Source organism: Nocardia sp. NPDC059177 (assembly GCF_042755165.1).
Classification (GTDB): Bacteria; Actinomycetota; Actinomycetes; order Mycobacteriales; family Mycobacteriaceae; genus Nocardia.
In genome coordinates this window covers 70,066-126,321 of sequence record NZ_JBHZBX010000015.1, presented here as the reverse complement: position 1 = coordinate 126,321, position 56,256 = coordinate 70,066, and the positions used below count along the sequence as shown (strand labels likewise).

Annotated in this window: 58 protein-coding genes (1 of these 58 only partly in view); 29 read left to right on the top strand and 29 right to left on the bottom strand. The window is 66.7% G+C overall.

The features are described from left to right. Positions 1-65: 65 nt before the first annotated feature. The 5 genes from dnaK (at position 66) to ACFXK0_RS19890 (ending at position 5,877) form a co-directional block, all read left to right on the top strand. The gene (dnaK, locus tag ACFXK0_RS19910) at positions 66-1,928 is read left to right on the top strand and encodes a molecular chaperone DnaK (RefSeq protein WP_379411979.1); all 1,863 of its coding nucleotides are present in this window, start codon (positions 66-68) and stop codon (positions 1,926-1,928) included. Positions 1,929-1,963: 35 nt separating this feature from the next. Continuing rightward, a complete protein-coding gene (grpE, locus tag ACFXK0_RS19905; RefSeq protein ID WP_379412021.1) occupies positions 1,964-2,479 on the top strand; it encodes a nucleotide exchange factor GrpE in 516 nt (171 codons plus the stop codon). 21 nt (positions 2,480-2,500) lie between these two features. Further along, the gene (gene dnaJ, locus ACFXK0_RS19900; RefSeq protein ID WP_379411978.1) at positions 2,501-3,691 is read left to right on the top strand and encodes a molecular chaperone DnaJ; all 1,191 of its coding nucleotides are present in this window, start codon (positions 2,501-2,503) and stop codon (positions 3,689-3,691) included. Beyond that, positions 3,691-4,092 carry a heat shock protein transcriptional repressor HspR gene (locus ACFXK0_RS19895; protein ID WP_375931303.1) on the top strand — a complete coding sequence of 134 codons (402 nt, stop codon included), beginning with the start codon at positions 3,691-3,693 and terminating at the stop codon, positions 4,090-4,092. Before dnaJ ends, ACFXK0_RS19895 begins: the two co-directional genes overlap by 1 nt. A 615-nt stretch (positions 4,093-4,707) precedes the next feature. Then, complete coding sequence (locus tag ACFXK0_RS19890; RefSeq protein WP_379411977.1) at positions 4,708-5,877, top strand: globin domain-containing protein; 1,170 nt, start codon at positions 4,708-4,710, stop codon at positions 5,875-5,877. A gap of 3 nt (positions 5,878-5,880) precedes the next feature. On the opposite strand, the gene ACFXK0_RS19885 is transcribed toward ACFXK0_RS19890, so the two are convergent. From ACFXK0_RS19885 to ACFXK0_RS19865, 5 genes are all read right to left on the bottom strand, one after another. Further along, positions 5,881-6,285, bottom strand: coding sequence for a PIN domain-containing protein (locus ACFXK0_RS19885; protein WP_379411976.1), 405 nt, complete (start codon positions 6,283-6,285; stop codon positions 5,881-5,883). Beyond that, positions 6,273-6,539, bottom strand: a complete 267-nt coding sequence (locus tag ACFXK0_RS19880) for a type II toxin-antitoxin system Phd/YefM family antitoxin (protein WP_379411975.1) — start codon at positions 6,537-6,539, stop codon at positions 6,273-6,275. Before ACFXK0_RS19880 ends, ACFXK0_RS19885 begins: the two co-directional genes overlap by 13 nt. A gap of 343 nt (positions 6,540-6,882) precedes the next feature. Then, positions 6,883-7,425 (bottom strand): hypothetical protein, encoded by a 543-nt coding sequence (locus ACFXK0_RS19875; RefSeq protein ID WP_379411974.1) that lies wholly within the window; start codon positions 7,423-7,425, stop codon positions 6,883-6,885. 437 nt (positions 7,426-7,862) lie between these two features. Continuing rightward, positions 7,863-8,615, bottom strand: coding sequence for an FAD-binding oxidoreductase (locus tag ACFXK0_RS19870; protein ID WP_379411973.1), 753 nt, complete (start codon positions 8,613-8,615; stop codon positions 7,863-7,865). A gap of 44 nt (positions 8,616-8,659) precedes the next feature. Beyond that, a complete protein-coding gene (locus tag ACFXK0_RS19865; RefSeq protein ID WP_379411972.1) occupies positions 8,660-9,820 on the bottom strand; it encodes an FAD-binding oxidoreductase in 1,161 nt (386 codons plus the stop codon). A gap of 311 nt (positions 9,821-10,131) precedes the next feature. Between ACFXK0_RS19865 and ACFXK0_RS19860 the strand changes: the two genes are divergently transcribed. Further along, positions 10,132-10,533 (top strand): hypothetical protein, encoded by a 402-nt coding sequence (locus ACFXK0_RS19860; protein WP_379411971.1) that lies wholly within the window; start codon positions 10,132-10,134, stop codon positions 10,531-10,533. A gap of 180 nt (positions 10,534-10,713) precedes the next feature. Then, on the top strand, positions 10,714-12,117 hold the full coding sequence (locus ACFXK0_RS19855; protein ID WP_379411970.1) for an Abi family protein: 1,404 nt from the start codon (positions 10,714-10,716) through the stop codon (positions 12,115-12,117). On the opposite strand, the gene ACFXK0_RS19850 is transcribed toward ACFXK0_RS19855, so the two are convergent. Further along, positions 12,067-12,447, bottom strand: coding sequence for a MarR family winged helix-turn-helix transcriptional regulator (locus ACFXK0_RS19850; RefSeq protein ID WP_379412020.1), 381 nt, complete (start codon positions 12,445-12,447; stop codon positions 12,067-12,069). The two genes, ACFXK0_RS19855 and ACFXK0_RS19850, sit on opposite strands and share 51 nt — an antisense overlap. A 117-nt stretch (positions 12,448-12,564) precedes the next feature. Between ACFXK0_RS19850 and ACFXK0_RS19845 the strand changes: the two genes are divergently transcribed. Next, positions 12,565-13,197: a maleylpyruvate isomerase family mycothiol-dependent enzyme gene (locus tag ACFXK0_RS19845; RefSeq protein WP_379411969.1), complete on the top strand. Its 633-nt coding sequence runs from the start codon at positions 12,565-12,567 to the stop codon at positions 13,195-13,197. On the opposite strand, the gene ACFXK0_RS19840 is transcribed toward ACFXK0_RS19845, so the two are convergent. Further along, positions 13,187-13,492, bottom strand: coding sequence for a hypothetical protein (locus tag ACFXK0_RS19840; RefSeq protein ID WP_379411968.1), 306 nt, complete (start codon positions 13,490-13,492; stop codon positions 13,187-13,189). The genes ACFXK0_RS19845 and ACFXK0_RS19840 overlap by 11 nt on opposite strands. A gap of 148 nt (positions 13,493-13,640) precedes the next feature. Here ACFXK0_RS19840 and ACFXK0_RS19835 point away from each other — a divergent pair, with 148 nt between their 5' ends. Genes ACFXK0_RS19835 through ACFXK0_RS19820 form a run of 4 tightly spaced genes read left to right on the top strand, consistent with a single transcriptional unit; the run spans position 13,641 to position 16,658 of the window. Beyond that, positions 13,641-14,168 carry a DUF3558 domain-containing protein gene (locus ACFXK0_RS19835; protein ID WP_379411967.1) on the top strand — a complete coding sequence of 176 codons (528 nt, stop codon included), beginning with the start codon at positions 13,641-13,643 and terminating at the stop codon, positions 14,166-14,168. A 12-nt stretch (positions 14,169-14,180) separates the two neighbouring features. Continuing rightward, positions 14,181-14,558 (top strand): hypothetical protein, encoded by a 378-nt coding sequence (locus ACFXK0_RS19830; protein WP_379411966.1) that lies wholly within the window; start codon positions 14,181-14,183, stop codon positions 14,556-14,558. Continuing rightward, complete coding sequence (locus tag ACFXK0_RS19825) at positions 14,559-15,866, top strand: hypothetical protein (RefSeq protein WP_379411965.1); 1,308 nt, start codon at positions 14,559-14,561, stop codon at positions 15,864-15,866. It begins immediately after the preceding gene. A 33-nt stretch (positions 15,867-15,899) separates the two neighbouring features. Further along, on the top strand, positions 15,900-16,658 hold the full coding sequence (locus tag ACFXK0_RS19820; RefSeq protein WP_379411964.1) for an ESX secretion-associated protein EspG: 759 nt from the start codon (positions 15,900-15,902) through the stop codon (positions 16,656-16,658). 1,156 nt (positions 16,659-17,814) lie between these two features. On the opposite strand, the gene ACFXK0_RS19815 is transcribed toward ACFXK0_RS19820, so the two are convergent. The 7 genes from ACFXK0_RS19815 to ACFXK0_RS19785 form a co-directional block, all read right to left on the bottom strand. Then, positions 17,815-18,204: a hypothetical protein gene (locus ACFXK0_RS19815; RefSeq protein ID WP_379411963.1), complete on the bottom strand. Its 390-nt coding sequence runs from the start codon at positions 18,202-18,204 to the stop codon at positions 17,815-17,817. 41 nt (positions 18,205-18,245) lie between these two features. Next, positions 18,246-18,773, bottom strand: a complete 528-nt coding sequence (locus ACFXK0_RS19810; RefSeq protein ID WP_379411962.1) for a DUF3558 domain-containing protein — start codon at positions 18,771-18,773, stop codon at positions 18,246-18,248. Between the two features lie 100 nt (positions 18,774-18,873). Then, positions 18,874-19,794 carry a tetratricopeptide repeat protein gene (locus ACFXK0_RS19805; RefSeq protein ID WP_379411961.1) on the bottom strand — a complete coding sequence of 307 codons (921 nt, stop codon included), beginning with the start codon at positions 19,792-19,794 and terminating at the stop codon, positions 18,874-18,876. Continuing rightward, the gene (locus ACFXK0_RS19800) at positions 19,791-20,258 is read right to left on the bottom strand and encodes a hypothetical protein (protein WP_379411960.1); all 468 of its coding nucleotides are present in this window, start codon (positions 20,256-20,258) and stop codon (positions 19,791-19,793) included. The genes ACFXK0_RS19805 and ACFXK0_RS19800 overlap by 4 nt, the downstream gene beginning before the upstream one ends. Continuing rightward, positions 20,255-20,683, bottom strand: a complete 429-nt coding sequence (locus ACFXK0_RS19795; RefSeq protein ID WP_379411959.1) for a hypothetical protein — start codon at positions 20,681-20,683, stop codon at positions 20,255-20,257. Before ACFXK0_RS19795 ends, ACFXK0_RS19800 begins: the two co-directional genes overlap by 4 nt. 362 nt (positions 20,684-21,045) lie before the next feature. Beyond that, positions 21,046-21,435, bottom strand: a complete 390-nt coding sequence (locus ACFXK0_RS19790) for a hypothetical protein (protein WP_379411958.1) — start codon at positions 21,433-21,435, stop codon at positions 21,046-21,048. Between the two features lie 41 nt (positions 21,436-21,476). Continuing rightward, positions 21,477-22,004 (bottom strand): DUF3558 domain-containing protein, encoded by a 528-nt coding sequence (locus ACFXK0_RS19785; RefSeq protein WP_379411957.1) that lies wholly within the window; start codon positions 22,002-22,004, stop codon positions 21,477-21,479. A gap of 272 nt (positions 22,005-22,276) precedes the next feature. Here ACFXK0_RS19785 and ACFXK0_RS19780 point away from each other — a divergent pair, with 272 nt between their 5' ends. Beyond that, complete coding sequence (locus tag ACFXK0_RS19780; RefSeq protein WP_379411956.1) at positions 22,277-23,026, top strand: hypothetical protein; 750 nt, start codon at positions 22,277-22,279, stop codon at positions 23,024-23,026. Positions 23,027-23,053: 27 nt separating this feature from the next. Here ACFXK0_RS19780 and ACFXK0_RS19775 read toward each other — a convergent pair whose 3' ends face one another. From ACFXK0_RS19775 to ACFXK0_RS19765, 3 genes are all read right to left on the bottom strand, one after another. Then, complete coding sequence (locus ACFXK0_RS19775; protein WP_379411955.1) at positions 23,054-23,617, bottom strand: suppressor of fused domain protein; 564 nt, start codon at positions 23,615-23,617, stop codon at positions 23,054-23,056. Between the two features lie 290 nt (positions 23,618-23,907). Continuing rightward, a complete protein-coding gene (locus ACFXK0_RS19770; protein WP_379411954.1) occupies positions 23,908-24,414 on the bottom strand; it encodes a hypothetical protein in 507 nt (168 codons plus the stop codon). Positions 24,415-24,417: 3 nt separating this feature from the next. Further along, positions 24,418-27,048: a hypothetical protein gene (locus ACFXK0_RS19765; RefSeq protein WP_379411953.1), complete on the bottom strand. Its 2,631-nt coding sequence runs from the start codon at positions 27,046-27,048 to the stop codon at positions 24,418-24,420. A gap of 696 nt (positions 27,049-27,744) precedes the next feature. On the opposite strand from ACFXK0_RS19765, the gene ACFXK0_RS19760 reads away from it, so the two are divergent. Then, on the top strand, positions 27,745-27,930 hold the full coding sequence (locus tag ACFXK0_RS19760; protein WP_379411952.1) for a hypothetical protein: 186 nt from the start codon (positions 27,745-27,747) through the stop codon (positions 27,928-27,930). Between the two features lie 440 nt (positions 27,931-28,370). Then, positions 28,371-29,276, top strand: coding sequence for a hypothetical protein (locus ACFXK0_RS19755; RefSeq protein ID WP_379411951.1), 906 nt, complete (start codon positions 28,371-28,373; stop codon positions 29,274-29,276). A gap of 24 nt (positions 29,277-29,300) precedes the next feature. On the opposite strand, the gene ACFXK0_RS19750 is transcribed toward ACFXK0_RS19755, so the two are convergent. The 4 genes from ACFXK0_RS19750 to ACFXK0_RS19735 form a co-directional block, all read right to left on the bottom strand. Next, positions 29,301-29,618 (bottom strand): WXG100 family type VII secretion target, encoded by a 318-nt coding sequence (locus ACFXK0_RS19750; protein WP_379411950.1) that lies wholly within the window; start codon positions 29,616-29,618, stop codon positions 29,301-29,303. Next, entirely contained in the window at positions 29,615-30,103 is a 489-nt protein-coding gene (locus ACFXK0_RS19745; RefSeq protein WP_379411949.1) for a YbaB/EbfC family nucleoid-associated protein, read from the bottom strand. The genes ACFXK0_RS19750 and ACFXK0_RS19745 overlap by 4 nt, the downstream gene beginning before the upstream one ends. A 99-nt stretch (positions 30,104-30,202) precedes the next feature. Then, a complete protein-coding gene (locus ACFXK0_RS19740; RefSeq protein WP_379411948.1) occupies positions 30,203-30,919 on the bottom strand; it encodes a DUF6882 domain-containing protein in 717 nt (238 codons plus the stop codon). Positions 30,920-30,945: 26 nt separating this feature from the next. Then, entirely contained in the window at positions 30,946-31,956 is a 1,011-nt protein-coding gene (locus tag ACFXK0_RS19735; RefSeq protein WP_379411947.1) for an NADP-dependent oxidoreductase, read from the bottom strand. Positions 31,957-32,157: 201 nt separating this feature from the next. Here ACFXK0_RS19735 and clpB point away from each other — a divergent pair, with 201 nt between their 5' ends. From clpB to ACFXK0_RS19700, 7 genes are all read left to right on the top strand, one after another. Then, positions 32,158-34,731, top strand: coding sequence for an ATP-dependent chaperone ClpB (clpB, locus tag ACFXK0_RS19730; protein ID WP_379411946.1), 2,574 nt, complete (start codon positions 32,158-32,160; stop codon positions 34,729-34,731). A 63-nt stretch (positions 34,732-34,794) separates the two neighbouring features. Continuing rightward, positions 34,795-35,574, top strand: coding sequence for a DUF5666 domain-containing protein (locus ACFXK0_RS19725; protein WP_379411944.1), 780 nt, complete (start codon positions 34,795-34,797; stop codon positions 35,572-35,574). A gap of 68 nt (positions 35,575-35,642) precedes the next feature. After that, positions 35,643-36,734: a hypothetical protein gene (locus ACFXK0_RS19720; protein WP_379411943.1), complete on the top strand. Its 1,092-nt coding sequence runs from the start codon at positions 35,643-35,645 to the stop codon at positions 36,732-36,734. Between the two features lie 58 nt (positions 36,735-36,792). After that, positions 36,793-37,599 (top strand): SDR family NAD(P)-dependent oxidoreductase, encoded by an 807-nt coding sequence (locus ACFXK0_RS19715; protein WP_379411941.1) that lies wholly within the window; start codon positions 36,793-36,795, stop codon positions 37,597-37,599. A gap of 5 nt (positions 37,600-37,604) precedes the next feature. Next, entirely contained in the window at positions 37,605-38,168 is a 564-nt protein-coding gene (gene pyrE, locus ACFXK0_RS19710) for an orotate phosphoribosyltransferase (protein ID WP_379412019.1), read from the top strand. A gap of 68 nt (positions 38,169-38,236) precedes the next feature. Next, positions 38,237-39,295: a beta-ketoacyl-ACP synthase 3 gene (locus ACFXK0_RS19705; RefSeq protein ID WP_379411940.1), complete on the top strand. Its 1,059-nt coding sequence runs from the start codon at positions 38,237-38,239 to the stop codon at positions 39,293-39,295. 1 nt (position 39,296) lies between these two features. Further along, positions 39,297-40,010, top strand: coding sequence for a lysoplasmalogenase (locus ACFXK0_RS19700; protein ID WP_379411939.1), 714 nt, complete (start codon positions 39,297-39,299; stop codon positions 40,008-40,010). Positions 40,011-40,294: 284 nt separating this feature from the next. Here the strand turns inward: ACFXK0_RS19700 and ACFXK0_RS19695 are convergent, their stop codons facing one another. Further along, positions 40,295-40,765 (bottom strand): hypothetical protein, encoded by a 471-nt coding sequence (locus ACFXK0_RS19695; RefSeq protein ID WP_379411938.1) that lies wholly within the window; start codon positions 40,763-40,765, stop codon positions 40,295-40,297. A gap of 96 nt (positions 40,766-40,861) precedes the next feature. Between ACFXK0_RS19695 and ACFXK0_RS19690 the strand changes: the two genes are divergently transcribed. Both ACFXK0_RS19690 and ACFXK0_RS19685 read left to right on the top strand, forming a co-directional pair. Then, positions 40,862-41,545, top strand: coding sequence for a TrmH family RNA methyltransferase (locus tag ACFXK0_RS19690; protein ID WP_379411937.1), 684 nt, complete (start codon positions 40,862-40,864; stop codon positions 41,543-41,545). 178 nt (positions 41,546-41,723) lie between these two features. Further along, complete coding sequence (locus tag ACFXK0_RS19685) at positions 41,724-42,812, top strand: glycoside hydrolase family 76 protein (RefSeq protein ID WP_379411936.1); 1,089 nt, start codon at positions 41,724-41,726, stop codon at positions 42,810-42,812. Here ACFXK0_RS19685 and ACFXK0_RS19680 read toward each other — a convergent pair. Together ACFXK0_RS19680 and ACFXK0_RS19675 are read right to left on the bottom strand one after the other, a co-directional pair. Next, positions 42,809-43,507, bottom strand: a complete 699-nt coding sequence (locus ACFXK0_RS19680; protein ID WP_379411935.1) for a DedA family protein — start codon at positions 43,505-43,507, stop codon at positions 42,809-42,811. The genes ACFXK0_RS19685 and ACFXK0_RS19680 overlap by 4 nt on opposite strands. Positions 43,508-43,512: 5 nt before the next feature. Continuing rightward, on the bottom strand, positions 43,513-44,169 hold the full coding sequence (locus tag ACFXK0_RS19675) for a DedA family protein (protein WP_379412018.1): 657 nt from the start codon (positions 44,167-44,169) through the stop codon (positions 43,513-43,515). A 187-nt stretch (positions 44,170-44,356) separates the two neighbouring features. On the opposite strand from ACFXK0_RS19675, the gene fbaA reads away from it, so the two are divergent. Together fbaA and ACFXK0_RS19665 are read left to right on the top strand one after the other, a co-directional pair. Beyond that, positions 44,357-45,394: a class II fructose-bisphosphate aldolase gene (gene fbaA, locus ACFXK0_RS19670; protein ID WP_379411934.1), complete on the top strand. Its 1,038-nt coding sequence runs from the start codon at positions 44,357-44,359 to the stop codon at positions 45,392-45,394. Positions 45,395-45,403: 9 nt separating this feature from the next. Next, positions 45,404-46,522 (top strand): BTAD domain-containing putative transcriptional regulator, encoded by a 1,119-nt coding sequence (locus ACFXK0_RS19665; RefSeq protein WP_379411933.1) that lies wholly within the window; start codon positions 45,404-45,406, stop codon positions 46,520-46,522. Positions 46,523-46,546: 24 nt separating this feature from the next. On the opposite strand, the gene ACFXK0_RS19660 is transcribed toward ACFXK0_RS19665, so the two are convergent. Beyond that, a complete protein-coding gene (locus tag ACFXK0_RS19660) occupies positions 46,547-47,605 on the bottom strand; it encodes a fused (3R)-hydroxyacyl-ACP dehydratase subunits HadA/HadB (protein ID WP_379411932.1) in 1,059 nt (352 codons plus the stop codon). Between the two features lie 98 nt (positions 47,606-47,703). Further along, complete coding sequence (locus tag ACFXK0_RS19655) at positions 47,704-48,159, bottom strand: hypothetical protein (RefSeq protein WP_379411931.1); 456 nt, start codon at positions 48,157-48,159, stop codon at positions 47,704-47,706. 3,289 nt (positions 48,160-51,448) lie between these two features. On the opposite strand from ACFXK0_RS19655, the gene ACFXK0_RS19650 reads away from it, so the two are divergent. After that, positions 51,449-51,883, top strand: coding sequence for a DUF3151 domain-containing protein (locus ACFXK0_RS19650; RefSeq protein ID WP_379411930.1), 435 nt, complete (start codon positions 51,449-51,451; stop codon positions 51,881-51,883). Between the two features lie 24 nt (positions 51,884-51,907). Further along, positions 51,908-53,074 carry an aromatic acid exporter family protein gene (locus ACFXK0_RS19645; RefSeq protein ID WP_379411929.1) on the top strand — a complete coding sequence of 389 codons (1,167 nt, stop codon included), beginning with the start codon at positions 51,908-51,910 and terminating at the stop codon, positions 53,072-53,074. A 4-nt stretch (positions 53,075-53,078) separates the two neighbouring features. On the opposite strand, the gene ACFXK0_RS19640 is transcribed toward ACFXK0_RS19645, so the two are convergent. From ACFXK0_RS19640 to ACFXK0_RS19630, 3 genes are read right to left on the bottom strand one after another with little or no spacing between them, the layout of a single operon-like run. Then, positions 53,079-53,924, bottom strand: a complete 846-nt coding sequence (locus ACFXK0_RS19640) for a glycosyltransferase family 2 protein (RefSeq protein ID WP_379411928.1) — start codon at positions 53,922-53,924, stop codon at positions 53,079-53,081. An 11-nt stretch (positions 53,925-53,935) separates the two neighbouring features. Next, on the bottom strand, positions 53,936-54,724 hold the full coding sequence (locus ACFXK0_RS19635; RefSeq protein WP_379411927.1) for a site-2 protease family protein: 789 nt from the start codon (positions 54,722-54,724) through the stop codon (positions 53,936-53,938). Then, positions 54,721-55,380 (bottom strand): hypothetical protein, encoded by a 660-nt coding sequence (locus ACFXK0_RS19630; RefSeq protein WP_379411926.1) that lies wholly within the window; start codon positions 55,378-55,380, stop codon positions 54,721-54,723. The genes ACFXK0_RS19635 and ACFXK0_RS19630 overlap by 4 nt, the downstream gene beginning before the upstream one ends. 177 nt (positions 55,381-55,557) lie before the next feature. Between ACFXK0_RS19630 and ACFXK0_RS19625 the strand changes: the two genes are divergently transcribed. Continuing rightward, positions 55,558-56,256, top strand: the 5' portion of a protein-coding gene (locus tag ACFXK0_RS19625; protein WP_379411925.1) for an adenylosuccinate synthase. Its footprint extends 591 nt past the window's final position; 699 of the gene's 1,290 nt are visible here — the first part of the coding sequence; it begins with the start codon at positions 55,558-55,560; its stop codon lies off the right edge, out of view.

Sequence of the window (56,256 nt, the reverse complement as noted above, 5' to 3'; positions counted from 1 at the left end):
GTCCACCACACTCAGCGTTGCTCGAGACTGATGTCCTAGAAACGTACAAACAGGAGGAAATCACTATGGCTCGTGCGGTCGGAATCGACCTCGGGACCACGAACTCTGTCGTCGCCGTGCTGGAAGGCGGTGAGCCGGTCGTCGTCGCGAACTCGGAAGGCTCGCGCACCACCCCCTCGATCGTCGCCTTCGCCAAGAACGGCGAGGTTCTCGTCGGTCAGCCCGCGAAGAACCAGGCGGTCACCAACGTCGACCGCACGATCCGCTCGGTCAAGCGCCACATCGGCACCGACTGGTCCGTGGAGATCGACGACAAGAAGTACACGCCGCAGGAGATCTCCGCGCGCACGCTGATGAAGCTCAAGCGCGACGCCGAGGCCTACCTCGGCGAGGAGATCACCGACGCGGTCATCACCGTCCCGGCCTACTTCGAGGACGCCCAGCGTCAGGCCACCAAGGAAGCCGGCCAGATCGCCGGTCTGAACGTGCTGCGCATCGTCAACGAGCCCACCGCGGCCGCGCTCGCGTACGGCCTGGACAAGGGCGACAAAGAGCAGACCATCCTGGTCTTCGACCTCGGTGGCGGCACCTTCGACGTCTCGCTGCTGGAGATCGGCGAGGGCGTCGTCGAGGTCCGCGCGACCTCCGGTGACAACCACCTCGGTGGCGACGACTGGGACGAGCGCGTCGTGACCTGGCTGGTCGACAAGTTCAAGGCCAGCTCGGGTATCGACCTGACCAAGGACAAGATGGCCCTGCAGCGTCTGCGCGAGGCCGCCGAGAAGGCGAAGATCGAGCTGAGCTCCAGCCAGAGCACCTCGATCAACCTGCCCTACATCACCGTGGACGCGGACAAGAACCCGCTGTTCCTCGACGAGCAGCTGACCCGCTCGGAGTTCCAGAAGATCACCTCCGATCTGCTGGATCGCACCCGCGCGCCGTTCCAGTCCGTGATCAAGGACGCCGGCATCAACGTGGCCGACATCGATCACGTCGTGCTCGTCGGTGGCTCCACCCGTATGCCCGCCGTCTCCGACCTGGTCAAGGAACTGACCGGTGGCCGTGAGCCGAACAAGGGCGTGAACCCGGACGAGGTCGTCGCCGTCGGCGCCGCCCTGCAGGCCGGTGTGCTCAAGGGTGAGGTCAAGGACGTCCTGCTGCTCGATGTCACCCCGCTGTCGCTGGGTATCGAGACCAAGGGTGGCGTGATGACCAAGCTCATCGAGCGCAACACCACCATCCCGACCAAGCGCTCGGAGACTTTCACCACTGCTGACGACAACCAGCCGTCGGTGCAGATCCAGGTGTTCCAGGGTGAGCGCGAGATCGCCTCGCACAACAAGCTGCTCGGTTCCTTCGAGCTGACCGGCCTGCCCCCGGCCCCGCGTGGCGTGCCGCAGATCGAGGTCACCTTCGACATCGACGCCAACGGCATCGTGCACGTGACCGCCAAGGACAAGGGCACCGGCAAGGAGAACAAGATCAAGATCCAGGACGGCTCCGGCCTGTCCAAGGAAGAGATCGACCGGATGGTCAAGGACGCCGAGGCGCACGCCGCCGAGGACAAGACCCGCCGCGAAGAGGCCGAGACCCGCAACCAGGCCGAGTCGCTGGTGCACCAGACCGAGAAGTTCATCACCGAGCAGAAGGCGAGCGAGGGCGGCGCGCAGGTGTCGGCCGAGCTGCTGGCCGATGCCGAGAACGCGGTCGCCGAGGCGAAGAAGGCGCTCGAGGGCACCGATATCGCGGCCATCAAGACCGCGGTGGAGAAGCTGGCCACCGAGTCGCAGAAGGTCGGCCAGGCGATCTACGAGTCGCAGGCCGCCCAGGACGCGCAGACCGGCGCCGCCGGTAATGGCGCGGGCCCGGCCGACGACGACCAGGTCGTCGATGCCGAGGTCGTCGACGACCCGGCAGACAAGAAGTGACCGAGGCCAACTCCGAGCAGGAGTTGATCACCGACATCGTCGAGGACACCGACGCCCCCGAGGCGGAGGTGCTCGACGCCGAGACCGAGGCGCCGGTCAGCGACGAGCTGGCCGAGCGCACGGCCGACCTGCAGCGGTTGACCGCGGAATACGCGAACTACCGCCGCCGGGTCGAGCGCGACCGGCAGGCCAACATCGACGCGGCCAAGGCCGCGGTGGTGACCGAACTGCTCGGCGTGCTCGACGATCTGGACCGGGCCAGGGCGCACGGCGACCTGGAGACCGGCCCGCTCAAGGCCGTCGCCGACAAGCTCGAGACCGCGCTCACCAAGCAGGGTCTCGTCGAGTTCGGCCTCGTCGGTGATCCGTTCGACCCGACGCTGCACGAGGCAGTGCAGCACGAGGGTTCGGGCGCGGATCCGGTGATCGGTGTGGTCATGCGCAAGGGCTATCGGTTCGGCGACCGGGTGCTTCGGCATGCCATGGTCGGGGTAACCGATGCCGAGGTCGCCGAGGCATCGGATCCGGATGCCGACGCCGACAGCGAGTAAAGCGAGAGGAGGAGATGCCCGGTGAGCCAACGGGAGTGGATCGAGAAGGACTTCTACAAGGAGCTGGGTGTCTCCTCCGGCGCCTCGCAGGACGAGATCAAGAAGGCCTACCGCAAACTGGCCCGTGATCTGCACCCGGATTCCAATCCGGGTGACACCAAGGCCGAGGAGCGGTTCAAGGCCGTCAGCGAAGCCAACGCGGTGCTGTCGGACCCGGCCAAGCGCAAGGAGTACGACGAGACGCGCCGCCTGTTCGCGGGCGGCGGCGGTGGCGGCCGTGCCTACGGCGGGTTCAATCCCGGTGCGGGCGGCGGCTTCTCGCAGGACTTCAATATCGGTGACATCTTCGGTCAGGCCGGTGGCGCCGGTGGCGCAGCCGGTGACGGCGGGCTCGGCGATCTGCTGGGCGGGCTGTTCAACCGGGGTGGTGGCGCGCGCGGTGCGAGCCGTCCGCGTCGCGGTGCCGATGTGGAGACCGAGACCACGCTGGGTTTCCGCGAGGCGGCTCAGGGTGTCACCGTGCCGCTGCGGATGACCAGTCCGTCGCCGTGCACCACCTGCCACGGGTCCGGCGCCAAGCCGGGCACCAGCCCGCGGGTGTGCCCGAACTGCAACGGGGCCGGTGTCGTCAGCCGTAATCAGGGTGCGTTCGGTTTCAGCGAGCCCTGCGACGACTGCCGCGGCACCGGGTCGATCATCGACGACCCGTGCTCGGACTGCTCGGGTTCTGGCATCCAGAACCGCACCCGCACCATCACCGTCCGGATTCCGCCGGGCGTCAGCGATGGGCAGAAGATCCGGCTCGCCGGACAGGGTGAGGCGGGGCTGCGCGGGGCGCCGTCGGGCGACCTGTATGTCACGGTGCACGTCAGCCAGGACAAGGTCTTCGGCCGTCAGGGCGACGACCTCACCCTGGTGCTCCCGGTGAGTTACAGCGAATTGGTGCTGGGGACAACTGTTTCCGTACCGACGCTGGACGGCCGGGTCGGCGTGAAGGTGCCGCCGGGCACTGCCGACGGGCGTATCCTGCGGGTACGCGGTCGCGGTGTGCCCAAGCGCGGTGCGGCAGGCGGCGCCGGTGACCTGCTGGTCACGGTGAAGGTCGCGGTTCCGCAGGCGCTGGACTCCGACGCCACCGATGCGCTCAAGCGCTATCAGGAGGCCGAGAAGGCCAGTGGCTTCGATCCGCGTGCAGGATGGGCGGGTGCTTGATGTCCGATAGTCCGAAGTCCGCGTCGGGTGGTGGCTCGCGTGCCGAGTTCTTCATGATCTCAGTGGCGGCTCAGCTGGCGGGTATGCACGCGCAGACGTTGCGCACCTATGACCGGCTGGGTTTGGTCACGCCCCAACGCACTTCGGGCGGCGGACGCCGGTATTCGGCCCGCGACGTGGAACTGCTGCGCGAAGTGCAGCGGTTGTCGCAGGACGAGGGCGTCAATCTCGCCGGCATCAAGCGCATCATCGAGCTCACCAACCAGGTGGAGGCGTTGCAGCAGCGCGTCGAGGAGATGAGTGCGGAGCTGGAGCGGTTGCGGGCGGGCTACCGGCCCGACCTGACCCCGCCTCAGCGCAGTACCGCACTGGTGGTGTGGCAGCCACGTCATCGGCGCTGAGATCGTTCGATTCGCGGGCCCCCGGTTCGATATCCATCGCGGTGGATGCGGACCGGGGGCTCGTTCGTCTCCGGACAACGATCGGCGATCGCCTGGTGACTATCCAGCAACCACTTTATTAACTGACCTTGTTGTCCGAAAGGTCCGGTCCAGCCCTGTGAAGTGGGGATATATCACCGAGGCAGAGCGAAAGTTTGCTGGATGGACGCTGAATTCGGGTCGAAGATGCGGCAATTCGGCATTTCCGGCCAGCCACTCCAGTCCCAGCTACCCGCGTGTCATGGCCCGGCGTGCCGTCCTCGATCGACCGGCTGCCGTAGCGGAAAGGTCGCTCTACCAGGCACATTGACCTTCGGGCTGGGCAAATGCCGGGAAGATCACGGAAGTGTGAGGTCACATTCCGATGCGTTTTGCAGACACCGGGTTCGTTTTCCGGGGATACTGCCGCGTTCCCCCTGGTTTGTTTAGAATTACACGTGTGATGTTTAAGAGTACGATTCCGAAGCTGGCAAACCTCGCCTAGACTTCTCGGCATCGGCTGCTGACGAGTGTCCTCCCAGCCCGTCACTCGCCGGCGCGGACTGCGTTCGATGGCGAAACGAGGTTGTGACACATATGGATTCGCGGACTGTCGCTTTGATCCGTACTACGTTCAAGGCGGTTGCTGCGGAAGACGGTGGGCCCGAGCGGCTGTCGAGGTCGTTCTACTCGATCCTGTTCACGGACTACCCGCCGATCCGTGACTACTTCCCGGCTGCCATGGACGCCCAGCGCGACCGTCTGGTCACCGCCATCGGCTACGCGCTCGACCGGCTGGAGGAGCCCGACAAGCTGCTGCCGTTCCTGGCCCAGCTCGGGCGCGACCATCGCAAGTACGGAGTGCGTCCCGACCACTATGACGCCGTGGCCAATTCGCTGAAGGCGGCCATGCGCGAGTTCGCCGGCACCGAGATGTGGACCGACGAGGTCGCCGCCGCCTGGGACGAGGGGCTGGACATGATCGGCGGCGCGATGATCAGCGCGGCCGAGAAGGAAACCACCCCCTCGGTCTGGACCGCCTCGGTCGTCGAGTGCCGCGAGGTGCTGCGCAACCTATCGATCATCCGGGTGCAGCTCGATCAGCCGATGGAGTACGCGGCGGGTCAGTACCTCAGTGTGCAGATCCCGGCCCGGCCGCGGATGTGGCGCTACCTGTCCCCGGCCAACCCCGCCAATGCCAACGGCGAGATCGAGTTCCACGTGCGCAGTGTGCTCGGCGGGTGGGTCAGCCCGGCCATGGTCGCGCACACCGCCGTCGGCGACCAGTGGCAGCTCGGTTCCCCGCTCGGCGGGCTCGGCGTGCCGCGCAACACCAAACGCAAGATGCTCATGGTCGGCTGCGGCACCGGCATCGCGCCGCTGCGCGCCCAGATCATGGCGATGGCCCAGCGCCGCGTCAACCCGAAGGTGCACCTGTTCGTCGGCGGCCACCATCCCTGCGACCTCTACGACCTCGAGGTCCTCAGCCAGCTCGCCGTCGCCAACAAATGGCTCTCGGTCACCCCCGTCACCGAGAGCGACGAAAACCCCTGGTGGTATTTCGACTCCGGCGAACCCCACACCGACCTACCCGGCCTCGAACCCCGCATGACCGGCCAGATCGGCAAGGTCGTCGCCAGCTACGGCCCCTGGTCCGACCGCGACGTCCAAATAGTCGGCTCCCCCTCCATGGTCCAAACCACCAAGTTCCGCCTCATGGCCGCAGGCACCCAAGCCGACTCCATCCGCCACGACCCACTGTTCTGAGCGTCACCCGACCAGTCGAACATCAACCCCCGGCAGCCCACCGAAATCGGCGCGCCGGTCAGTGGTGACAACCGTGCGACCGGTCGCACGCGCGGTCGCCGCGATGATCAGGTCGTGCGCACCCCGCGGCGTGCCCGCGTTTCGGACGTGGGTCAGCAGCTCTGCGTGATGTTCGGCGACCGCGTCGTCGTAAGGGATGCTCGGCACGATAGCTCGGAACTTCTCGAGAAAGGCGCGCGCGCTCGCTTGTTTCCCGGGGTTGGTCTGCCCGGCGAGTCCGGTCAAGTACTCCGCGATGACAACAGCGGCGACAGCGACATTGTCGTCGTCGGCGATGACATCGGGCAGGTCGATCCTGCCGCGGTCGACGGCGATCAGGATGCCGGTATCGAGTATCAGCTTTCCCATGGATCGCTGTCTTCGTCGGCGATCGCGAACCGGTCGATCGACTCGACAGCAGCCTCGAACTCCGCATCCAGCCCGATGTTCCCGGCCCACTGCCGGGCCAGGCTGTTCAAGCTTCGGCCGTTGGTGCGCGGAGCCGGGACAAGCCGCGCCACGCACACGCCCTTGCGAGTGATGACGAACTCCTCACCCGCCTCCGCCTCATCGAGAACCCGCGCGAACGCCCGCGCCGCCTCGGTCGCACTGATCTCCTTCATGGAGTCATTCTATCAGAATCAGATAATCTGATCATCCGTAGTGTTGGTGCGCAGTCGCCGGAAGTTCACCCGCTGAATCGACACCTCGCAATATCGCCAAGGAGATCTGGAGGAATAGGCGTCGATGAACGCCCTCGGCGGAGCCTGCTACCCCGGTCGATGTGAGTGTCATGTCGCCGATCGGCTCACCGGCCTCGGTGCAGGGTCGCGCGGAGTCGATTTCAGGATATATCCGAACGAATCCATGCTGCCCGGCTACGCCCCCGTAGTCGGACTCCCACCGATAGATCGCCGTACCTGGGCGGCGCCAGATCCCGATCGAGTGTGACATGCAATTCTTTCCTCAGCCGCCGCAAATATCCTGAGGTGGATTGGTGCTGATCTGTAAGGTCCGATAGGCCGGAACTCCTTGGCACATACCGATGTTCGAGGCAACCAGCGGGTATTGCGGAGGCTCTCCGAATTGGACGCAAGCCCGGCCGTTGCCGTGCGCTGTCGGGGCGCCCCAATCGGTCCAGACGATCTCCGAGATCAAGTTGGCGCAGGAACCCAATGAAATCGCTGTGGGGTGCTCCGAGCCGTAGCCTCGCGCTGTCGGGCCCATCGCTGCGCCGAGCACGACAGTCGGCGCGGAGGACGCCGACGGAGTGGGCAGGCTGCCCGGATCGGGGCCAGGCCCCACTGCAACCGCTGATTCGCTCACGACGACGGTGCCGTTCTGGATGAGCTGGAAGCCGTCGGAGCTGATCTCGTAGCGTGCGTTGTCGGGTGCGTTGACCGCGACGAAGCCTCCATCGGCGCGTCGGGATACGTCGTAGAGATCGATCGTGGCGCCGTCGGCTATTCGATAGCCACGGTAGTAGAGGCGATCGGTTCGCTGCGGCACACAACCAGCGCGGACTTGTCGGTCCGCATGAACATCTCGGCGTTGTCGTTGCCGAGGCATCGCGCAGCTCCCCCGAAGACGAGGAAGCCGTGAGCGTCGGCATCGGGTGACGTCGCCGCGACGCTGGTGGGGGTCGCCGCGCCTGTTGTCGGACTGACCTCGACCTGCGTCGGAGATGTCGATCTCGGCGGGCCTTCCGAACTCGCCGAGCAGCCGCTGAGCCCACATACGGCACAGAGAAGTGCGATTGTCGCGAAGATCCTCTTCATGTCGACTCCGATCCGATTCTCGTATGCGAGTCGGTCCGAGCATTATCCGACGTGGCGGACTTTCACCTCGGGATGCTCGCTGAAATCGGCGCGCCTGTCGGTGGTGACAACCGTGAACTCGAACTCGGTGCCGTCTGTCACGAACTATCGGAGGGCGATCGGCAGAGATCAGGCGCCTTCGGAGATTATGTTCGCGGCGGGTGTGCCTGTTTCGATGAGGCGGTCGACCGTGGTGCGGACCATGGCCGGTGACCCGCAGACCAGGACCTGGTGGGGGAAGGGGCCGTGGGTGGCGGCTACGTCGGCGAGGGTGCCGTAGAGCATTTCTTCGGGGGTGAAGCCGATGTCGGAGCGGGTTTGTTCGTGCCATTCGTCGCGGATGGCCGGGTCGTCGGGGCTTTCGACGACGGGAATGACTGTCAGCCAGGGCAATTCGCCGGATAGCAGGAACAGCATGTCCGAGGCGTAGAGGTCGCGGGGGGAGCGGCCGCCGTAGAAGAGGTAGGTGCGGGGCGGGATTTCGCGGCGGGACAGGTCGAGGATCTGGGCGCGCATGGGGGCCAGGCCGGTGCCGCCGGCGATCATCACCAGGTCGGTCGCCTCGGGGTGGACATCGAACACCCCGTACGGAGCATGGATCCGCCACTGATCACCCGGCTGGGTGTCGCTCACGATCGAACTCGAACACCAGCCCCCGGGCACCGTGCGCACATGGAACTCCAGTTTCCCGTCCAGCGAGGGCGGCAGCGCGGGGGAGTACCGGCGGCGCACCCCGGGATGCTGCGGCACCTCCACCTCGACCGACCCGCCCGCCGTGAACGGCACGAAATCGCCGATCAACCGGATGACGGCCAGATCGTTGCGCAGACGGTGATGGCCGACGACCGTCGCCGTCCACGCGGGATCCGGGTACTCGCTCACTGGCGCTCCTTGGTCGCCTCCGCATCGGGTGCGGAGCGGATGGTTCAGCTGACGGGGTCGGCGGCGATGATCTGGCTGGGTGTGCCCGCCCGGATGAGGGCGCGGCGGGTGTCGGCGATCATCCGCGGCGACCCGGCGATCTGGATCTGCCGATCCGCCCAGTTGCCGAAGCTGGTCACCACCGCACCCAGATTACCGATCAGCCGACGATGCATGCCGATCGGCGGCTCGGCCGAATCCTGGGGATACCACCAGGGATTGGTGTTCTCCTCGCACACCGGCACGATCGTCAGCCACGGGTTCGACTGGGACAGCTGCCACATGTTGTTCACGTCGTACAGGTCGCCGGGGTACCGGCCGCCGACGAAGAAATGCACCCGCGGGTTGATTCCGCGCTGACTCATCTCGATCAGCTGCGCGCGCAACGGCGCGATCCCGGTCCCGGCGCCGATGAGCAGCACGTCGCGCCCGGATTCCCGGTCCACGTGCAGGCCACCGAGCGGTCCGGCGATCTTCCACCGGTCCCCGACCTTGGTGTCGTTGACGATGGCCGGGCTCACCCAGCCGCCGCTGATGCGCCGCACATGGAATTCGATCTCGCCGTACGGGTTGGCCGGGATGGCGGGGGAGAAGTAGCGCCACATATTGGGCCGCTGCGGAATCGCCACCGGCACGTACTGTCCGGCCTTGAACGGGATGGGCCCGTCGGCTTGCAGGCGCACGATCGCCAGGTCGTCGAGCACGCGCCGATGACCGACGACGGTCGCGTCCCAGTACGGCTGCGACTTGTCGGAGTTGGCGCCGATCGCCATCGCGGCCGAGACCAGGATGGTGATGTCGCTCCAGCCGTCGTGCAGTTCCCTGGTCCAGCGGTTGCCGTGGAAGGTGCGCAGCGCGCTGAGCAGCGCGCGTCCGGCCAGGTCGTAGTGGTCGGCCTCGACCCCGTATTTCCGGTGGTCGCGGGCCAGTTGCTCGAGGAATTTCTGCGCGCGATCGAAGTCCTCGAGGTTGTCGAGGACGAACTGCAGCGCCGTGACGAGCCGCTTGGGTTGCATGTCCATCGCGGGCGGGAACAGTTCTCGCAATCTCGGATCCTGTGCGAACAGGTGACCGTAGAACGCGCTGATCAGCCGCTCAGGACCGCCCGGTGCCTCCGACACCCCGCGGAAATCGGCGCGGACCAGCGCAAGCGAACGCGCATCCACGTCGTCAAGCTCCCTTTCCCTGAAATTGCTGCGATGTGGCCCCGCCCGACGGCGGACACCGGTTCCAGTATCCCCCGAAACTGCTGGTTGGGTGCAGGGATGCTCATCACGCCTCCCGGCAGGCCGCAGGGATCCTATCGATAGGGGCCGGTGATCTGGCGCAATTGCTCGAGCGAGTCCCGCAAGTTGGCCGCTTGCCGCGCCCCCAGATGGGGTAATCCAATGCTCGCCGCGGGGGATCGCGATGGCTTCACTTGGAATTCTTGAAGTCTTGAAGTGAAAGCGATAGCCTCCTCTCGGAGGTAGCGGCGATGAAGAGGCACGAGATCCAGATTGACGACGAGGTGTACGACGCGCTGGTGCGCCTCCGCGAGGGTTTTGAGCAACCCAACGATGTACTGCGGCGATTGCTCTTGGATGGCGCCCCTCGCCCCGTCACGAAACCGGACCCGCTCGTTGTCGGGCGGTTGTCGACACTGATCGATGCGGGGCTGGTCGGTGTCGGCGATCGTCTTCGTCATGAACGGGTCAGAAAAGGGCAGGTGTTCATCGGTGTAGTCACCAAGGGCGGCGGCATAAGTACCGAGCGGGGAATCTACGAAGCCCCGTCCCGAGCTCTCAAGGACCTGGTCGGTACCGAGATCGACGGTTGGCAGCACTGGACCCATGTTCCCTCTGGCAAGAGCCTGCGTGAACTGCGGGGAGAGCTCTGAACGATCAGCCGCATCGAACGAGAGAACCGGCCGTCCCTCCCTGGTGCGGGAGTGGACGACCGGCCATGTGATTCGATACTAGCAGGGGGAGTTGCCATCAACGCTCAACCGCGTGTCACCAGTTACGACAAGCCCTACAAGACACTGTCCGAGCAGGTCCAGCTGTTGCGAGGGCGTGGTATGGACGTTGGTGACGAATCAGTGGCGTCGGCTCGGTTGCTAGCGATCGGTTACTACCGGCTGAGTGGCTATTGGTACATCTTCCGCGAACACGCCCCGGAGTGCGGAGCTGGCTGTGATTGCGGCGTTCGGCGTGGCGAGGCGTTCGTTCCCGGAACGACGCTGGATCGGGTCATCGAACTGTACGAGTTCGACCGAAAGCTGAGGCTGCTCGTCTTGGACGGGATCGAGCGTGTCGAAGTCGCGTTGCGCATGCGTTTGGGGTACGCGCTCGGTGAAGTGGGCGCCTTTGCTCATCTGGACCCGGCGGCACTCGAACCCGCATTCACCCATGTCGACGAGGGGCAGCCGATTGCCAGTCGGTCGCATTGGCTGGCCAGCGAGCATGCGAAGTGGCTGCTGAATGTCAGGGGCGAGGAGGAGCGGTCGAAGGAAGACTTCGTCATCCATTTCAAGTCCAAGTATGGTATGCCGCTGCCTATTTGGGTCGTTACCGAGCTGATGACGTTCGGCAGTCTGGTCGTCCTGATGGACGGTTTGAAGCCACGCCAGAAGAACGCTGTTGCCGAGATGTTCGGAGTGTTCGATGCGGAGTGTGATGGCGATGGTGCGGCGCTCGGCAGCTGGATTGCGGGCTTGAAGTACATCCGCAACATTTGTGCTCATCATGGTCGGTTGTGGAACCGGAACATGGTCGAACAGTTCGGTCGGCTGGATGGTGTCGCGGAACTTGCGCATGCGTCCGGCCAGCGACCCAAGTCGCGCATATATGCCGCGCTGGCAGTGCTCGCCTTCCTCACTACTCGGCTCGACGCTGCCTCGGGGTGGCGCCATCGAGCCGTCGACTTGATGACCAGCACCTTCGGGTCGCTGGGATTGTCGGACACGTACATGGGCTGCCCGGCGGGCTGGTCGAGTGCGGACATCTGGACTCCGGGCTATGTTCCCGGCGCTGACCCTGTTCCCGCGGAGCATCGGGACATCCTGAGACATTTCGAGTGCTCGAGTACATCCGAAGTCGGTCATCTGATCGATCTCAGGACCGTCCCCGAACGTCGGGCGAGCGCAGTCCGCTACATGCGGTCGCGGGATCAGTTGCTCGGATTGCTGGTCGGCCGGTCCTACCGTTTTCCTCGCTTTCAATTCGATGTCGACAACCGGTGTATCCACCCTGTGGTGCGACGCATCAACCAAGCGTTGGCGGTTGGCGCACGGCCATGGGATGCGGCGCGATGGTGGATTACGCCCAACGACGGCATAGCGGGTGGTGTGCCGATGACGATGCTGGAGTCGGAATCAACTCGCGCATGTCTCCTGGCGGCGACTATCCCGGCACCAGGACAATATTCGGCGTCATCGGTACGGGTCGGTGATCTCCCGGAGCAGCTCGAGGGAACTTCGTAGATCGCGGGCAGCGCGGGAGCCCAGATGGGTGATCCATTCGTCCTCGACCTGCCGGGCGGCCCGGTTCGCCACCTCGACGGCCTGTCTGCCGCGCTCGTCCGGGACGAGTAGGCGGGCGCGGCCGTCGCGGGGGTCGGGTTCCCGTTTCAGGTAGCCGTTACGCACGAGCTGGTCGACGAGTACGCCCGCGGTCTGCTTGGTGACCTGGGCCTGGGCGGCCAGCTCGGTCAGGCGCGACCCGCCCGGCGCGATCCGGGCGACCAGTCTGGCCTGGGCGGGAGTGAGGTCGAAGCCCGCCTCGGCGAGCGCGAGGAAGACTCGTCGTTCCATCTCCCGGTAGGGCACGAACAGCAGGACACCGAGGTTGAGGTCGCTCACGCCACTCCTTGATCCAGTCAGCTTCACTGACTATATTAGTCAGAAAGGCTGACGAAATGGAGGCCGGTCGTGGATGTCGAACAGCACTGGCGAACCATCGCAGGCCAGCGTCGCGCCCTCGCGGACCTGCTGGTCCAGCTCACCCCCGCCGAACTGGACGCGCCCTCCCTGTGCGCCGGCTGGCGCATCCGCGACGTCGCCGCGCACGTCGCCCTGGCCCCGCAACCACCCGGCCCGCTCGGCCTGCTCCGCGAGACCGTGCGCGCCCGCGGCAGCTTCCACCGCCTCAACCACGACCTGGCCGTCCGCCACGCGGACACCGTCCCCGATCCGGCCGCCGACCTGGCCCGCGTCGCCGACTCACGCCGCCTGCCCGTGGTCACCAACTACCGCAACATCCACTACGACGTGATCGTCCACGCCCAGGACATCGCCCGCCCACTCGGCCGGACCATCGAGGTAGCACCCGCCGCCGCGGCTGTCGCCGCCACCCGCGTCTGGACGATGGGCTGGCCCTTCTGGGCCCGCCGCACCTACCGCCACGTCCACCTGATCGCCGACGACGCGAGTTTCACCGTGGGCGCGGGCCCCGAAATACGCGGCAGCACTGTGGATCTGCTGCTTTTGCTCACGGGCAGGCGCAGCGTGCTCCCCCTGCTGCGCGGCGCGGGCCTCGAACTACTCGACCCGGTCAGCCCGTGATCTTGGCAACGGCGCGCCGGCGATCTTCCTCGGCCACCTCGCCGAGGGTGAACCCGCGCGCGACGATGTGCTGGACGAGCGCCGGCTCCGGCGGCAGCCCGTACTTGCGCAGGTAATGCGGGACCGCGCCCGGCCAGACGAACACCCCGTCGGTCTGGAAATTCATCGGGACGTCCCGGTCCGCGGGGGAGAAATCATCGGCGCTGAAGCTGCGCGCGCTCAACACCACCGGTGCGTGCTCGAGATAGGCCAGCACTCGATCCCGGATCTGCGGGTCGATAGCGGGTCGGTTCACCACCGGTTTGCCTTCGGAATCACGCCCGTCGAAAGGCGCCGAAAGTCGGAGATCGCTCATAGTGGACCAACCTACGCGGCCCCCGCTCACCATGGCCGATCGTGCTAATGTGCCTGGTCAGAGCAATGACCGGCGAGAAGGGGCGGGGATGAAACGCGCAGGTATGGCGTTGGCGACGGCCGTGGTGGCGGTTGTCGGGGTGGTCGGATGTGAGTCCGGGGAGACGTCGCCGCAGGGGGCTACGACGACGGTGCAGCCGGCGCTGTGGGATCCGTGCTCGGAGATTTCGGATCAGACGTTGACGGCTGCGGGGGTTGATCCGTCGACGGAGGAAGCCGGTGTCGCGGGGGTCCACCAGTCTGGGTGGGAGATTTGTGGATGGAGCGGCGACGAGTACGCCCTGACCGTCTATACGACCGCTATGAGCGTCGCCGACTTCGAGGCGAAGCCGGGAAATACCGGGTTCACCGATGTCACCATCGCCGGTCGGCAGGGCCGTCAGTTCAAGGTCGAGGGTGATACCCGCAACCTGTTTTGCGATGTGGTCTTCCCGACCGAACAGGGCGTCGTTCAGTTGGGGATCGGAAATTCGGCTATTGCCGACGGGCCGCTGGAAGATCCGTGCGTGTACCTGCAACGCGCCGGAGCCGTCCTCGTTCCGGTGTTCCCGAAGTAGAGGGAGGCGGTAATGGCAGATTCGACGCCCTACAGCCAGCTGCTTTCACAGGTCAAGGCCGGTGAAGTCCATCTGGACGACGAGGCCGCGGCGTTCCATATGTTCAAGGCTTGCGACGCGCGCCTTGCCGACCTCCAAGACTTGGTCAATGTGACACGGCGAGCCCAGAACGTCACTGGTTTCGGCGATTTCGACATGGCCAGGGTGCTCGAGACGAAGTTTCGCTCCCAAGCTGTGGGTGAGCCGAACTCGATATACGAGGTGCTCATGTCGGACATCGAAGCGGTCAAGGACCTCCGCGAGGTCTTCTCCATCTCCTTCAAACGCGTAGCAGGCAAAGACATCGAAAACGCCAACGCCCTCGACTACATCACCGAGCAGGTGAACTGAATGTCCTACCCGAACCTCGACGGCATCGACCTCCTCGGCGGCCTCCGCCGCTTCGTCATGACCCCGTTCACCGGCGACGACAACGAACTCGATTCCTCCGAGATCGCCGATATCCAGGACCAGTTCAACGATCAGCGCACCCGCGCCCGCGAGCGCGCCAGCGACCTCGCCTTCGACGGCGAATACCGTCCGGCGGTGGTCACCAAGACCGATGCCTTCGAAGGCTCGGTCACCGAACTGCGCGCCAAGGTCGACAAGATCGATATCAATGCCGTCAGCGATCTGATCAGCGCCTGGAACGAGATCTCCACGCGCAACAGCACTTCCCTCGACGAGTTCCGTAAGCAGATCGCGCGCGGTATGTCGCCGGATGTCTGGTCGGGTGCCGCCGCGACGGCGGCCGCGCAGACCGTGGCCGCCTACGACACCACCGGCAAGAAGGTCACCACCGCGGCCGCGCTCACCAGCAGCAAGCTCGACGAACTCCGCACCGGTCTCGAACCGACCAAGCGACTCGTGCCCTTCGCCCCCGAACACCGCAGCGGCGTCGACAACGCCCTCGGCCTGCTCCAGGGCCGTTCGTGGCGCAATGACGATGTGGCACAGGAGAATGCGCGTGTGGAGGCGGTGCGCGTGTTGCAGACGGTGTACGCGCCGGTCATTCACGAGTCCGACGACAAGGTCCCGGTCATTCCGATCCCGAAGACCATCGAGTCCGGTGGCAGTCCCGAAATTCCCGGCGGCACATCTCCGAAACCTGGTTCCATCACACCGAATTCGACCATTCCGTCCACGGATCAACCGACGACCCCGACCACCCCCGCGTCGACCACCCCGTCCGATCCCGACGACACCGACGACACCACCACCGGCAACCCGACGACCGACGACGATCCGACCACCCCGGACTCGACCACCCCGCAGTCCACCGTCCCGGCGGGCACCACGCCCGCGGGCACGACCCCGAACACCGCCAACCCCGGCGGCTCGCCCGCCGGAAGCCCCAGCGGCGCAGGCACTCCCGGTGGCGGCACCCCGGGCGCGGGTACTCCGGGCACTCCCGGCGGCGCGGTCCCCGGCTCCCCGACCGCTGGTACCACCGCGGCCGGTACCAGGGCAGCAGGCGCGGGCGCATCGGGTCGCACGGGCTCGCCCGGCATGATGGGCCCCGGCGCGCGCGGCGGCGGCCAGGACGACGAGTCGTCCAAGGCGATCCCCGACTACCTCATCACTCAGGAACACGGTGACGAACTCACCGGTCTGGACAACTTGCCCAAGATGGTCCCGCCCGTCATCGGCGGGGACTAGTCGCGAATCCTGATGGAACAGAGTAGATCTCCCGTGCGCACCTGGCATCTCACCGCTCTCGACTTCCGCACCCTATGGGAAGCGGCAGGCCGCGACGTCCTCCCGTATCCGCTGCACCATCGGCACACCGAGGTCGAGTCCCAGGCCGAGGTCCTGCGCCTGCGCAGCAAGGCCGCCGAAACCCTGATGGCCGAATACGACAGCGATCTCGACCGCGCCATGGCGGCCCTGCTGGTGCCGCACGCGCGCGTCGAGGTCGCCGGCGCCACCCGGGGGGTGCGCACCATCCGCGCCCACGGCGGCACCCGGGACAAGTACGCCGCCTTGGCGATTCAGGCTCCCGGCGACGAACGAACCCCCGGCGACATCACCCTGCACCTACTCCCGCCCAAGTCCCTCGCCGCCGCCGTCCTGTCCACCCTGCCCCGTGTCCGCGCGGGTTCCGGCCGCGAAATCCGTGTCACCGCAGCCGAACTCGCCGCCCAGCGCCCCGACACCCGCGACCCGTGGGACCCGACCCCCCGCGAACAGCTCGAGTCCTTTCTCGCCAAACCCACCGACACGCTCACCCACATCGGCGTCTACGCCCACGCCAGCATCGACAACCGCCACACCGAAGGCCGCGACGACTTCCAGCTCCACGACCTCACCAACGACGGCCGCTACGTCTTCTACGGCGACACCACCTTCATCGCCAAACCCACCACCACGACCCGCATCCACCAAACCCTCACCACCATCCTCTCCACCACCGCCGCCAAAGCCCGCACCGCCACCTACAGGTCGCTCTGATAGAGCCTCGCCCCACCTATGGCCGTTGCGAAATGATCGTGCTCACCTCTTCCATCGAGCGGACCCATGCCGCGGTGTCGGTGCACCGAAGCTCGATCAGGTCGACCAAGCGCGTGAGATCATCAGACAGGTTGCGAGTGAAGATCGGCTCTTGATGGGCCGTGGGACTTGCGGGCTTCGGCCTCCCCCCGCGGACAAAGGAAGTTCAGAATGGGGCCTCGCGTGCGGGGCCCCATTCTCCTTGTCCGGGGTGTGCGTGGTGCACTCCGACCACCGTGAAGCCCACGGCTTCTGTCTGAGCTATCGCGCTGGCAACAGCTGCCGTCAGTGAGTCGCCGTCTCGGTGGACATGCAGCCGCGGCGTGCTGTGCGGCCCGAACTCCGGCGTCGAGTCGTCCAGCCCGGCTTCGAACAGAGCATCGAGCTTGTTCTCGGTCGGCGTGTGGTCGAGCTCCAGTGTGAATTCATGGTGACTCACAGCGATCCCTTCCTGTCGATGTGCTGACAAGTCACGAGCCCCGATCGGAGCACCCAAGGGTGCCGGTGTCGTAACCGTCCCTGCCCGGTTCCCCGCACCAAACCCCGATTCGCGTCCTCGGCCAACACTGGTAGCCCCGCGCCGGTGTCGGCGTGTGGCAAAGGTTGGACCCGGTCGAAGGTGTGCACTCCCGAACCGACCAGGTGCGTACGTGCGAGGCGTACGACGGTGGTACTCGCAGGAGGCTGGGTGTCAGGGTTGTCTGTCCCTCGGTCGGGCTCTCCGATAACGACCGACAGGAGCGGCCGGGCCCAGACACGACACAGGTAGCCCGTCGGCGCGGGGCAGACCTCACCCCGGAACGACGAAGGCCCGACGCCATGAAGCGTCGAGCCGTTGCATGTAGGATTTCATCCCACGGTGCGAACAGCTCTACCTGTTTCGTACCCAGGCCGTTCGGTGAGTTGGCGCTCACCGGGCGGCCGTTCTTGTTCGTGTGACGCTACACACTCTGACCTGCTAGAGCAACCCGCTGGCATCATCGAAAAGCGGTACGACGCAACCGTTCTGTTGCGCTACGGGGCAACGCATGATGCCGGAGCGGCAGCAGGCCCAGCGGTTGGACCTGACTGGCGACCGCAACGTCCTCACGCGGGGGAGGGGCGTTGTGCGGGCGGGTCAGTCGAGCTGGTTGGTTTGCTGTTTGATGGCGAGCTGGGTCGCCTCGTCGCAGTTCTTGTAGGCGGCGCCGGCTTTGCGGTACATGTCGGCCATCTGGGTGAGGATCTCGATGTGTTTGGTGGCGGCGTCGAGGTAGGAGCCGGATCCTTCGCCGCCTTCGGCGAGGTCGGAGAATTTCTGGCCGAGTGCTTTGGCGGAGTTGAGGTTTCCGAATGAGTCGACGCTGACCATCTGCTGAGTCCGCAGGGAGAGTTCGCGCAACGAGGTCGCGTACTCGTCGCACCATTTCGCGCAACGCTCCGCCGTATCGTATTCGATGATGAGCTCGCCGGATGTGGCCTTGCCTGCCAGGGATTTGAACTCATCGGCCATCGGGTTCACTGCCATCGACCAAGTCTCCTAGAACTCGTAGTGTGTACTCGCTATGACTATTGAGGAACAGTTTCGAAGAAGTGAGGTGCTGCGGCATCGGCTATCGCGCACGGGTCAGTGGACGACTTGTTGTCGACGAACTTCGTCGCCGTGAGCATTACTCGTCCCTGATTGCTCGTATCGATTGCGATTTCGCATTGATTCGGCGGTTGTCTATTGCCAGGGGTGTACTGGATGGCCGGCCGATCGCCGACGGTGATGTCTTTGAAGCTGTGGAAATAGTCGTTAGCCCGGATTTCGTCAAGGGTGTAGAGGGTGGATTTGAAGGTGATGAAATGCCCATCGCCCTTATAGCCGCAGCCCTTCCACTCAGCGCGGGGGACCGAGAACGGGTTGTCGTCCTTCCACGTCAGGTCGAGCCCTGTGGCCAGCAGCACATCATCCGGCACCGAGCACGGATCGAACAACTGCTCCTTCGTCAACGGCGCCCCACTCGCCTCCGGCTGCCCCTCGACCTGCTGAGAGCACCCAGCGAGCGCGACCACCGCGCAGCTCGCGGCCACCACGCCGACCAGTCGCATCATCGTCTCCTCGTTCCGCACAACACCCACTCGCTTACTTGGACGCGCCAGCCCCCGATTCGGTTCCCTGGATCGGAGACCCTCGGCTGTGGGTAGCCTTCCATCAGTGGCGCTCCCAATGCCAGTACGAACTCTCGCTGCTCGCCCGCGCACTCCAGGTATCGGCGCCTTCGAGGTCGCCGCGCTCGCGCAGTAGTTCGGCCAGGCGGACCATCGCGGGTTTGTTGTTGTTTCCGCCTGCCTTCTCGAGCCAGGTTTCGGCTTCGTCGAGGTCACCGCGGTCAGCGAGCAGCATTCCGAGCCGGTACATCGCGGTGTGGTCGCCCGGATAGTGCTGGGCAGATGCCCGGTTGGCCGCGCGGCGCCACCATATTTCCGCGCCGGTGAGGTCTGCGCGGTCGTAGTGCAGCCGACCGAGCTTCTCAGCGGCATAGTGATAGTGGCCGGCGTCGACCGCGCGCAGCAACCAGATTTCGGCCTCTTCGACGTCGCCGCGCCCGGCGAGCAGGCGGCCGAGCAGACTCATCGCCGAAGCCGATCCGGCTTCGGCGGCACGCCGGTACCAGGATTCACACTCGGCGAGCTCGCCGGCACGGTACCTGAGCGAGCCGAGTTCGATCATGCAGTCGGTGTCCGCGCCTTCCGCACCCCGGCTCCACCAGCGTTCGGCACCGTCGAAGTCCTGCTGCCGCCGGCAAAGGTAGCCGAGGAAGAACATCGCTTCGGCGTTCCCGGCAGCGGCCGCACGCCGATACCAGCTCTCGATCTCCTCCTGGTATTCCTCCTCCTCTGGGCCGTTCTCGAGGTGCTCGGCGAGGCGGACCATAGCGACAGCATCACCAGCCTCGGCCGCACACCGGAACCACCGTTCGATCTCCTCGGCGTAATCGATTGTCCCTGCGATGTTGTCGAGATGCTCGGCGAGGCGGACCATGGCCTTGATGTCACCGGCCTCGGCCGCTGCCCTGTACATCGCAAGCTCATCGTCGACAGGGTCGTGCTCATCGGCGAAGATCGTGCTCATCCGGATTTGACCAGGTTCGCCATCCAATCTGGCACGAATTCGGAGGACCGTGGATAGATTTCCAGCTCGCGGCGAATGTCTACTCCTGCTACACCTTCAAGTTCTTCTGCGCCGCGTAGGTACTTGATCGAATGATTGCTCGGAAAATCTTGGGTGTATTCGACCTCTAGCCATGTTCCGCGATGTGGATGTGCCATAAGGGCTTTTAGGTCTTCGAAAAGGTCGGCCACCTCTGGAGGTGCTTTCCACGGAATGGGGATAGATGGTCTGATGAAGTGGACCCGAACATCGCATCCATCGAAGTCGTTGTCGCCAATTTTTGTATAGCGCAACTCGAGTCTTTGCCAGCCGTAGGGGGCGACAACAAGAAGTCGTGTAGCAATGAGCTCAAGAATTCGGGACTGCACCTCGAAAGGAGGCACATCACGAATTACTTGGTGAAGGATCTTTGGGTCGGTGCTCACGCCACGCGCTCCTCGAGCCAGCTAGGCATGAATTCAGGGCCGCGTGGAAATTCGTCCAACTCTCGCCGCCACTCCATCGAATCTATTTCAGGATTGAATTTCGGATCGTAATCGAAGTCGTATATGATTGTTCTGGTCAAGTCCGGTTCAACGTAGTAACGGGTCAAGAACCATGTCCCCTCCCCTGGTGAATACATCATTCGCCGCAACTCTTGCAGCGGCACCTCTATTCCAGGCGGTGTAGTATCGATCTTTCGGATTCCATCGCTCCATACACCGAAGAGGTTGATCTCGCGAGCATTTCCAGCGGTGAGATATACGAGTTCGAGTCTGAACCAGTCCGTGGGGCGTGCTACTTCAGCCATAAGCTCGCATACCTCGCGCGAGAGATGCTCAGCGCGTGCTTCATCGAACTCAAGGGACATTCGGGTACTCCTAACTTCGAGTAATTCGACTGCGTCGGAATGTCGCCGAACAAAGGTCGCGATCGTGCCCCCCGGGGGAGCGTGCTCCCAAGAGTGGCAATGTGATTGACACTGCCGCGTTCATGGACGGTCTCCACCGGCCCGGGATCAAGCGGATTGCCGACCAGGCGCTGCGAGACATAGCCCCCTATATGCGCGAAGTGGTGCAGAGCATGTCGGTACGGGTGTGGCCTAAGGATCCCATCGCCTGGGCAAGTGGGATACCTGTGCTCCCAGACGATTTCGAGTACGACAAGATCAAACAACGAGGCTGACAACGGCTCCTGCTGCTGCGACTACCTTGAAGTCTTAACTCGGGCAGGTCAGTCGAGCTGGTTGGTTTGCTGTTTGATGGCGAGCTGGGTTGCCTCGTCGCAGTTCTTGTAGGCGGCGCCGGCTTTGCGGTACATGTCGGCCATCTGGGTGAGGATCTCGATGTGTTTGGTGGCGGCGTCGAGGTAGGAGCCGGATCCTTCGCCGCCCTCGGCGAGGTCGGAGAACTTTTGGCCGAGTGCTTTGGCGGATTCGAGGTCGCCGAATGAGTCGACGGTGACCATTCGCTGCGTACGGCCGGATAGCACACGCAGTGCGTCTGCGTAATCGTCGCACCATTTTGCGCAACGTTCGGCCGTATCGTATTCGATGATGAGTTCTCCGGACGAGGCCTTGCCCGCCAGGGATTTGAACTCATCGGCCATCGGGTTCACTGCCATCGGCCAGGTCTCCTAGAACTCGCTGTGCCTACTCGCTATGGCTATCGGGGAATGATTTCGAGGAAATGGGGTGCTGCGGCATCGACGATCGCGCACGGGTCAGTGGACGACTTGTTGTCGACAAATTTTGTCGCCGTTACCATCACCCGTCCCTGGTGGCTCGTGTCGAAGGCAATCTCGCACTGATTCGGCGGCGTTCGTGTTCCCGGAGTGTATTTCAGCCCCGACCGGCCGTCGATCGCAATGTCTTTGAAGTCGTGAAAATAGTCGTTGGCGCGGATCTCGTCCATTGTGTAAATCGTGGACGCGAAGTAGATGAAGTGCCCATCGCCCTTGTAACCGCACCCCTTCCACTCGGCTCGCGCGACCGAGAACGGATTGTCGTCCTTCCAGGTCGGGTCGAGCCCTGCCGCCTCGAGCACACTCGCCGGCACCGAGCACGGATCGAACAACTGCTCCTTCGTCAACGGCGCCCCACTCGCCTCCGGCTGCCCCTCGACCTGCTGAGAGCACCCAGCGAGCGCGAGCACCGCGCAGCTCGCGGCCACCACGCCGACCAGTCGCATCATCGTCTCCTTGTTCCGCACAACACCCACTCGCTTACTTGGACGCGCCAGCCCCCGATTCGGTTCCCTGGATCGGAGACCCTCGGCTGTGGGTAGCCTTCCATCAGTGGCGCTCCCAATGCCAGTACGAACCCTCGCTGGTCGCCCGCCGCGCACTCCAGATAGGGCACCTTCGAGGTCGCCGCGGTCAGCGAGCAGCACCAGACCCCTACTCGGACACGGGGTTCCGAGTCTCCGAGTTGCGACCAGGCAGCTCTCCTAGGTTGACTGTAGCGATGCAGGACTTGACCGACGAAGACTTCCGGATGCACTACAACGGCGATATGTGGACGCTGATGGACGAGTTCTGGCAGTCGTGGGGGCAGCTCGTCGAACCTCCCATGGCGCCCATGTACCAATCGCGGATCTTCCCCGCTGAGCTGTGGCAACAGATGAACTTCCTGCACGAACCCGAACCGGCAAGCATCGACCACCCCAGCTTGCGGGTGGTCCGCCGCGAGGACGGCGTGCTGGTGAGCAGCTGCGGCTTGTCCTGGCCCGCGCGATGGTCCGACGCGGAGCCGACCAACGGTTTCGAAGTCGAGGTCTACGCGGCATCGAGCACGGTGCCGTCGGATGCCGACGCGGCCGCGGTCGCTAGCGGCTGGCTGGGCAGGCTGGTTGCCCGAATCGCCGACCTCGTCAGCCGCGACGGTTTCGCGTTCACCCGCGCGCTCGAGCGCTACAGCACGCTGTCCATCGGCATCGGCGAATTCGACCTGCCCGCCGAACTGGCCGAAACATATCTCGACGAATCCGGGTACGCGACGGTCCTGCTCGGCATGGACATCGCCGACGTGTCCCGCACCATCACCGGCCCCCTGTCGGAAATCCGCCTCGTCCACATCAAACTGCTGACCCCCGCGGAAACAGAATTCTGCGTGTCCGGCACCACCGGAGTAACCGACGCCCGCACCACCCTGACCCAGCGCTTCACCACAACAGGCGACGCCCTCTGGACAAACCCTCGCCCGTCGGTAGCGTGAACAATCCCCGACTCACGGTTCTGCCTCTCAAACGGCTGATTGCCGGTGTACATCCAGAATGTTCGTGCGATTGAGCCAGAACACTTCGAAGAGCTTGTCAGCGCCTTCTTCCTTCACGAAATCGAGCTCGTAGCCGGTTACTGGAACCAGTGTAACAATCTGCAGTCTCGGTGCAGTAGCATTAGGGAAGAGGTTGAAAGTATCATCGAACTTCGGATTGACGTGAGCAACCACTCCGACAATCTCGGTTCCGGTGATGATCGGCTTTTTGTTGCGGAACACCGTTCCGTATTCCATGCCGCGCTGGCTGCGGATTGCCATGGAGGCGATCGAATCGACAAGGTGCTGAGCGATATGCGCTTGATCGGATCGCAGCATACAGAGGAACTCCTCCGGCAACATCGATCTGATCTGCTGGAATCGCACACCGTTCGTTACGACTGTCGTTACGGGCGGGTCTTCGACCTCGTAAAAGGTCAAATCGTATCCGCGATTGCCCGCTTCGGTCTGTGCAGACTCCACGCGTCGCACAGGGCCGAGTCGCTGTTCGAGATGTTCGAGAAGGCCGGAAAAATTCTCGTCTGCTGACATGATGAATATCTGTTTTCCTCCTGTCTGGATCGCCGAGCTTCGGCATACCCATGGCGATTTGTTCCCATTCGCTGTGATCGAAAAGGTCTATCATTCTTCCTTCGTCCTGACAGGAGGAGTAATTCCAGGCAGACACTCTCGGAGCGACGATTACCCGCGTTGATAGTTCGTCCGTGGTCGTATACGACAGCTTGAAGGATTCGGTCCGAAGCCACGCCATCTGAAGATTGGCCGATGACTAGCTAGTTTTGAAGACGCATTCGATGGGGCGCGGCATCGCTTTCGACGCCTCATTTTCCCTCGTCGGGATCGCTCAGTTTGTAGCCCAGGCGGGACTCCATCTCAGCAATCCACTCCGGAGAGGGCTGCCATTCTGCAGGTGGGTTGTCGAGAATGTCTTGCCACCATTGCGGGATGTGTTCCGCATCTCGTGGATATTTTTCCAGCTCGAGTTGATAATCGCGGCCTTCGGGTTGCCCGAGGGTCCATTCTATCTCGGAGTTGTAGTCAAATCTTGTCGCCGCGCGTCCGTCATCCGTGACCTGGATTTCCGCCGTCAGCCAGGCGCCCGATCCGGGTCGCGCCATGACCTCTCTCAACTCCAACATCAAGTCGTATATTGAGGTTGAAATTTGCGCAGGAACGTACTCTCCAGAGGAAGTAATCTGCATTCTCCCGTTTGATAGGCTGCCAAGCTTACATACTGTAACGATAACGGGAAGATGTGCGCGATTCTCGGTGAATACTCTTGCGGATATTTCTTGGATGATCTCGATATCTCGTATAGGTGAATTCATTGTTTATGGTATTCCTCTGGCTCTATTGACCGAGTTGTCGATATCCATCCTAGCAGCTGTGTCACCTATTCGGTATTGCAGTTCAATCCTGTCCGGGTGATTGAAGTGGGTGAAGTCGATCATCCGGAGGGCCATGGCTGCGGTGGCGGCGTTTCCGCCAGCTTTGAGGTAGTCGCGAATTACCCTTTCTATCTGGTAAATGTCGCCGCTTGCTCTGTTGACCAGCCATCGAAGTTGGGCGTGTAGAACGCCGGTGTCTCCAGGGCCGCCCTGTGCAGTTCCGAACGCGTGCCCGGAATCTGTCTCCACGTCGGGATGATGGTTTGTTGAATCATCACGCCCAACTGAGGCTTGGTCTGGCGAGCGGTATTGTGATCCCGAACCGATTCTACTGTGGAGATCTGTCGTTACTGCTGATACAACATGACCCTCACTGTCAGTTACAAAGTAGAACGAATATTCCGTTCCTCGGGTTTCGGTTATCAGGCGGTAGAGGGTGTTCGGTAGTCGGTTTTCTGTCATGAACTCACTGCGGAATCCGTCATTGCGATTTCCTGCAGGACCTTCGATCATCATTGGATTACCTTCGGAATCCGTATAGATGGTGACGCCGTCTTCGGTTCGATATGCGCTACCGGGCTCGTATCGTGTGACTATTCGGCCATCGGAGTCGATGTAGTGTTCGCCGACGTGTGGTAGGTCAGATTTGCTGGACTTATATGCTGGGTGTGCATGCTCGGTGTTCGGGTCCGGTACCTGCTGCCGGGTGATTTCATGAAGCCGACCTGCTGCTGCGTATTCGTCCAAACTGGGCGGTCTCGGGTACGGGAAGGCGTCAACATCTGGTGGCGAGTATCGGACTAGATCACTGTTGATTTCTGCACGAGTGCGGTTCGAGACATAGTCTAGTTCGTTGTGCCGAGATTCCAGCCGCCTCGCTGGCGGCGATGCTGTCTGATCGTTCTCAACCGACTCTCGATCGCTATCGGTGGCTGATCGACTGACAGCAGAGTGTGGGGACAGGTTCGACGGCATAGGACCGGCTGTTGTGGCGCCGGTGTGCGGTGTCGTTGAAGTGCCGTTGGGGTGGTGGGTTTGCCACTGGCCGTCGGGTGGGATTCGGGGGGTGCGGGTGCCGTCGGGGTTGGTGATGGTGCTGGTGCTGAAGACGTTTCCGTTGGTGTCGGTCCAGGCGGCTTGGGTGGGGGCCAGGACTTCTACGCCGAGGTGTTGGGCTAGGCGGTTGGCGAAGTTGTTGGAGGAGGCGTCGCAGCCGATTAGGCGGATGGGGGTGGTGCCGTCCCAGGTGGAGCGGCGGAGGAGGTCGCCGTATTGCTCGGGGGTGAGGGTTTGGCCGCCTACTACGGCGTGGCCGTCGGGGGTGATGTGGGTGTCGGCGGTGAAGCGGGTGGGGTCGGCGGGGACTCGGTGAGGGAGGTCGCCCATGGTGGGGTCGCCGCGGTGGTGGGAGACGCCGGCGGGGGTTTGTTCGGCGTGGTTGTTGTGGAGGGCGTCGAGGTCGACGTTTGTGTCGGGGGTGGTGTCTATCGTGGGGGTCGTGTCGACGGTGGGGGTGGTGTCGACAGTTGGGGTGGAGTTGACCGGGGGGTTCGTGTTGACGGTCGGGGTGGTGTTGACCGGGGGCGCGGTGTGCTGGTCGGACCAGGAGGGGATGGTGGCGCGGGCCAGGTCGGCTCGGGAGATGTCGGAGCCGAGTTGGCGGATGTCGGTGGGGGTGAGGGCGGGGGTGGTGCTCGGGGGGAGGCCGAGGTTGGTGCGGACCGAGTTGGCGAGGTCGGTGAGGGTGGGGTTGGTGTCGGCGTTGATGGTGAGGTCGGCGGTGGCTGGGTTGGTGGTGGGGACTACGTCGACCATCAGCCAGTCGCCGAGGGGGAATTGGGTGCCCTGGTTGAAGGTGAGGTCGGTGGCCAGCTGGGCGCGGTCGGTGACGGCGTCGATGGTGGTGGGAGGTGTTGTGGGGGAAGCGGTTACGGCTGCGGTGACGCGGATGACGCGGACCGGCTGGCCGAGGGCGTTGGGGTAGCTGGCACTGCGGTAGGGGCGGCCGGTGGTGGGGTTGACCTGGAGGGCTTGGTCGTTGGCGGGGGTGACCGAGCGGAGGGATTCGCGGGCTTGGCGGGCTCGGGTGGCGTTTTCCAGGTCTTGGGGGGTGAGGTTCGGGTCGGTGGTTGTCGCCGGGGTCGAGTCGGTGGACGGTGCGGACTCTGTGTTGGGCGTCGAGTCTGTCGTCGGGGTCGAGTCGGTAGTCGGGGTCGAATCCGTCGATGGTGTCGAGTCGGTGGTTGGCGTCGAGTCCGTTGCCGGGGTCGATTCGACGTTCGTGGTGGTGTCGACCAGCGGGGTGCTCGACAGGTTCTGGGCGGGCGTTGATGGGCTTTGTGGATTGGTGTCTGTCGGCGGGGTTTGCGGACGTGCGGGAGACGTTGACTGGCGGTTAGTGGTGGGGAGTGTGGTCGGGGGGACCGTGCCGTTGGTGGGGGTCGTCGACGGGGTGGTGGTCGGCGGGGTCGACGGGCGGCTGGTTGTGGATGGTTGGGGAGTAGTTGTAGCTGGGCGGCTGGTTGTGGACGGGTGGGGATTGGTTGTTGTCGGACCGGCCGGCATCGCGCTCATCGGTGGGGCTGAGGTCGTCGGCGAAGTGGGGGTGGGAGTTGTTGTCGGGGTGGGGGTTATGGACGGCTGCGTTGTTGTGGGGGCCGTGGGGGTCAGTGTTGACGCGGCGGTGGTGGTGTCGTCGGACTGCGGGGTGCGGTTCGGGTCAGTTGGGGAATTGGGGGTGACCGATGGGGACTGCGGGGTGCTGGGGGTGCTCGGTTGGGAGGTGGTGCCGGGGGAGGTGGGGGCCGTGGTGGGGGAGGTGCCGGGGTTCGTCGAGGTGGTGTCGTTGGGGGTCGACGGTTGGGTGGTCGACGGGGAGGGGGTGGTGTCGGTGGGGGTGAGCGGCTGTGACTGGGTTGGGGTGTCGGTGGACGGGAGGTCCAGGGAGGACGGGTTTTGGGTTGAGGGGGTGGGGTTCGGGGAACCGGTGTCGGCGGGTGTGGAGGGATTGCTGTTGGTGGGTGTGGATGGATTGGGGGTGGAGTCGTTCGGGGTCGACGGGGAGCTGGTGTCGTGGGAATTCGGTGAGCTGTCGTTGGGCGAGCTCGGGGAAGGTGCGGTGTCGCCGGGGGTGCTCGGTGGGGGGAGGAGTCGCTGGGCGAGCTCGGGGTGGGCGAGGTGTCGCCTGGGGAATTCGGGCTCGGGGATCCGGAGGGTGAATCGTTCCCGGGGGAGCTGGGAGACGTGTCGCCTGGTGAGCTGGGTGATGGTGTGGTGTCGCCAGGGGAGCTGGGTGAAGGTGTGGTGTCGGCGGGTGAGCTCGGCGAGGGCGTGGTGTCGCCGGGTGAGTTCGGGGAAGGCGAGCTGTCGCCCGGTGAGCTGGGCGATTGTGCGGAATCCTCCGGCGAACTCGGTGTATCACCGCTGGGTGACGAAGGGTTGGTGCCGGCGGGTTGAGTTCCCCCGTCGGGAGTTGACGGTGAGTCGTTGGAGTTGGGTGAGTTCGGGGATGGCGAGTTGTCGCCTGGTGAACTCGGTGTATCACCGTTGGGTGACGAAGGGTTGGTGCCGGCGGGTTGAGTTCCCCCGTCGGGAGTTGACGGTGAGTCGTTGGAGTCGGGTGAGTTCGGGGATGGCGAGTTGTCGCCTGGTGAACTCGGTGAATCACCGTCGGGTGACGAAGGATTGGTGCTGGCCGGCTGAGTTGCCCCGTCCCCGTTGGGGGTTGACGGTGAGCCGTTGGAGTTCGGGGATCCGGTCGAGGCGGGGGATGTCGACGGTGAATCGTCGGTGGGCTGATCGGTGGACGGGGTGCCGGCAGGGCTGGTGGGTGTGTCGGTGTCGCCGGGGACCTCGCCGAGGTCGGGGACCTCCGGTGCGTCGGTGTTTCCGCCGTTGTGGAGGCTGGATTCCAAGCCGCTCTGGAGGCCGCCGGCCCCGGCGCTGGTGAAGGTGTCGACGCCGATGTCGAGTTTGAAATCCTGGCCGGTCAGGGCGGAGTTGAGGCCCGCGGTGGCTACCTGGGCGGACAAGTCGGCGCCGAGTTCGGTGGCGGCGCCGGTGAGGGACTTGGCGGCCATCTTGCCGAGGCCGTTGGAGATGTTGTCGCCGACGCCGCCGAGTTTGTCGCCCAAGCCGCCGCCGACGGCACCGCCGACCGCGCCGCCGAAGGTCGCCAGACCGAGGTCGCCCCAGCCGAACTTGTCCATCGAGCGGTCGCCCTTGGCGACCTGGATGGTGCGGGCGAGGGCGTCGATGCCGCCCTCTTCGAGTGCTTCGAACGCCGCACCCTTGAGAGCCGCGCGTGCGGCGGCTTTGGCGAGGCCGCGCGCGATCATCCGGGTGATCAGCTGTTTCATCGCGATGCGCACCGCGACCTGGGCGGCGACGCGGGCGGCTACACCGGCGGCGGCGCCGACACCGGTCCACGCGGTGGCGATGGCGGCGGCGATTTCGACGGCTGCCACGATCATCGTGCCGATGATCACCAGCTTGGTGTGCTCGATGTCGTTGGCGCCGTCTTCGAGGATCTCGGCCTGTTTCTCGCACCATTTCCGGATGGCGGTGAAAGCGGCCTCGTCGCCGGCGAGCAGTTTGTCGCGGTAGGCGGCGATCGCGTCGTGGGCCTCGCCTTCCGACAGCGCGGTCAGGGTGGCGGTCAGGGCCGCTGCGGCGGTGTCGTCGACGGTGTCGAGGGTTGTGGCGGTGGTGGTCCAGGCGTCGGCGAGGCGGCGCATGGCGGTCTCGTCGCCGTCTGGCCAATCACCGGCGCCCAGAATATATTTCGCGACCCACTGCAGTGAATCGGGGATCTCGATGCCCACGGGTCAGGTTCCCGTCGACTGCTTCAGCGCGGCCGCCTGTGTCGTGTCCTGTTCGACGAGTTTGTCGGCCAGGGTGACCATGTTCGTGCCGAGCTGGGTCATCGTGGTGGCGAGATTGGCGACGGCCTTCTTGCCTGGATCGACTCCGGGCGTGTAGTTCTGGGCGAAGGCGGTGCCGGTCTCATCGGCGCCCCAGCACTCGCCTTCGGCGTCCAAGGCGGCGGTGAGCGCCTGGAGCGCGGAAGTCAGTGTGGTGGCAGCGGATTCGTAGGAGCCCTTGGTGTTGCGCAGGGCATCCGGGTCGACATCGATCGAACTCACCGCAGGTACCCCCGGTTCCGGAAGTACTCGTCTTCGTCATCGATGGGTTCGGCGGGCGGTGGCGACATGTCCGGTGGTGTGCGGAACTGCGCCATCAGGTCTTTCGTGCTGGGGGCGCCGGGGATCAGGTCGGGCACGTCCGGGAGCGAGTCGGCCAGTTCGGTTAACGGGGCCAGTGCTTCCTGCTGGGCGCGGGTGGTCGTCTGGGCGGCGTCCTGGATGGTCGCGGTGATCGACGCGCCCAGTTTCGCCGGTGTCGAACGGCGGAAGGCCTCCGGCTCCACATGTACCTCGATGACGCCGGCGACGTTCGCGGTGACGCGCACCAGATTGTCGTCCGACCACACCGTCACCGGTTCGGCCGCCCTGGCTTGGGCTGCGAGCAGGCTCGACGAATCCCGTTGGTACGCATCGAGCATCTGATCGATCTGGGAACGCAGGGCGGCATTGCTGTCGCGCGTGATCTCGGGTAGATCGTCGGTCATCGCGAATCCCACTCTCGGCAACAGGGTGTCGAGTTATTGGACGCGGCGCCGCCGCTGCGGGATCCCTATTGTGTGCTATGTCTCATTCATGCGTATTCGCTACGACCTGGCTCCCAGATGCGCGTCGATGCCGGTGAGCCTGGCCAGCTGATCGAAGGTGGCTGTCGCGCTCAAGCCGGGGCCGGTGACAGTGGCCTCGGTGTGGCCGGGGGACCACTGGATTTGCAGGCCACGGTGATTGGCGTAGGAGTGCAGGGCGCGGCGGCGATCGGTGATCGGGAATTCGGTGAGGCCCTGCTGGAGTACGCGCATCACCCGCGCTGGCTCGGGGGCGGGGAGCTGGAAGAGGGGGTGTTCGATGAGGAAGGCGGCGCGGGTGCCGCCGCCGACGGGGCCGCTGTAGGCGGTCCAGACACCGGAGATCGCCTTGGCGGCGTCCATGAAGACGTTCACCACGTGCTCGGGGAGTTCCATGGGCGTCGGCAGCGCGGCGAAGGGCACCTCGACATCGGCGAGTTGGCTTATCCCATAACGGATTCCGACCTCACGCACCGACTGCGCCAGACCCGTCACCGTCTCCGGATAACCGGCCGGATTACCCCACGACCACAACCACGACCGCGGCCCTGGCGCCGCCGATCCCAGCAGATGCATGCGCTCGCACTCGATCGGCTGATCACCGGTCAACGTGAACCGCCCGGCCCGCAGATCGACACTCCACCCCCGATCGCCGACAACATCCGCGAGCTGCAACTGATGCTCGAACGAATACAGCGCGGCATCATCGAGCAGATTCGACAGTGTCAATTCGGACATGCGCCCGAGCCTACCGAGCGGTCGAATCAGATGGCGAGGACGGTTTTTCCGCGGGCGTTGCCTGCGCCGAGGACGGTGGGGGCGGCTTCGAGGGGGACGGTCATCTGGATGGGGACGACGACGTCGCCGGCGGCTACCCGGGTGAGCAGGCGGGTGAGTTCGGGGGCGCGGCCTTTGGATTCGAAGTTGCCGCCGGTGATGTCGCGGGCGCGCAGGGCGGGTTCGTCGGCGGCCCAGGTGGTGGAGTAGGCGTGGCCGCCGGAGCGGACCAGGGTGGCGTGGCGGGCGAAATCGGTGGGGCCGCTGACCAGGTCGAACAGGACGTCGATGCCGTCGGGGTGGGTGAAGTGGACCGCGTCGGTGATGGCGGAGTCGTGGTAGGCGGCGAGGTCGGGGTCGACGATGTTCGGATCGGTGGGGCGGGTCTGGGTGTAGTCGATGGTTTCGGCGGCGCCGAGGCGGGCGACCTGGTCGGTCGCGTCGCCGCGCGCGGTGGCGATCACCTGCGCGCCGGCGATATTGGCCAATTGGACGAGGAAGGAACCGACGCCGCCGGTCGCGCCGACGATCAGCACTGTCTGGTCGGGCTGGATGCGCGCGGCGTCGACCAGGTCCTGCGCGGTGACGCCCGCGGTCGGCAGGGCCGCGGCCGCCACCGTGGTCAGGCCGTCCGGAATCGGTACGAGCGTCGCGTCCTCGGGGACCACCGCGTACTGCGCCCAGCTGCCGTGCCCGGCGGGTGCGGTGAGGAACTTGCCGACCACTTTGTCGCCGACGGCGAACTTGCTGACCCCGCTCCCGATCGCCGACACCGTCCCGGCCCCGTCCACCCCGAGGATCATCGGGAAATCGGTCGGCATCTTCCCTTCGAGCAGCCCATCGGCCATCTTCAGGTCGAACGGATTGACCCCCGCCGAATCCAGCGCCACCTGCACCTCACCGTGGCCGGGTTGGGGCACCGGCATCTCGGCCAGCTCGGGAGTGCCACCGAACTTCTGAACCACGATCGCGCGCATGTCGACGAGCACTCCTCGCATCGATGAGAGTCGGGCACCCGCAATCCTAGGCGGAAGCCCTTCCGACATGCGGTGATTGATCGGCTTCGGTGGTGTCGCGGCGTACCGTCGAGGCCGAATCGAAGACCGGCGCGACAAACCAAACTTGAGCGGAATAGACTCAACTCTGACACCGTTGGATGAAACGACAACAAACGACGCTCCAACCGACACGGAGGATCAGTGGATTCGTTCAATCCCACCACCAAGACTCAGGCGGCACTGACCGCTGCTCTTCAGGCCGCCTCGGCGGCGGGCAATCCGGAGATTCGTCCGGCGCACTTGCTGGTGGCGTTGCTGGATCAGACCGATGGCATCGCGGCACCGCTGCTCAAGGCCATCGGCGTGGATCCGGCGACGGTCGAGCGCGAGGCGGGTGACATCGTCGACAAGCTGCCGCGCGCGACCGGCGCCACCACCACCCCGCAGCTGGGGCGCGAGGCGCTGGGCGCGATCACCGCCGCGCAGCGACTGGCGACCGAGCTCGGCGACGAATACGTCTCCACCGAGAACCTGCTGGTCGGGCTGGCCACCGGCGATTCCGAAGTGGCCAAGCTGCTCCAGCGGCACGGCGCGACACCGGAAGCGCTGCGCGACGCGTTCACCGCGGTCCGCGGCAGCGCGCGGGTGACCAACGCCGATCCCGAGGCCAGCTACCAGGCACTGGAGAAGTACTCCACCGACCTCACCGAGGCCGCGCGCGCGGGCAAGCTCGATCCGGTGATCGGGCGCGATACCGAGATCCGGCGCGTCGTCCAGGTGCTGAGCAGGCGCACCAAGAACAACCCGGTCCTCATCGGCGAGCCCGGCGTGGGCAAGACCGCGATTGTCGAGGGGCTGGCCAGGCGCATCGTCGAGGGCGATGTGCCCGAGTCGCTGCGCGGTAAGAAGGTGATCTCGCTGGATCTGGGCGCGATGGTCGCCGGCGCGAAGTACCGGGGTGAGTTCGAGGAGCGGCTCAAGGCCGTCCTCGACGACATCAAGAACAGCGCGGGCGAGATCATCACCTTCATCGACGAGTTGCACACCATCGTCGGCGCGGGTGGTACCGGCGATTCGGCGATGGACGCGGGCAACATGATCAAGCCGCTGCTGGCCCGCGGCGAGCTGCGGCTGGTCGGCGCGACCACCCTCGACGAGTACCGCAAGTACATCGAGAAGGACGCCGCCCTGGAACGGCGCTTCCAGCAGGTGCTGGTCGGGGAGCCGTCGGTGGCCGACACCATCGGCATCCTGCGCGGCATCAAGGAACGCTACGAGGTGCACCACGGCGTGCGGATCACCGATTCCGCGCTGGTGGCGGCCGCGACACTGTCGGATCGCTACATCACCTCGCGGTTCCTGCCGGACAAGGCGATCGACCTGATCGACGAGTCGGCGTCGCGGCTGCGCATGGAGATCGACTCGCGGCCGGTGGAGATCGACGAGGTCGAACGCGCGGTCCGCCGGCTCGAGATCGAGGAGGTGGCGCTGGAGAAGGAGACCGACGCCGGCTCCAAGCAGCGGCTGGAGAAGCTGCGCCAGGAACTGGCCGACGATCGCGAGAAGCTCGGTCAGCTCACCACGCGCTGGCAGAACGAGAAGAACGCCATCGACTCGGTGCGCGGACTCAAAGAACAGCTCGAGGCGCTGCGCGGGGAGTCGGAGCGGGCCGAACGCGACGGTGACCTGGGCAAGGCCGCCGAGCTGCGCTACGGCCGGATTCCCGCGCTGGAGAAGGAACTGGCCACGGCCGAGCAGGTCAGCGGGGCGGCCGCCGACGGCGAGGTGATGCTCAACGAGGAGGTCACGCCGGACGACATCGCCGACGTGGTGTCGTCGTGGACGGGTGTGCCGGTGGGCCGGATGCTCGAGGGTGAGACCGCCAAGCTGCTGCGGATGGAGACCGAGGTCGCCGGCCGCGTGGTCGGGCAGGAGGAAGCCGTACGGGCGGTGTCGGACGCGGTGCGCCGCGCCCGGGCCGGGGTCGCCGATCCGGACCGGCCGACGGGGTCGTTCATGTTCGTCGGGCCGACCGGCGTCGGCAAGACCGAACTGGCGAAATCGCTGGCCGATTTCCTCTTCGCCGACGAGCGCGCCATGGTCCGCATCGATATGAGCGAGTACAGCGAGAAGCACTCGGTGGCCCGCCTGGTCGGCGCGCCGCCCGGATATGTGGGCTACGACCAGGGCGGTCAGCTGACCGAGGCGGTGCGCAGGCGGCCATATTCGGTGGTGCTGTTCGACGAGATCGAGAAGGCGCACCCGGATGTGTTCGACATCCTGTTGCAGGTGCTCGACGAGGGCAGGTTGACCGACAGTCAGGGCCGCACGGTCGACTTCCGCAACACCATCCTCATCCTCACCTCGAACCTCGGCGCCGGTGGCGACAAGGACGAGGTGATGGCGGCGGTGCGGCGCGCGTTCAAGCCGGAGTTCATCAACCGGCTCGACGATGTGGTGATGTTCCACGCCCTCGACGCCGAGCAGCTCGAGTCGATCGTCGACATCAACCTGCGGCAGCTGCAGAAGCGGCTGTCCCAGCGCAGGCTGACCCTCGATGTGAGCACCGAGGCCAAGCAGTGGCTGGCGGTGCGCGGCTACGACCCGGCCTACGGCGCGCGGCCGTTGCGCAGGCTGATCCAGCAGGCCATCGGCGACAGCCTGGCCAAGGAACTGCTCGCCGGCGAGATCGTCGACGGGGACACGGTGCGGGTGACTGTGGACGATGCCACCGACAAGCTGGTCGTCGGACGCGAAGTTGTCCACAGCTCGTGATTTATCCACAGCCCGGTGCGTGCGGACCTCCCAAACGCATCAGGCTGACCTACGCTGGAGCCCATGACGAACCCGAACGATCCGTGGGGGCAACACCCGGAGGATTCGCCGACCGAGAGGTTGGGTTCGCCGGGTATGGAATCGACCAAGCCGTACGGGTCGGGGTTCGACGAGTGGGGGCAGCCGTCGAACCCGACCATGGCGTTACCGCCGCACGACGCGCAGTGGGGTGCCTACGAAAGTGGTTATCCCGCAGCGCAACCCCCACAGCAGCCCCCACCGCCCGGCTACGGCCAGGGCTATCCGGGTGGTCCGCCGCCGGGTTATCCGCCGCAACCGCAGGGCGGTGACCAGGGGCAACCGCCCAAACGCAATACCGGTTTGTGGATCGCGCTCGGCCTGGGTGTGCTGGGTCTGATCGCGGTCGGTGGTGTGCTCGCCGGTTTGATGCTCAGCGGCGGCGAGTCCGACGACAACACCGCTTCGGCGCCGCCGAGCAGCCAGCAACTGCTGGTCCCGCCGACCTTCCAGCAGACCACCCCGGCCACACCGCCCGGTACCGGCGGGCTGCCGGGCCTGCCCGGTCTCGGCGACGAGGAACTCGGCGCCACGATGGGCAGCATCACCGCCAACACCGGCACCGAGATCACGCTGAGCACCCTCGGCGGGTCGACCGTGCGGGTGCTGATCGACGATGCGACCCAGGTGATCTCGCTGACCAGCACGAAGGCGAGCGAACTCCCGGTCGGCGACATGGTTATGGTGCAGGGCGACAAGAATCCAGACGGGTCGATCCACGCCGAGATCATCATCAGCACGGCGTTACCGAGCGGCCCCCGATGAGCGACCCGCGCGTCGAATCCCCGGTGCTACCGGGCAATCACGGCGACGGCTGGATAGGCTAGGCGACGATGACGGCTATGTGGTTCGGGTTGGCGGCGATCGCACTCGTGGGTGCGGTCGTGCTGCTGTATTTCGATCGGGTCCAGCGGCAGCGGACCGGGCACGCCAGGCAGGTGTGGGCGAAGTCCCAGGGCTACACCTATGTCTCGGTGGAGCCCGCGCTCGCTTCGACCTGGCGTCGTGGCGCGCTGGCCAAGCTCGGCTACCTCTCGGCGGTCGACGTGGTCTCCGGCATCCGCAAGGGCGAGAAGTTCGTTCTCTTCGATCTCGAGGACGCGGCCACCCTCGTCGCGGTGCGCCGCCAGATCGGCTCCGAGATCGATGTCGACATGCGGCTCAAGACCGCGGCACCGCCCAAGGACCACGACCTGGAACTGCTCGGCGCGATCGGTGACCGGGTCGTGTTCGCCACCGACCCCGAGATCGCCCGGCACGCGGTCGACCAGCGGATGGTCGGTTTCATCGAATCGCTCACCGACTCCACGCAGATGCTGTGGAGTGAGGGCAACTGGACCCTCGGCATGCTCCCGGTCGGCAGTGGCACCAAGGACTGGGAAAGCGCCATCGACGTGGTGCTTCGCCTGTCCGGTCTGCTGCACGTGCTGCCGCCGGTGGCCGAACCCAGCGAGTACAACCGCACCCGCTCCAATGCCGACGAGCCCCTCGGCGCGGGTTTCCGCGCCGAATACGACGACGACCTCGACGACCGCGATCCGGTCGACGTCGAGGACCGCGGCCGCGCCCGCTTCCCCGGCCCCGACGACGACGAGGACCGCTTCCGTCCGGGCCCGGCGAGCCCCGGCGATCGCGCCCCCGCCGAGCCCGAGGACGACTACCCGTTCGATCAGCGCGCCTCGCTCAACCGCCCGCCCCGCCCCGCCGACTACGACCCGGACCTCGACGACCCCGAGTTCGAGGACCAGCCCGCGCCCGGCCGTCGCCCGCTCGGCGAGCCGCCGCGGCGACCGTCGCTGGCCGTGGTCCCCGAGCCGCGTCCCCGGGTCGAGCCGCCGCTGCCGCGCGAGGAGTCCGAGGACGGCAGGCCCGGCGGCCCGTTCCACCCCGGTTTCCGGCCGTATCAGGGCCCGGTACCCAAGTGATCCCCGGCCGCGGTGACAGTTGCCGCGGCCTGTTCCCGTCGACCCGAATCGACCAGCGATGACCGATAGTCCCGTGCGCCTGCCCGGCGTCACCCGCCCTGTCGCCATGATCACCGGACCGACGTCCGGCATCGGGCAGGGCTTCGCCCACCGCCTCGCCGCCCTCGGCTACGACCTGGTGCTCGTCGCCAGGAACGAGTCCCGGCTGCGTGCCCTCGCCGACGAGCTCGGCCGGCGTTACGCCACCTCCGCCGAGGTGCTCGTCGCCGACCTCGCCGATGACGACGACCGCGCCCGCGTCGCCGAACGCGCGGCAAAGGGCCTCCAGTTCCTCGTCAACAACGCGGGTTTCGCGCACTCGGGGGAATTCTGGACGCTCGAGCCCGGTGAGCTGCAGGCCCAGCTCGACGTCAACGTCACCTCGGTACTCCAGCTGACCAGGGCCGCGCTGCCGTCGATGATCGCCGCGGCGTCCGGCTCGATCGTGAATGTGGCCAGCGTGGCCGGGCTGATCCCCGGACGGGGGTCGACCTACTCGGCCTCCAAGGCCTACGTCGTATCCTTTTCCGAAGGGTTGGCAGGCGGCCTGGTGGGTACGGGTGTGCGCGTGCAGGCACTGTGTCCCGGTTTCGTGCGCACCGAGTTCCACGAGCGCGCGGGCATCGAGATGGGTTCGGTGTCGCAGCGGATGTGGCTCGACGTCGATCAGGTCGTCGACGGGTGTCTGCGGGACCTGGACTCGGGTCGGGTGATCAGCGTGCCCGGCGTGCAGTACAAGGTGCTCACCACGGTGGCGGGCTTCGTCCCGCGCGGCCTGATGACCCGAATGAATCGCGGACTATTCAACGCACGCGGAAGGACATGACCATCATGATCGACCAGGCACGTCAGGCGCTCACCGAGGCCGATCGCGACCAGCTGGCCGCGCTCGTGCGCGAGCTCGCGGTCGTGCACGGCAAGGTGACGCTGTCCTCGGGCAAGGAGGCCGACTACTACGTCGACCTGCGCCGCGCGACGCTGCACCACCAGGCGGCCCCGCTGATCGGTTCGCTGCTGCGCGAGCTCGTCGCCGACTGGGACTTCGACGCGGTCGGCGGACTCACCATGGGCGCCGATCCGGTCGCGATGGCGGTGATGCACGCACCCGGCCGCCCGATCGACGCGTTCGTGGTGCGCAAGGCCGCCAAGGCGCACGGGATGCAGCGGCAGATCGAGGGCCCGAATGTGGTCGGCAAGCGGGTGCTGGTCGTCGAGGACACCACCACCACCGGTAACTCGCCGCTGACCGCGGTGCGCGCGCTGCGCGACGCGGGCGCCATCGTGGTGGGCGTCGCGACCGTCGTCGACCGGGAAACCGGCGCTGACCAGGTCATCGCCCAGGAGGGGCTGGAATATAGGTCCATCCTCGGACTCGATGACCTTGCTCTGAGTTAGCCTGAACAGCGCCAAGCCCGGGCGACGATGTGGTTGCCCGGTAATTCTGAAGGACGTGTGAGTCACCTGTGGTGAGCATTGCAGTAAACAAAGGTCGCGACAACGTTGCGATGCTCGGGATCGGTGCCTACCGCCCGCAGCGCATCGTCAGCAATGCCGAGGTGTGCGAGACCCTCGACTCGACTCCCGACTGGATCTACGAGCGCACCGGTATCCACAACCGGCGCTGGATCAGCGGTGACGAGACGATCCGTTCGATCGCGGTGGCCGCGGCCGACCGCGCGCTGCGCAACACCCCGATCGAGCGCGACAAGATCGGCGCGGTCCTGCTGTGCACCTCGAGCTGGCTCAAGCTCACCCCGCACGGCGCGCCCTCGGTGGCCTCCGACCTGGGTCTCAACGGCGTCGCCGCCTTCGACCTCACCTCCGGCTGCGGCGGCTTCGGTTACGGGCTCGGCGTCGCCGCCGACCTGATCCGGGCCGGCTCGTTCGACTACGTGCTGGTGATCGGCGCGGAGACGATGACCGTCGGCCTGGACAAGTCCGACCGCGGCACCGCGATGATCTTCGGTGACGGCGCGGGCGCGGTCGTCGTCGGTCCGGCCGAGGACAACGGCATCTCGCCGACGGTGTGGGGCAGCGACGGCGAGAACGCCGAGGCCATCGCCCAGAACATCGACTTCCTGGCCTTCCAGGATCGCGCCCAGAAAATGCAGGGCACCGATCCCGAGGTGGAAGCGGTGGGCCAGATGTCGCTGCGGATGGAGGGGCCGAAGGTCTTCCGCTGGGCCGCGGTGACCCTGCCGCGCGCGCTCTCGGCGGCACTGGAGAACTCCGGCGTGGCCAAGGAAGACATCGAGGTCTTCATCCCGCACCAGGCCAACGCCAGGATCAACGAGCTGATGAAGAAGAACCTCGGCCTGGCCGACGGCATCCCGATGGCCAACGACATCGAGAACACCGGCAACACCTCGGCCGCCTCGATCCCGCTGGCGATGGAGGAGATGCTGGTGACCGGCAAGGCTAAGGGCGGTCAGCTGGCGCTGCTGCTCGGCTTCGGCGCCGGGCTGAGCTACGCGGGCCAGGTCGTCACCCTGCCGCCCGCCCCGAAGGAACCGAGCTTCTGACGTGCGTGCGCTGCGAGCCGGTTATCTCGCGGCGGCGGCGGTCACCGTCTTCGGTGCCGTCACCGGCCGCGAACGCCTGCAATGGGTGGCCAAGCCGCTGCTGATGCCGCTGCTGGCCGCCGACACGATGACCAGCGGTGCCGAGCTCGACCCGGCCGAACGCCGGATCCTGCTCGGCTCGCTGGCCGCGGCCACCGTCGGCGACGTGCTGCTCATCGACCCCGACGACGACCGGCGCCTGATCGCGGGCGCCTCGTCGTTCGCGGTGATGCAGACCGGCTATTCGATCCTGTGGTGGCGCCGCGGCGCCCGCCCGCGCCCCGAGATCGCCGCGCCCCGGCTGCTCGCCTGGCTCGGTGCGGCGGGTTTGCTGCGCGCCAAGGCCCCGAATCTGCTGCTCCCGCTGACCGCCTACGGCGCGACGCTCGGGACGGCGGCCACCCTGGCTTCGGATCCGGCGCTCGCCCCGGAGTCGAAGAACGTTGCGGGACTGAACATCCCGAACGCGGATCCGCGCAGCCGGCTCGGGATCGGTGCTTTGCTGTTCACGGTGTCCGACGGGCTGATCGTGCTGCGGCGGCTCTTCGCGCGCACCGAGCGGGAACGCCGGGCGAGCGAAGGCGTCATCCTGGCGACCTACGCCGCCGCGCAATACCTGCTCACCGACCCAGCCGTACACAGCCGCCGAGACACGACCGTGCCGCGGCCGCAGTAAACCGCGCACTGCCCGCCGCGCGGTGGTCGCCGGAGTTTTCGTGCAATCGCGCGTCCGCCAGTCAGTTTTCTGTCTGTACATGCGAGAAATGCACGACTACGCCGGACGACTCCATCGAGAGCACCGACCCGGCCGCCCGATCGTGGCCCTACCGTCACCGGGGGCGCCCCACGACTCAGCGAACACAGCCTTCTGGCCGACAGATTTCGAGAGCACATGGGTAACTCACCGGGTACGGGCTGAGTCCACCCGTGCCTACCCGCCGACGCAACGCGGCAACAACCCTAGGTCTGGCCAAAATCGCGGAGAGGCGGCAACAGCATGATGTGGTCGCGGTCGTGGGGGTCGACGCGGATCGGCAGGGTCTGGCCGATGATCATGCGGGGTTTGTCGACCGGCATCACGTCGACCACGATCCGGCCGTGATAGCTGGCAGCGCCGGGCACGGTGAGTTCGACGTCGAGTTCGGTGAGTTCGCTGGCGTGGTCGGTGCGGGTCAGCGGGTGCACGCCGTCGATGCGGGCCCAGCCTTCTAGTCCGTGTCTGCGGAGCCGGCGATCGGCTCTGGTCGGCATGGATGCCAGCGTCATCGCGATGCCGGCGGCCGAACCGAACAGCCCGACCATGATCAGCACCTGATACGGCGTGGTCCCGGGCGGGGTGTGCGGCACGAGCCAGCCCAGCCACACCGCCAGCGCGATGAGATATCCCGCGACCACCCAGATCAGTGCCCGGAAGATGCGCGCGTGTTCCATGTCGACACCGCCTCTTGCCGTACTCCACCAGGATAGGCCGCGAAACGGTGGCGGCCAGGTACCCGGCGCCGGTGGCCGCCGCCTAGCATTCTCCGGGTGAGTGAGCCAGTGGAATCGCCCGAGACGCAGGTCCCCGGACCGACCGAATGGGGCGAGCACCCGCACGGACTCGGCCCGTGGGAGCAGGAGTACGGCACGCCGGCGCCCACCGGCGATCGCTACGACCCGGTGCTGCTGGCCGAGGGCGACCGGCGCAATGTCGTCGACGCCTACCGTTACTGGACCAGGGAGGCGATCGTCGCCGATATCGACGCGCGCCGTTTCCCGTTCCATGTCGCCATCGAGAACTTCGGCCACGACGCCAATATCGGCACCGTCGTGCGCACCGCCAACGCCTTCGCCGCCGCCGCGGTGCACATCGTGGGGCGGCGTCGCTGGAATCGGCGCGGCGCGATGGTCACCGACCGCTACCAGCATCTGGTGCACCACACCGATCTGGCCGAGCTCAGGGACTTCGCGGCCGGCGCGGGTCTGACCGTCGTCGCGGTCGACAATGTGCCCGGTGCGGTGCCGCTGGAGACAGCGCCGCTGCCGCGCGAGTGCCTGCTGCTGTTCGGGCAGGAAGGCCCGGGCGTCAGCGATGACGCGAAAGACGCTGCGGCGCTGACAGTTTCGATCGCCCAGTTCGGCTCGACCCGCAGTATCAACGCCGGTGTCGCGGCGGGCATCGCCATGCACGCCTGGATTCGTCAGCACGCTGACCTGTCTCTGGCCTGGTAAACCGGGCGCCGGCGAGCAGTGTGATCGAATCGGCCTCAGATCGGTAACGGAATGGGCGCGGAAACCGGGCGACAGCTGGCACCATGGAGCCATGACCTCGCCCAGCGGCCGGCGGCCACAGTCCTCTGATCGCGCCGGATCCGTGCCGTCGCCTGCGCTGTGGTCCGAGCGTGCCGACATGGCCGAGTCCGCGATCGTCTCGCGGCATCTGCGCACGCTGTGGGGTTGTCCCGGAACGGAATTGGGTGTCGTCGGCTGGCCGGCGACCCGGCGCGAACGGGCCTTCGTGAGCTGGCACTACTGGTGGCAGGCGCATCTGCTCGACGTCGCCGTCGACGCGGCCAACCGGGTCCCCACCCCGGCCCGGCGCCGCCGCATCGGCGCCATCGCCCGCGCCCATCGACTACGCAACATCACCGGCTGGACCAACCGCTACTACGACGACATGGCCTGGCTGGCGATCGCGCTCGAACGCGCCGAGCGCACCCAGGACCTCACCTCGGCCCGCGGCGGCCTGGCCGCGCTCGAACAGCAGCTCTACGGCGCGTGGGCGCCGGAGGTCGGCGGCGGCATCCCGTGGCGGGTGCGTTCGGACTTCTTCAACGCCCCGGCCAACGGTCCCGCCGGCATCGCGCTGCTGCGCCTTGGCCGGGTCGAGCGCGCCCAGGCCATGGCCGACTGGCTCGACGCCACCCTGCGCGATCCCGAATCCGGCCTGATCCTCGACGGCATCCACCTGCCCGGCGGCGAGATCGAGCGCCCGGTGTTCAGCTACTGCCAGGGCGTTGTCCTCGGGCTGGAGACCGAACTGGCCGTGCACACCGACGACGAGCGCCACGTCGAGCGGGTCAGCAGGCTGCTGGCCGCGGTCGAAGAACACCTGACCGGCAAGCTGGTCATCGCCGGTGGCGGTGGCGGCGACGGTGGCCTGTTCAACGGCATCCTCGCCCGCTACCTCGCCGTCGTCGCGCTGATGCTGCCCGGTGAGGGCAAGCAGCAGCAGATCGATCGGCGCACGGCCGCCGCCATCGTCAAGGCGTCGGCGAGCGCGGCCTGGGCCAACCGGCTCGAGGTCGAAGGCGAGCCGCTGTTCGGCCACGACTGGAGCAAACCGGCCAGGTTGCCCGGCGGCACGGCGGGCGCGGGCAAGTTCACCGCGGGCGGTTCGGTGACGGCCTCGGCCGTGCCCGAGCGCGACCTGTCGGTGCAGCTGTCGGGCTGGATGCTGATGGAAGCCGCCTACCAGGTGACCGCGGCGGGGCTCTAGCGCTCGGCGTCGCTGGTGACGCTGCCCAGCTCGTCCAGATCGAAGTCCTCGGCCGGCTTGGCCATCTCCTGGCGGTAGTGCCGCAGGCCGAGAATCGTCCCGATCACCAGTCCGGCGATGAGTGTGCCGATCACCGCGGGCATCAGCCACGAGACCCGCTCGAGGAACTCGCCGGCGTAGTAGCCGATCAGCAGCAGCACCGGCGCCCAGATGATCGCGCCCAGCGTGCTGGCGATGGTGTAGCGGCGGTGGTCCATCCGGGCCGCGCCCGCCACCATCGGGCACAGCGTGCGCACCCACGGAATCCAGCGCGCCACCAGCACCGCGAAGAAGCCGTGGCGTTCCAGCAGCGCGGTCACCTTGGCCAGGTTCTCGGTGTTGATATAGCGGCCGTTCTTGCGCACGACCATCCGATGCCCGGTGCGGTGACCGACCACATAGCCCACCTGATTGCCCGCGATCGCCGCGAGCATGGTGCCCACCGACAGCGCCCACACCTGGGACTCGCCGTTGGCGTGTGAAGCGAGCACGATCCCCGCCGTGATCAGCATCGAGTCACCGGGCAGGAACAGCCCGATGATGAACGCGCACTCGAGGAAGACGAAGACCAGCACCACCGTGCAGACCACGGCGGGGCCCGCCGAGATCAGCGGATCGAAGGAGCCCAGAGCGTGTGTCGACGGTCCTGCGGTCACTGCGATCAGTGCGCCTCGTTCGCCGAAGCGGCCAGCTCGCCGGCCTTCGCGGTCTCGGCGGGCGCGTTGCGCCGCTCGAGCACCTTCTTACCGACGGTGATGATCGCGGGCAGGATCGAGACGAACACGATCAGCAGGAAGATCGACTCGATGTGATCGCGGATGAAGCCGACATTGCCGAGGAAGTAACCCAGGATCGTGACACCGCCACCCCAGAGCACGGCGCCGACGATGTCGAAGGCCACGTACTTGCGGTAGCTCATCTTCGACACACCGGCCAGCACCGGCATGAACGTGCGCACGATCGGCACGAACCTGGCCAGGATGATGGTCTTCGGGCCGTGCTTTTCGAAGAACTCGTGCGTCTCGGTGATGTACTGCTTCTTGAAGAAGCGGCTGTCCTCCTTGCGGAAGATGGCCGGACCGATCTTGCGGCCGATCCAGTACGCGCATTGGTCGCCGAGGAACGCGGTGAGGATCACCAGCGGAACGAGGGCCCAGATCGACAGCTTCGCGTCGGGTTGCGCGGCGAGCATGCCGCCGGTGAACAGCAGTGAGTCACCGGGCAGCAACGGGAAGAGCAGACCGGTCTCGATGAAGACGATGGCCAGGATGGCGGGTAGAACCGCGTGTGCGAGCCAGGTCTGCTCGAGCAGATACATCGGGTCCAGCAACTGTGTCAACGCGAGGTTGTTCGTCACCGCGTCGGATACCGCCAGCAAAGTCACGGCCCCCACAGTACCGGGCGAATCTGGGACGTGAGCACCGGTGAACCTCTCGTTGCCTTCCTAATTTAGGGTGTGGCCTGACAGAATTGGTTTTCGCTCCCCACACACGGAGGTCACTGCTGTGCCTATCGCGACTCCGGAGGTCTACGCCGAGATGCTCGGCCGGGCCAAGGCGCACTCGTTCGCATTCCCGGCTATCAACTGCACCTCGTCGGAGACGATCAACGCCGCAATCAAGGGCTTCGCGGACGCGGGCAGCGACGGCATCATCCAGTTCTCCACCGGTGGCGCCGAGTTCGGCTCCGGTCTGGGTGTGAAGGACATGGTCACCGGCGCGGTGGCGCTGGCCGAGTTCGCGCACGTGGTCGCCGCCCGCTACGACGTGACGATCGCGCTGCACACCGACCACTGCCCCAAGGACAAGCTGGACACCTACGTGCGTCCGCTGCTCGCCATCTCGCAGGAGCGGGTGAACAACGGCCGCAACCCGCTGTTCCAGTCGCACATGTGGGACGGCTCGGCCATCCCGATCGACGAGAACCTCGAGATCGCCAAGGAGCTGCTCAAGCTCTCGAAGTCCGCCAACATCATCCTCGAGGTCGAGATCGGCGTCGTGGGCGGCGAGGAGGACGGCGTCGAGGCCGAGATCAACGACAAGCTCTACACCTCGCCCGAGGACTTCGAGAAGACCATCGACGCGCTCGGCGCGGGCGAGAACGGCAAGTACCTGCTGGCCGCCACCTTCGGCAACGTGCACGGTGTGTACAAGCCGGGCAATGTGGTGCTCAAGCCCGAGGTGCTGGCCGAGGGCCAGCGCGTGGCCGCCGCCAAGCTGGGCCTGGCCGCCGACGCGCAGCCCTTCGACTTCGTCTTCCACGGTGGTTCGGGCTCGCTGAAGTCCGAGATCGAGGACTCGCTGCGCTTCGGTGTGGTGAAGATGAACGTCGACACCGACACCCAGTACGCGTTCACCCGCCCGGTCGCCGGTCACATGTTCGCCAACTACGACGGTGTGCTGAAGATCGACGGTGAGGTCGGCAACAAGAAGACCTACGACCCGCGCAGCTACCTGAAGAAGGCCGAGACCTCGATGGCCGATCGTGTCGTCGAGGCCTGCAACGACCTCAAGTCGGCCGGGCGTTCGGTCAGCGGTTCCTGATAGGACCTCATGAGTCTAGATGTCCGCGTGCTCGGGCCCGTTCGTCTGCTCGTCGGTGGTGAGCCGGTGGCTGTCGGCGGGCCCAAGCCGCGCGCTCTGCTAGCCGCGCTCACCGTCAACCGGCGGCGCGCGGTGTCCTCCGCCGTGCTGGCCGAGATGGTGTGGAACGAGGATCCGCCGGACTCGTATGCCGCGAGTCTGCAGGTGTTCGTCTCCAATATCCGCAAGGCGATGCGCAACGCGGGGATCGACTCCGCCCAGGTGCTGCGCACCGAGGGCGCCGGCTATCGGCTCGAAATACCCGATACCGCTTGCGATCTCGGCCGTTTCGAGTCGGCGCGGGAAGCCGGTTCGCGCTGCTTCGAACTCGGTGACCATCCCGGTGCGGCGAATCTGTTCGGCGCCGCGCTCAAGGAGTGGTCGGGCCGGGCGCTGGCCGATCTGGCCGGGCTGCAGTTCGCCGACGGTTTCGCGACGGCGATGAACGAGGAGCGGCTACTCGCCGCGTCGGCGCGGGTCGACGCTGAGATCGCTTGCGGGCGCGCGTCTTCGGTGATCGGCGAGCTGGTCTCGATGACCAACGAACACCCGCTGCGCGAGCCGCTGTGGGGGCAGCTGATCACCGCGCTCTACCTGTCCGGCAGGCAGGCCGACGCGCTCGAGGCGTGCCGCCGGGTGCGCAGCGTGCTCGCCGAGGAACTCGGGATCGATCCCGGCGCCGCGCTGATCGACCTGGAACAGCGGGTGCTGCGCCAGGAACCGCTGAATATGTTGACCGTCAAGCGTTCCGAGCAGGTGGCCGCGGCGATGACCGAGACCGTCACCGAGGTGCCGCGCTCGATCCGCAACGGGAATCTGCGCTTCGCGGACGGGCGCACCATCCCGATTCCGCACGGCGGCATCAGGATCGGGCGGATGACCGACAACGAGCTGGTCCTCGACGACCCCAAGGCCAGCCGCTACCACGCCCACATCATGCCCAGCCGGGCCGGGCTGCTGATCAAGGATCTGCACTCGGCCAACGGGGTGTATGTGAACGAATCGCCTATCGACAGTGGGGCTTTGCTCGCTGACGGGGACGTGATCCGCATCGGCGCGACGTTGTTGACGTTCCTGGCTGTTTCCTAGGCGGCCCGCCGGCTCCGGAGCTGTCTAGGTCAGGCGGATTTCGGCTACCGCGCGGCCGAAAAGCTTGCGGCCCTCCGACATTCCGCTCAGCAGCACTGTGGCGGCGCGGCGGTCGTGGTCGATCGACTTGATCTTGCCGGAGAACTCGATGACGCCCGCCTCGGTCGGCGGCACCGGCACGAAACCGGAGAAGCGCACGCTCAGCTTCTCGATGGCGGTGGGGTCGCCCAGCCAGCCGGTGAGGTAGTCCGCGGCCAGGCCCATGGTGAGCAGGCCGTGCGCGACGACCGTCGGCAGACCGGCGAGCTCGGCGGCACGGTCGCTGAAGTGGATCGGGTTGGGGTCGCCGGAGACGCCGGCGTAGTTGGCGAGGTCGCCGCGGGTCACCCGGGCGGTGCCGACGGGGAGCTCGCCGCCCTTGACCAGGGAATCGAACTCGGGGGTGGTGTTCACCGGGACGATCTCGCGTGCCGGGGCAGGCCTGGCCGCTGCGGACTGGCGGAACAGCACGTCGCCGTTGTCCACCCCGGCGACGGTGACCGGGCGCGGCTGCATACTGATGTTCTCGACGGCCTCGACGATATTCGGGTCGACCTCGACACCCTTGCGGGCGACGATGGTCGTCGTGCCCTGCACGGTGACCTCGTCGTGCTGGTTGACCAGCTTGAAACCGACGGCGACGAAGTCGTTGTCGCCGAACTGGCGGATCGACTCGATCTCGATCTCGGTGGTGATCCGGTCGCCGGCCAGGATCGGCCGGTAGATCTCGAACACCTGGTCGGTCTGCAGCACCTGCGAGAGGTCGTACTCGGTGAGGACATTGTCCAGCAGCGCCCTGGTGGCACTCATGCCGATCACCGAGGCGAAGGTCGGCGGCGCGATGACACCGTCGTAGCCGAGCTTGCGCGCGTCGACTTCGTGCTGATGGGCTGGATGCAGATTCTGCACCGCCCTGGCGAATTCCCGGATCTTCTCGCGGCCTACTTCATAGTGATCGCGGAACCCGAAACGCTGGCCGACCAGCGTCGCATCCGGGACCACAGCTTCGATGTCCGGCTGCGAGACTGTCTTTTCCCTGCTCATGATCCGGAAAATGTTACCGGGGCATCCAGTCGGATGACCAGTTATGTGTGACCCGTCATAGCGGGCACGAAGCCCACCACGACGGGTTCAGCACCAGGTCACGGCGTTCCCGCGGGGTCGCAGACCTTCCATTCACCGTCCGTGCGTTGCAGATCGAAGGTTCGCGCGGTCTGCTTCGCCGGGTCGCCCGTGGTCGATACCGTGGCCTGGGCCAGCGCGGTGTCATCGGTGATGCGCACCGCGTCGACGCTGGACACGACCGGAATCGACCCGTGATCGGTGGAGAGCCGGTGCACGTTGTCGAACTGCTCGGCGGTGATGGACTGGTAGAAATCGTGCAGTTCGCCACAGGTGCTCGTCCGCAGATCCGCCAGGTTGCCACTGCGCAGCGCGTCGGTGTAGTCACCGATAGCCGCCTTGACCTGTCCCTCGGGCGAGTTGTCCCCGCCGGTGACCAAGGCGAGCGCCGCCCCGATCGCCACGACACCCACGATCGCCGCGCCACCGACACCCAACAGCCACTTCTTCGACCGCCCCGCCGCTGGCGCGTCCACCGCGTCCGACGCACCAACCCGCTTCGGCGGCGCCACCTGCCGCTGCCCCGCCACCTGCTCGGCAGGCCGAGTCGGCCGAATATCGGCAGGCGAAGGAGCCGAAGCCACCCCCGGCTGCTGCCCACCAGCCCCCTTCGGCGCCGAAGGCTGAGTCTGCTCGACCCCCATCGCCCCAAGCGCCGCCCCTTGCTGACCTGGACCTTGTTGACCTGCGTCTTGTTGACGTGGGCCCTGCTGGCCGGGTCGCTGCGGACCCAGCCCCTGCTGGAACTGCTGAGCAGGAACTACCGGCCGCTGCCCAAGTCCACCCGGCCCCTGCGGCCCCGAACCACCAGCACCCTGTCGACCGGGCCCACCCGGCCCCTGCGGTCCCGATCCGCCAGCACCCTGCTGCCCGGGTCCACCCGAGCCGGGGCCACCGGTGCGCTGTTGCCCCGGCCCGCCGACGCCGGGACCACCGGCATCCTGCTTGTTGAGGCCGGCCGGCCCTTGCTGCCCGAGTCCACCAGGCCCCTGCTGCGCGGGTCCATCGGCCCCCTGTCCGGGTCCACCCGAGCCAGGGCGGCCACCGGCCTCCTGCTTGTTGAGGCCGGCCGACCCCTGCTGTCCGGGTCCACCCGGCCCCTGCGGTCCCGACCGGCCAGAGCCCTGCTGGCCGAGTCCACCCGGCCCCTGATTACCCGGCCCACCGGGCCCTTGCCGACCTGGCCCGCTGGCATTCTGCTGGTTGGGACCGCCGGGTCCTTGCTGCCCTGGACCGCCCGCGCCCGGACCGCTCACGCCTGGACCGCCCGCGCCCGGGCCGCTCGTGCGCTGCTGGCCGGGGCCTCCGGTGCCAGGGCCGCCCGCATTCTGGTTGCCAGGTCCCTGATTGCCCGGCCCGCTGGGCCGCGGATGACCTGGCCCGCCGGCACCGGGTACCCCGGCGTTCTGCTTGTTGAGGCTGCCGGGCCCTTGCTGACCCGGTCCACTCGGTGCCTTTTGGCCGGGGCCACCCGTGCCGGGGCCACCCGTGCCGGGGCCACCCGTGCCGGGGCCACCCGTGCCGGGGCCGCCCGCACCGGGACCACCTGCGCCGGGACCGCCCGTGCCGGGACCACCCGTGCCGGGACCACCTGCGCCGGGACCACCCGTGCCAGGACCACCTGTGCCGGGGCCGCCGGTGCGTTGTTGACCGGCGCCGGGGCCACTGGCGTTCTGGTTGCCCGGCCCGCTCGGGCCCTGTCCCTGGCCTTGATTGCCGGGCCCGCCCGGACGATTCAGTCCGGCGGCGCCCAGCGCACCGGCGACGGTGGGTCCCTGATTGCCGGGTCCACCCGGGCCTTGCTGGCCGGCGCCTGCCGGTCCCTGCTGCCCCGGAGCGCCGCTGCGTTGCTGACCGGGTCCGGACGGTTGTCCGGGACTGCCGGGTCCGTGGGGTCCGGGGCCCGCCGCTCCTGGCCCACCCGGTCCCTGCTGACCTGCCTGCCGCGGTCCACCCGGACCACGCGGCGTAGCGGGCGGCGGAGTCATCGCGGGCCGACCACCCGCGGGCGGCACCACCCGATCGGTGCCCTTGGGGCGCTGCACCAGCATCGCCGTGGTCGGCGCCTCCGCCGGATTCACCACCCGCATAGCCACGGTCTGATCCTCGGAGGGTGCGACGCCACCCTTCGCCGCCCCCGTCTGGAACTTCTGCGTCGCCTCGACATCAGACGAGTCGCCCTCGCCTGCCCCCGAAGCCGAGCCACCTTCGCCCCCAACGCTTCCAGCCCCTGCGGCCGAGTCGCCCCTGCCCGCACCACTACCGGACTCCGAGGCCGAATCGCTCAGGCCCGCAACAGCTGTCGCGCCAGGTACACGCGGGCCCGAACCCGATGCGCCGGTACCGCCCGCGCTCGTATCGGCTTTCGCGTCCCCAGCCGGCCGACCCGCATCCGTCGCGCCGGCACCGTCCGCATCCGAAGTCGCCTCCGCGCCGGAGGCGGGCTGACCGGCATTCGCAGCACCGGCGATGCCGGCAGCATCGGAGCTGGTGTCTGTCACACGCGGCGAGCCGACGCCGGTGGGTCGCACGACGACTGTCGAATCATCCTCAGCCGCAGTGGCTTCGGCGTCCTGTACCCGTTGTCCCGCGCCGGGCGAGGCAACGTCGGCGTTGGTGTTCGCACCCGAACCCGGGGCATCGCTTGCAGTCGCAGTCGCCGCCTGGTTTGTCGCACCAGCACCAGCACCAGCACCTGTGCTCGCTGTACCCGCTGTCGCATCGGCGTCGTCACCGGTGCCCCGGTGATCGGTTTCGGTCCGGTCTGCAGCACCCCCGCCCTGGCTGCCAGCACTCGCACCGGTACCGAGCGCGGAGTCCCTGTCACGCACCCCACGATCGGGCCCCGGGCTGTGCACCGAGTTGGCCGCATCGCCTGCGTATGTCGCGTCAGACCCGCTGGCCTGTCCGGCATCCGAGGTCTCACCGCGGGTGGTGCCAACACCTGCGGCGGTGCTCCGGTCGGACTTCGGGTCCGCATCGTCCTTCGACGGACGATCGGCCTGTGCCATCGCCGCCGTCGACACGTCCTCTGGTGTCGGCTTCGACTGTCCGCGAACGGTTTTCACCGTCTGGTCGTCCGCTGACCCACCCCGGTCGACGGTCGGTATCCCGCCGGGAATCCGCATGGCCGTGGTCGGGGCGTCCGGTCCGGCGAGGTCGGCGGGGCCGCCCTGCGGGGTGTTGCCCTGTGTGCCCGGGCGTCCCTGGGCCAGTCCGGCCAGCGGTGAACCACCAGGTCCGGGCGAACCCGCGCCGGCAGGTCCTGGGCCTGCAGGTCCGGATGCATCGGCGGCACGGTCCGGGGTGCCCGACCGGCCGCCGGCGCGCGACGCCTCGGCGGCGGCACCTGCCGCGCCGGGCCGTGCGCCGCTGTTCGCTGGGGCCTGCCCGCCGGACTGCCCGCCGCTGTTCGCTGGGGCCTGCCCGCCGGACTGCGCGCCACCGCCCGCCGGGCCCTGGCCGCCGGGTCGCGCGTCGCGACGGATGACGACCGTCTCCGCGGTCGGTGGCGGAGTGGGGTGGCCCGATTCGGGGCTCGACGAATCGCCGCGCTCGGCGGGGCGTTGCCCGGGCGTGCCGGGACTGGTGGCATCGGCTGCCGGGTTGTTCTCGTCGGTCGGGTCGGACACCTCTGTACCCCTCGCTCAGGCTCGAACGTTGCACTCGCCGATCAGCCTAATGGGCGGCGCGCGCGAGGCGTCGCTGATCGCCGTGCGGCGGGCCGGGCGGCGGCGCCGGGGCCCGCGGTGCACAATGAAGCACATGTCTTCCTTCGGTGACCTGCTCGGACCGCAGCCGGTCCTCCTCCCTGAACTGATCGACGCCGAAGATGCCATCGCGGCGGGCACCGACCCGGTCAAGGTCGCCGCCGATCATCCGGCCGCGTCGATCGCCTGGGCCACGCTGGCCGAGGCGGCGCTGGACCGTTCCAGCGGCGAAGCCGACTACGACACCGTCGCCGCCTACGCCTTCGCCCGCACCGGCTACCACCGCGGCCTCGACCTGCTGCGCCGCAACGGCTGGAAGGGTTTCGGCCCGGTCCCGTGGAGCCACGAGCCGAACCAGGGTTTCCTGCGCAGCGTCGGCGCGCTGGCCAGGGCCGCGAAGACGATCGGCGAGTCCGAGGAGTACGCGCGCTGCCTCGACCTGCTCGAGGACTGCGACCCGCGCGCCGCGGCCGAGCTCGGTCTGGACTAGCCGGCACCGCGGATCGGATCGTCGGTGAGCGATCCCAGATCTGTCGTCGCCGCGGCCACCCCGGTGGTCACCGCGGCGAAGGCGAGCACGGTCGACCGCCTGAAGGCCTCGGCCGTGCGGTTGCGGCTCTCGGCGATCCCGATCGTGCAGTGCGCGCTCGGCGCGGCACTGGCCTGGTTCATCGCCCACGATCTCGTCGGTCACCTGGAACCGTTCTTCGCCCCGACCGCCGCGGTGGTCTCGATCGGGGTCTCCTTCGGCGCGCGCATCCGGCGCTCGGCGGAGCTGGTGATCGGTGTCGCGGTCGGGATCGGCATCGGTGACCTGTTCATCGCCCAGGTCGGCACCGGTGTGTGGCAGGTCGGGCTGGTGGTCGCCGGCGCGATGGCGGTGGCCGTATTCCTCGACAGCGGCGCGATTCTCACGATCCAGGCGGCCGGTTCGGCGGTGCTGGTCTCCACGCTGAACCAGGCGCCCGGCGCCGGCCCGGCCCGCATGATCGACGCGCTGATCGGCGGGCTCGTCGGCGTGCTGATGGTCGCCGCCATTCCGCTGCACCCGGTGCGCCGGGCCCGCGAGCACGCCGCCGAGGTGCTGTCGGTGATGAGCAAATCGCTGATCACCTGCGCCGACGGTCTGCTCGAACAGGATTCGTCCAAGGTGCACGAGTCGCTGACGTCGGTGCGCGCCACCCAGAAACAGATCGACGCGCTGCGCTCGGCGCTGGAGGGCGGCCGCGAGATCAGCCGCATCTCCCCGCTGTACTGGAACTCCCGCAAACGGCTCGAACGCATCCATTCCGCCGCCGACCCGCTCGACAACGCCATCCGCAACACCCGTGTGTTGCTGCGCCGTTCGCTCACCCTGGTGCGCGATGACGAGGTACTCGACCCGCGTCTGATCGACCTGGTCGACCAGCTCGGTCATGCCGTCGACGTGGTGCGCCGGATGATGCTGGCCGACCCCGGCGAGCAGCCCGATCAGGCCGAGGCGGCCCGGGGGCTGCGCAGCGTCGCCAGGAACTCGCGGCCGGAACTCGTTGCCGGCGCGGGCCTTTCGGCGCATGTGGTGTTCGCGCAGATCCGTTCGATCGTGGTGGATCTGATGGTGGTGTGCGGGATGCAGCGCATCTCGGCGATCGCGCTGCTGCCGCCCACCGTGCCCAATCCCTATGTGACGCCGGAGGAATGAGTCCTCAGTCGCCGACGGGGGAGACCCGCGCGCGGCCGGAACGCAGCGAGAACCGCTTACGGTCGAAGTCCCAGACACGGTAGATCGGCCACTGCGAGGTGTGCATCAGCCAGGCGCCGGTGATCACCGCCCGGTGGAACGGCACCACCGTGTAGCCCTGGTTGGCAATGGTCTGCAGGCCGCGCAGCTGGTATTTCCACCACACGCTCGGTGGCGTCCGGCGGCGGCGCGCCGAGATCTGCGCGCGCAGCCGGGGCAGCTGGTCGATGCGCAGTTTCGCCTTGGTCAGGCACAGGGCCAGATCCAGGTCTTCGTGCAGGTCGCGACGGGTGGTGGTGACCGGCCGCACCTGCTCCCAGGCACTACGCCGGATCGCCATATTGGCGCCGTGCACATTGCCGACAGGTTGATGCTTGATCAGCCCGAGCCGGTGCTGGGCGTCGATGGCGCCGGCCAGGAAGAACCCGATCGGCGAATCGTGGTAGGTGCTGATGCCGGTGACGGCCATGGTGTCCGGGTGCGCGTCCAGATGCGCGCGCACGGTGGCGCCCCAGTCGAGCGAGACGAGGGTGTCGGCGTCGATGCGGCCGATGATCTCCCCGCGCGCGGTTCCGAAACCGGCGTTACGGGCATGGGCGACACCGGGATTGCGCTCGTCGACCAGTTCGATCTTGGGATGGTGGGCGGCCAGCTCGGTGACGATCTCGCGGGTGCCGTCGGTGCTGCCGTTGTCGACGACGACGATCTGATCGATCGTGTCCTGGCCGACCAGCCGCTCCAGGCAGGCGGTGATGCGGGATGCTTCATCGAGCGCGGGAATGACGACAGTCAAGACAGCAGCGGAGCTCATAGCGTTTCCGTTCAACTCCAGAATCGGGTCAGGTAGCTCCCGTTGGAAGCCCACCAGTCAGGTACCCCCGATACCTCGAACAATGCGTACACCGCGTTGAAGAACACTTGGCTGAGCGGAGTGAAGAAGATGAGCGCAAACAGGATCAACATGCCGTACGGCTTGATCTGGTCCAGCGAGCGCCTGGTCTGGTAGCTCAGCGACGGCTCGAGCACCCCGTAGCCGTCCAGGCCCGGCACCGGCAGCGCGTTCAGCAGGAACGCCGTGATCTGCAGGAACGCCAGGAAACTGAGCCCGTACCAGAACGCCGCGTGCTCGGTGGCCGAGCCGAACGTCCGGATCACGATCAGCAGAATGATCGCGCACAGTGCGTTCGAGGCCGGGCCGACCCCGCTGACCAGCCGCTGCACACTCGCCTTGAAGCCGGCGGTGTTCACATACACCGCGCCGCCGGGCAGGCCGATGCCGCCGAGCGCGATGAACACCAGCGGCAGCCCGATCGACAGCACCGGATGGCTGTACTTGAGCGGATTCAGCGTGAGATACCCACGCACCTCCACCTCGTGGTCGCCCGCGCGCCACGCCACATACGCGTGCCCGAACTCGTGCAGGCACAGGCTGATGATCCAGCCGAACACCACCAGCACGAACACGCCGACCTTGGCGCGCACCGACTCGACATCGGCGTCCCAGGCGAGCGCGCCGCCGAGCACGGTGATCAAGACGATGAGCAGGAAGACCGGGCTGGGCCGGATGGCGCTGTGGCCGGTCCGTCTGCCCGATGTGAAGGAGTACGTCATCTCACCAGCAACCAGGGGTGTTCGTAGCGGTAGAAGGTCGAGCGGGGGACCTTGCGGTCGGTGGTCACGCCGTCCCGGGTGACGATCGCGCCGGGCGTCCCGAGCTGCGCGGCCCGCCCCGACACCCAGGTGCGTTTGCGCATGCCCCGACGGACCCGCGCGCGCACGCCGGGCATGGTCATCGTCGGCGAGATCAGCATCGTGGTGACGATGCCGCTGAACAGCAGCGTGTCGTCGACATAGGCCTCGCCTTCGAGCTTGGCGCCGTCGAGGCCGGTGATGCTCGCGCGCCCGACCAGCACGGTGCCGGTGTCGTCGCGGATCAGCGGCGTCTCGATGGCGCGGCCGGCGATGGCGATCTTGGCGGCGGCGTTGCCGGTGGCGGTCTGGTAGACCCGCGAGGCGTAGGTGGTCTCGACCGGTACGTAGCCGACCTCGACATGCAGTCGCTCGGTGCGCATCAGATGGGTGAGCACGGCGGCCAGCGCCGCGTCGGCGCCGAGCACGATCAGCCGGGGCAGGCTGTCGGCGGCGAGGACCGGAAGCAGTTCGTCGATCACGGCGAGATCGGGAATCGGGTCGGTCTGCGTGGTCGGTAAGGAGGCGAGGGCGATGGGGACCGGGATGTCACCACATCGGAGAACGTGGGTACTCAAACTGCGGTACACCCTCCTCGATCGGGTCGACTGTGTGTCGCCCACAAACACGTGGCAAAACCCCCTGCCGACAGGTAACCGTATCCGATGGCTAGACTGTGTCTCCGGCCACCGCCTCAGAAAGGCAGGTAGCTGCAGTGCTGATGTGCGCTGCCGTCGATCTGTAGGAGACTCCGAATGCCGGCAATCGTCCTCATCGGCGCCCAGTGGGGCGACGAGGGTAAGGGCAAAGCTACCGACCTGCTCGGTGAGCGGTTGCAGTGGGTGGTCCGATACCAGGGCGGCAACAATGCCGGCCACACGGTGGTGCTCCCCAACGGCGACAAGTTCGCGCTGCATCTCATCCCGTCGGGCATCCTCACTCCCGGTGTGAAGAATGTCATCGGCAACGGCGTCGTGGTCGATCCCGGCGTGCTGCTCGACGAACTGGCCGGGCTGGAAGAGCGCGGGGTGGATACCACCGGCCTGCTGCTCTCCGCCGACGCGCACCTGATCATGCCGTACCACGTGGCCATCGATAAGGTCGCCGAGCGTTTCCTGGGCAGCCGCAAGATCGGCACCACCGGGCGCGGTATCGGCCCCTGCTACCAGGACAAGGTCGCCCGCGTCGGCGTCCGCGTGGCCGACGTGCTCGACGAGAAGATCCTCACCCAGAAGGTCGAGGCCGCCCTGGAGTTCAAGAACCAGGTGCTGGTCAAGATCTACAACCGCCGCGCGCTGGACCCGCAGCAGGTGGTCGACGAGGTGCTGGGTCAGGCCGAGTCGTTCAAGCACCGCATCGCCGACACCCGCCTGGAACTGAACCTGGCGCTCGAGCGCGGCGAGACCATCCTGCTGGAGGGCTCGCAGGGCACCCTGCTCGACGTCGACCACGGC

Coding starts and splice junctions, on each gene's coding strand:
- pyrE (WP_379412019.1), top strand. CDS start 37,605: ATGATCGACCAGGCACGTCAGGCGCTCACCGAGGCCGATCGCGACCAG.
- ACFXK0_RS19785 (WP_379411957.1), bottom strand. CDS start 22,004: ATGATGCGACTGGTCGGCGTGGTGGCCGCGAGCTGCGCGGTGCTCGCG.
- ACFXK0_RS19695 (WP_379411938.1), bottom strand. CDS start 40,765: ATGGAACACGCGCGCATCTTCCGGGCACTGATCTGGGTGGTCGCGGGA.
- ACFXK0_RS19765 (WP_379411953.1), bottom strand. CDS start 27,048: ATGAGCGCGATGCCGGCCGGTCCGACAACAACCAATCCCCACCCGTCC.
- ACFXK0_RS19635 (WP_379411927.1), bottom strand. CDS start 54,724: ATGACGTACTCCTTCACATCGGGCAGACGGACCGGCCACAGCGCCATC.
- ACFXK0_RS19725 (WP_379411944.1), top strand. CDS start 34,795: ATGACGAACCCGAACGATCCGTGGGGGCAACACCCGGAGGATTCGCCG.
- ACFXK0_RS19825 (WP_379411965.1), top strand. CDS start 14,559: ATGTCCTACCCGAACCTCGACGGCATCGACCTCCTCGGCGGCCTCCGC.
- ACFXK0_RS19880 (WP_379411975.1), bottom strand. CDS start 6,539: ATGAAGGAGATCAGTGCGACCGAGGCGGCGCGGGCGTTCGCGCGGGTT.
- ACFXK0_RS19640 (WP_379411928.1), bottom strand. CDS start 53,924: ATGAGCTCCGCTGCTGTCTTGACTGTCGTCATTCCCGCGCTCGATGAA.
- ACFXK0_RS19860 (WP_379411971.1), top strand. CDS start 10,132: ATGAAGAGGCACGAGATCCAGATTGACGACGAGGTGTACGACGCGCTG.
- ACFXK0_RS19890 (WP_379411977.1), top strand. CDS start 4,708: ATGGATTCGCGGACTGTCGCTTTGATCCGTACTACGTTCAAGGCGGTT.
- ACFXK0_RS19660 (WP_379411932.1), bottom strand. CDS start 47,605: ATGAGCAGGGAAAAGACAGTCTCGCAGCCGGACATCGAAGCTGTGGTC.
- ACFXK0_RS19720 (WP_379411943.1), top strand. CDS start 35,643: ATGACGGCTATGTGGTTCGGGTTGGCGGCGATCGCACTCGTGGGTGCG.
- ACFXK0_RS19790 (WP_379411958.1), bottom strand. CDS start 21,435: ATGGCAGTGAACCCGATGGCCGATGAGTTCAAATCCCTGGCGGGCAAG.
- dnaK (WP_379411979.1), top strand. CDS start 66: ATGGCTCGTGCGGTCGGAATCGACCTCGGGACCACGAACTCTGTCGTC.
- ACFXK0_RS19850 (WP_379412020.1), bottom strand. CDS start 12,447: ATGGAACGACGAGTCTTCCTCGCGCTCGCCGAGGCGGGCTTCGACCTC.
- ACFXK0_RS19835 (WP_379411967.1), top strand. CDS start 13,641: ATGAAACGCGCAGGTATGGCGTTGGCGACGGCCGTGGTGGCGGTTGTC.
- ACFXK0_RS19855 (WP_379411970.1), top strand. CDS start 10,714: ATGGACGTTGGTGACGAATCAGTGGCGTCGGCTCGGTTGCTAGCGATC.
- ACFXK0_RS19665 (WP_379411933.1), top strand. CDS start 45,404: ATGAGTCTAGATGTCCGCGTGCTCGGGCCCGTTCGTCTGCTCGTCGGT.
- ACFXK0_RS19675 (WP_379412018.1), bottom strand. CDS start 44,169: ATGTATCTGCTCGAGCAGACCTGGCTCGCACACGCGGTTCTACCCGCC.
- ACFXK0_RS19735 (WP_379411947.1), bottom strand. CDS start 31,956: ATGCGAGGAGTGCTCGTCGACATGCGCGCGATCGTGGTTCAGAAGTTC.
- ACFXK0_RS19895 (WP_375931303.1), top strand. CDS start 3,691: ATGTCCGATAGTCCGAAGTCCGCGTCGGGTGGTGGCTCGCGTGCCGAG.
- ACFXK0_RS19795 (WP_379411959.1), bottom strand. CDS start 20,683: ATGTCCCTTGAGTTCGATGAAGCACGCGCTGAGCATCTCTCGCGCGAG.
- ACFXK0_RS19740 (WP_379411948.1), bottom strand. CDS start 30,919: ATGTCCGAATTGACACTGTCGAATCTGCTCGATGATGCCGCGCTGTAT.
- ACFXK0_RS19745 (WP_379411949.1), bottom strand. CDS start 30,103: ATGACCGACGATCTACCCGAGATCACGCGCGACAGCAATGCCGCCCTG.
- ACFXK0_RS19775 (WP_379411955.1), bottom strand. CDS start 23,617: ATGTCAGCAGACGAGAATTTTTCCGGCCTTCTCGAACATCTCGAACAG.
- ACFXK0_RS19770 (WP_379411954.1), bottom strand. CDS start 24,414: ATGAATTCACCTATACGAGATATCGAGATCATCCAAGAAATATCCGCA.
- ACFXK0_RS19715 (WP_379411941.1), top strand. CDS start 36,793: ATGACCGATAGTCCCGTGCGCCTGCCCGGCGTCACCCGCCCTGTCGCC.
- ACFXK0_RS19650 (WP_379411930.1), top strand. CDS start 51,449: ATGTCTTCCTTCGGTGACCTGCTCGGACCGCAGCCGGTCCTCCTCCCT.
- ACFXK0_RS19885 (WP_379411976.1), bottom strand. CDS start 6,285: ATGGGAAAGCTGATACTCGATACCGGCATCCTGATCGCCGTCGACCGC.
- ACFXK0_RS19815 (WP_379411963.1), bottom strand. CDS start 18,204: ATGGCAGTGAACCCGATGGCCGATGAGTTCAAATCCCTGGCAGGCAAG.
- ACFXK0_RS19805 (WP_379411961.1), bottom strand. CDS start 19,794: ATGAGCACGATCTTCGCCGATGAGCACGACCCTGTCGACGATGAGCTT.
- ACFXK0_RS19810 (WP_379411962.1), bottom strand. CDS start 18,773: ATGATGCGACTGGTCGGCGTGGTGGCCGCGAGCTGCGCGGTGGTCGCG.
- ACFXK0_RS19685 (WP_379411936.1), top strand. CDS start 41,724: ATGGCCGAGTCCGCGATCGTCTCGCGGCATCTGCGCACGCTGTGGGGT.
- ACFXK0_RS19830 (WP_379411966.1), top strand. CDS start 14,181: ATGGCAGATTCGACGCCCTACAGCCAGCTGCTTTCACAGGTCAAGGCC.
- ACFXK0_RS19780 (WP_379411956.1), top strand. CDS start 22,277: ATGCAGGACTTGACCGACGAAGACTTCCGGATGCACTACAACGGCGAT.